The 57,671-nt window shown below is 37.5% G+C and carries 52 protein-coding genes and 1 tRNA gene (2 of these 53 only partly in view); 35 read left to right on the plus strand and 18 right to left on the minus strand.

Features of this window, described 5'->3' with window-relative positions:
* On the plus strand, positions 1 to 33 hold the final stretch of the coding sequence (locus KRODI_RS02500; RefSeq protein WP_013749996.1) for a hypothetical protein. 621 nt of this gene lie to the left of the window's left edge; 33 of the gene's 654 nt are visible here — the last part of the coding sequence; the start codon falls outside the window, past its left edge; the stop codon is at positions 31 to 33.
* A 77-nt stretch (positions 34 to 110) separates the two neighbouring features.
* Here KRODI_RS02500 and KRODI_RS02505 read toward each other — a convergent pair whose 3' ends face one another.
* The 4 genes from KRODI_RS02505 to KRODI_RS02520 all read right to left on the minus strand — a co-directional run bounded on the left by KRODI_RS02505 (position 111) and on the right by KRODI_RS02520 (position 4,139).
* On the minus strand, positions 111 to 1,193 hold the full coding sequence (locus KRODI_RS02505; protein WP_013749997.1) for a bifunctional 3-deoxy-7-phosphoheptulonate synthase/chorismate mutase type II: 1,083 nt from the start codon (positions 1,191 to 1,193) through the stop codon (positions 111 to 113).
* A 59-nt stretch (positions 1,194 to 1,252) separates the two neighbouring features.
* The gene (locus tag KRODI_RS02510) at positions 1,253 to 2,104 is read right to left on the minus strand and encodes a prephenate dehydrogenase (protein WP_013749998.1); all 852 of its coding nucleotides are present in this window, start codon (positions 2,102 to 2,104) and stop codon (positions 1,253 to 1,255) included.
* Positions 2,105 to 2,182: 78 nt separating this feature from the next.
* On the minus strand, positions 2,183 to 3,325 hold the full coding sequence (locus tag KRODI_RS02515) for a pyridoxal phosphate-dependent aminotransferase (RefSeq protein WP_013749999.1): 1,143 nt from the start codon (positions 3,323 to 3,325) through the stop codon (positions 2,183 to 2,185).
* The gene (locus tag KRODI_RS02520; RefSeq protein ID WP_013750000.1) at positions 3,306 to 4,139 is read right to left on the minus strand and encodes a prephenate dehydratase; all 834 of its coding nucleotides are present in this window, start codon (positions 4,137 to 4,139) and stop codon (positions 3,306 to 3,308) included. The genes KRODI_RS02515 and KRODI_RS02520 overlap by 20 nt, the downstream gene beginning before the upstream one ends.
* Positions 4,140 to 4,533: 394 nt before the next feature.
* On the opposite strand from KRODI_RS02520, the gene gldA reads away from it, so the two are divergent.
* The 14 genes from gldA (at position 4,534) to KRODI_RS02590 (ending at position 19,014) form a co-directional block, all read left to right on the plus strand.
* Positions 4,534 to 5,427, plus strand: coding sequence for a gliding motility-associated ABC transporter ATP-binding subunit GldA (gldA, locus tag KRODI_RS02525; RefSeq protein ID WP_013750002.1), 894 nt, complete (start codon positions 4,534 to 4,536; stop codon positions 5,425 to 5,427).
* A gap of 144 nt (positions 5,428 to 5,571) precedes the next feature.
* Positions 5,572 to 6,414 (plus strand): bacteriorhodopsin, encoded by an 843-nt coding sequence (locus KRODI_RS02530; protein WP_013750003.1) that lies wholly within the window; start codon positions 5,572 to 5,574, stop codon positions 6,412 to 6,414.
* A gap of 259 nt (positions 6,415 to 6,673) precedes the next feature.
* Positions 6,674 to 6,943 carry a 30S ribosomal protein S15 gene (gene rpsO, locus KRODI_RS02535; RefSeq protein ID WP_013750004.1) on the plus strand — a complete coding sequence of 90 codons (270 nt, stop codon included), beginning with the start codon at positions 6,674 to 6,676 and terminating at the stop codon, positions 6,941 to 6,943.
* Between the two features lie 447 nt (positions 6,944 to 7,390).
* Positions 7,391 to 9,616, plus strand: coding sequence for a polyribonucleotide nucleotidyltransferase (locus KRODI_RS02540; RefSeq protein WP_013750005.1), 2,226 nt, complete (start codon positions 7,391 to 7,393; stop codon positions 9,614 to 9,616).
* A gap of 368 nt (positions 9,617 to 9,984) precedes the next feature.
* Positions 9,985 to 10,899, plus strand: a complete 915-nt coding sequence (locus KRODI_RS02545; protein ID WP_013750006.1) for a GIY-YIG nuclease family protein — start codon at positions 9,985 to 9,987, stop codon at positions 10,897 to 10,899.
* Between the two features lie 245 nt (positions 10,900 to 11,144).
* The gene (locus KRODI_RS02550) at positions 11,145 to 11,729 is read left to right on the plus strand and encodes a response regulator (RefSeq protein WP_013750007.1); all 585 of its coding nucleotides are present in this window, start codon (positions 11,145 to 11,147) and stop codon (positions 11,727 to 11,729) included.
* A complete protein-coding gene (locus tag KRODI_RS02555; RefSeq protein ID WP_013750008.1) occupies positions 11,720 to 12,757 on the plus strand; it encodes an ATP-binding protein in 1,038 nt (345 codons plus the stop codon). Before KRODI_RS02550 ends, KRODI_RS02555 begins: the two co-directional genes overlap by 10 nt.
* 196 nt (positions 12,758 to 12,953) lie before the next feature.
* Positions 12,954 to 13,583, plus strand: a complete 630-nt coding sequence (locus tag KRODI_RS02560) for a hypothetical protein (RefSeq protein WP_013750009.1) — start codon at positions 12,954 to 12,956, stop codon at positions 13,581 to 13,583.
* Positions 13,584 to 13,662: 79 nt separating this feature from the next.
* Positions 13,663 to 14,313 carry a hypothetical protein gene (locus KRODI_RS02565; protein WP_013750010.1) on the plus strand — a complete coding sequence of 217 codons (651 nt, stop codon included), beginning with the start codon at positions 13,663 to 13,665 and terminating at the stop codon, positions 14,311 to 14,313.
* A gap of 98 nt (positions 14,314 to 14,411) precedes the next feature.
* Complete coding sequence (locus KRODI_RS02570; RefSeq protein WP_013750011.1) at positions 14,412 to 14,963, plus strand: DUF2262 domain-containing protein; 552 nt, start codon at positions 14,412 to 14,414, stop codon at positions 14,961 to 14,963.
* Between the two features lie 87 nt (positions 14,964 to 15,050).
* On the plus strand, positions 15,051 to 15,905 hold the full coding sequence (locus KRODI_RS02575; RefSeq protein WP_013750012.1) for a phospholipase D family protein: 855 nt from the start codon (positions 15,051 to 15,053) through the stop codon (positions 15,903 to 15,905).
* Between the two features lie 27 nt (positions 15,906 to 15,932).
* Positions 15,933 to 16,469: a hypothetical protein gene (locus KRODI_RS02580; protein ID WP_013750013.1), complete on the plus strand. Its 537-nt coding sequence runs from the start codon at positions 15,933 to 15,935 to the stop codon at positions 16,467 to 16,469.
* Between the two features lie 4 nt (positions 16,470 to 16,473).
* Positions 16,474 to 17,349, plus strand: coding sequence for a CPBP family intramembrane glutamic endopeptidase (locus KRODI_RS02585; RefSeq protein WP_013750014.1), 876 nt, complete (start codon positions 16,474 to 16,476; stop codon positions 17,347 to 17,349).
* A gap of 210 nt (positions 17,350 to 17,559) precedes the next feature.
* Positions 17,560 to 19,014, plus strand: coding sequence for an FAD-dependent oxidoreductase (locus KRODI_RS02590; RefSeq protein WP_041295598.1), 1,455 nt, complete (start codon positions 17,560 to 17,562; stop codon positions 19,012 to 19,014).
* Here the strand turns inward: KRODI_RS02590 and KRODI_RS02595 are convergent.
* Positions 19,011 to 19,685, minus strand: coding sequence for a class I SAM-dependent methyltransferase (locus KRODI_RS02595; RefSeq protein ID WP_013750016.1), 675 nt, complete (start codon positions 19,683 to 19,685; stop codon positions 19,011 to 19,013). The two genes, KRODI_RS02590 and KRODI_RS02595, sit on opposite strands and share 4 nt — an antisense overlap.
* A gap of 591 nt (positions 19,686 to 20,276) precedes the next feature.
* Between KRODI_RS02595 and KRODI_RS02600 the strand changes: the two genes are divergently transcribed.
* The 6 genes from KRODI_RS02600 to KRODI_RS02625 all read left to right on the plus strand — a co-directional run bounded on the left by KRODI_RS02600 (position 20,277) and on the right by KRODI_RS02625 (position 23,872).
* Positions 20,277 to 20,609, plus strand: coding sequence for an ArsR/SmtB family transcription factor (locus KRODI_RS02600; protein ID WP_013750017.1), 333 nt, complete (start codon positions 20,277 to 20,279; stop codon positions 20,607 to 20,609).
* Positions 20,610 to 20,658: 49 nt separating this feature from the next.
* Positions 20,659 to 21,126 (plus strand): DUF6428 family protein, encoded by a 468-nt coding sequence (locus KRODI_RS02605; RefSeq protein ID WP_013750018.1) that lies wholly within the window; start codon positions 20,659 to 20,661, stop codon positions 21,124 to 21,126.
* Positions 21,127 to 21,151: 25 nt separating this feature from the next.
* The gene (locus tag KRODI_RS02610) at positions 21,152 to 21,784 is read left to right on the plus strand and encodes a low molecular weight phosphatase family protein (RefSeq protein ID WP_013750019.1); all 633 of its coding nucleotides are present in this window, start codon (positions 21,152 to 21,154) and stop codon (positions 21,782 to 21,784) included.
* A gap of 1 nt (position 21,785) precedes the next feature.
* The gene (gene arsB / locus KRODI_RS02615; protein ID WP_013750020.1) at positions 21,786 to 22,832 is read left to right on the plus strand and encodes an ACR3 family arsenite efflux transporter; all 1,047 of its coding nucleotides are present in this window, start codon (positions 21,786 to 21,788) and stop codon (positions 22,830 to 22,832) included.
* 192 nt (positions 22,833 to 23,024) lie between these two features.
* The gene (locus KRODI_RS02620; RefSeq protein WP_013750021.1) at positions 23,025 to 23,576 is read left to right on the plus strand and encodes an NUDIX hydrolase; all 552 of its coding nucleotides are present in this window, start codon (positions 23,025 to 23,027) and stop codon (positions 23,574 to 23,576) included.
* The gene (locus KRODI_RS02625) at positions 23,567 to 23,872 is read left to right on the plus strand and encodes an immunity 53 family protein (RefSeq protein WP_013750022.1); all 306 of its coding nucleotides are present in this window, start codon (positions 23,567 to 23,569) and stop codon (positions 23,870 to 23,872) included. The genes KRODI_RS02620 and KRODI_RS02625 overlap by 10 nt, the downstream gene beginning before the upstream one ends.
* A gap of 199 nt (positions 23,873 to 24,071) precedes the next feature.
* Here KRODI_RS02625 and KRODI_RS02630 read toward each other — a convergent pair whose 3' ends face one another.
* Together KRODI_RS02630 and KRODI_RS02635 are read right to left on the minus strand one after the other, a co-directional pair.
* Entirely contained in the window at positions 24,072 to 24,710 is a 639-nt protein-coding gene (locus tag KRODI_RS02630; protein ID WP_013750023.1) for a hypothetical protein, read from the minus strand.
* Between the two features lie 9 nt (positions 24,711 to 24,719).
* A complete protein-coding gene (locus KRODI_RS02635; protein ID WP_013750024.1) occupies positions 24,720 to 25,298 on the minus strand; it encodes a hypothetical protein in 579 nt (192 codons plus the stop codon).
* A 102-nt stretch (positions 25,299 to 25,400) separates the two neighbouring features.
* Between KRODI_RS02635 and KRODI_RS02640 the strand changes: the two genes are divergently transcribed.
* Entirely contained in the window at positions 25,401 to 26,366 is a 966-nt protein-coding gene (locus tag KRODI_RS02640; RefSeq protein WP_013750025.1) for a hypothetical protein, read from the plus strand.
* Between the two features lie 100 nt (positions 26,367 to 26,466).
* Here KRODI_RS02640 and KRODI_RS02645 read toward each other — a convergent pair whose 3' ends face one another.
* The 5 genes from KRODI_RS02645 to KRODI_RS02665 form a co-directional block, all read right to left on the minus strand.
* Complete coding sequence (locus KRODI_RS02645) at positions 26,467 to 28,770, minus strand: M1 family metallopeptidase (RefSeq protein WP_013750026.1); 2,304 nt, start codon at positions 28,768 to 28,770, stop codon at positions 26,467 to 26,469.
* A 59-nt stretch (positions 28,771 to 28,829) separates the two neighbouring features.
* Entirely contained in the window at positions 28,830 to 29,330 is a 501-nt protein-coding gene (locus KRODI_RS02650; protein ID WP_013750027.1) for a DUF6702 family protein, read from the minus strand.
* A gap of 70 nt (positions 29,331 to 29,400) precedes the next feature.
* Positions 29,401 to 30,174 (minus strand): hypothetical protein, encoded by a 774-nt coding sequence (locus KRODI_RS02655; RefSeq protein WP_013750028.1) that lies wholly within the window; start codon positions 30,172 to 30,174, stop codon positions 29,401 to 29,403.
* On the minus strand, positions 30,167 to 30,964 hold the full coding sequence (locus KRODI_RS02660) for a carboxypeptidase-like regulatory domain-containing protein (protein WP_013750029.1): 798 nt from the start codon (positions 30,962 to 30,964) through the stop codon (positions 30,167 to 30,169). The genes KRODI_RS02655 and KRODI_RS02660 overlap by 8 nt, the downstream gene beginning before the upstream one ends.
* Positions 30,964 to 31,767 (minus strand): hypothetical protein, encoded by an 804-nt coding sequence (locus tag KRODI_RS02665; protein WP_013750030.1) that lies wholly within the window; start codon positions 31,765 to 31,767, stop codon positions 30,964 to 30,966. The genes KRODI_RS02660 and KRODI_RS02665 overlap by 1 nt, the downstream gene beginning before the upstream one ends.
* Positions 31,768 to 31,892: 125 nt before the next feature.
* Between KRODI_RS02665 and pepE the strand changes: the two genes are divergently transcribed.
* On the plus strand, positions 31,893 to 32,597 hold the full coding sequence (pepE, locus tag KRODI_RS02670; protein WP_013750031.1) for a dipeptidase PepE: 705 nt from the start codon (positions 31,893 to 31,895) through the stop codon (positions 32,595 to 32,597).
* A 133-nt stretch (positions 32,598 to 32,730) separates the two neighbouring features.
* Here the strand turns inward: pepE and KRODI_RS02675 are convergent.
* A tRNA-Gly gene (locus tag KRODI_RS02675) sits at positions 32,731 to 32,803 on the minus strand.
* 334 nt (positions 32,804 to 33,137) lie between these two features.
* Here KRODI_RS02675 and KRODI_RS02680 point away from each other — a divergent pair.
* The 8 genes from KRODI_RS02680 to KRODI_RS02715 all read left to right on the plus strand — a co-directional run bounded on the left by KRODI_RS02680 (position 33,138) and on the right by KRODI_RS02715 (position 47,943).
* Positions 33,138 to 41,975: an S-layer family protein gene (locus KRODI_RS02680; protein ID WP_013750032.1), complete on the plus strand. Its 8,838-nt coding sequence runs from the start codon at positions 33,138 to 33,140 to the stop codon at positions 41,973 to 41,975.
* Between the two features lie 9 nt (positions 41,976 to 41,984).
* Complete coding sequence (locus KRODI_RS15795) at positions 41,985 to 43,349, plus strand: collagen-like protein (protein ID WP_013750033.1); 1,365 nt, start codon at positions 41,985 to 41,987, stop codon at positions 43,347 to 43,349.
* Positions 43,350 to 43,356: 7 nt separating this feature from the next.
* Positions 43,357 to 44,085, plus strand: a complete 729-nt coding sequence (locus KRODI_RS02690) for a hypothetical protein (protein ID WP_013750034.1) — start codon at positions 43,357 to 43,359, stop codon at positions 44,083 to 44,085.
* A 3-nt stretch (positions 44,086 to 44,088) separates the two neighbouring features.
* Complete coding sequence (locus tag KRODI_RS02695) at positions 44,089 to 44,742, plus strand: hypothetical protein (RefSeq protein ID WP_013750035.1); 654 nt, start codon at positions 44,089 to 44,091, stop codon at positions 44,740 to 44,742.
* Positions 44,743 to 44,746: 4 nt separating this feature from the next.
* On the plus strand, positions 44,747 to 45,895 hold the full coding sequence (locus tag KRODI_RS02700) for a gliding motility-associated C-terminal domain-containing protein (protein ID WP_013750036.1): 1,149 nt from the start codon (positions 44,747 to 44,749) through the stop codon (positions 45,893 to 45,895).
* A 67-nt stretch (positions 45,896 to 45,962) separates the two neighbouring features.
* On the plus strand, positions 45,963 to 46,244 hold the full coding sequence (locus KRODI_RS02705) for a GNAT family N-acetyltransferase (RefSeq protein WP_013750037.1): 282 nt from the start codon (positions 45,963 to 45,965) through the stop codon (positions 46,242 to 46,244).
* Positions 46,244 to 47,209, plus strand: coding sequence for a GNAT family N-acetyltransferase (locus tag KRODI_RS15045; RefSeq protein WP_013750038.1), 966 nt, complete (start codon positions 46,244 to 46,246; stop codon positions 47,207 to 47,209). Before KRODI_RS02705 ends, KRODI_RS15045 begins: the two co-directional genes overlap by 1 nt.
* Complete coding sequence (locus KRODI_RS02715; RefSeq protein WP_013750039.1) at positions 47,206 to 47,943, plus strand: M15 family metallopeptidase; 738 nt, start codon at positions 47,206 to 47,208, stop codon at positions 47,941 to 47,943. Before KRODI_RS15045 ends, KRODI_RS02715 begins: the two co-directional genes overlap by 4 nt.
* Here the strand turns inward: KRODI_RS02715 and KRODI_RS02720 are convergent.
* The 4 genes from KRODI_RS02720 to KRODI_RS15340 all read right to left on the minus strand — a co-directional run bounded on the left by KRODI_RS02720 (position 47,940) and on the right by KRODI_RS15340 (position 51,704).
* On the minus strand, positions 47,940 to 48,902 hold the full coding sequence (locus tag KRODI_RS02720) for a tetratricopeptide repeat protein (RefSeq protein ID WP_013750040.1): 963 nt from the start codon (positions 48,900 to 48,902) through the stop codon (positions 47,940 to 47,942). The genes KRODI_RS02715 and KRODI_RS02720 overlap by 4 nt on opposite strands.
* A 46-nt stretch (positions 48,903 to 48,948) precedes the next feature.
* Positions 48,949 to 49,473 carry a DUF4136 domain-containing protein gene (locus KRODI_RS02725; RefSeq protein ID WP_013750041.1) on the minus strand — a complete coding sequence of 175 codons (525 nt, stop codon included), beginning with the start codon at positions 49,471 to 49,473 and terminating at the stop codon, positions 48,949 to 48,951.
* A 64-nt stretch (positions 49,474 to 49,537) separates the two neighbouring features.
* Positions 49,538 to 50,536 carry a GTPase ObgE gene (gene obgE / locus KRODI_RS02730; RefSeq protein WP_013750042.1) on the minus strand — a complete coding sequence of 333 codons (999 nt, stop codon included), beginning with the start codon at positions 50,534 to 50,536 and terminating at the stop codon, positions 49,538 to 49,540.
* Between the two features lie 52 nt (positions 50,537 to 50,588).
* Entirely contained in the window at positions 50,589 to 51,704 is a 1,116-nt protein-coding gene (locus KRODI_RS15340; protein ID WP_013750043.1) for an adenylate kinase, read from the minus strand.
* A gap of 249 nt (positions 51,705 to 51,953) precedes the next feature.
* Between KRODI_RS15340 and purK the strand changes: the two genes are divergently transcribed.
* From purK to KRODI_RS02750, 3 genes are all read left to right on the plus strand, one after another.
* Positions 51,954 to 53,117, plus strand: a complete 1,164-nt coding sequence (purK, locus tag KRODI_RS02740; RefSeq protein WP_013750044.1) for a 5-(carboxyamino)imidazole ribonucleotide synthase — start codon at positions 51,954 to 51,956, stop codon at positions 53,115 to 53,117.
* A gap of 8 nt (positions 53,118 to 53,125) precedes the next feature.
* The gene (purE, locus tag KRODI_RS02745; RefSeq protein WP_041295602.1) at positions 53,126 to 53,608 is read left to right on the plus strand and encodes a 5-(carboxyamino)imidazole ribonucleotide mutase; all 483 of its coding nucleotides are present in this window, start codon (positions 53,126 to 53,128) and stop codon (positions 53,606 to 53,608) included.
* Positions 53,609 to 53,860: 252 nt separating this feature from the next.
* Positions 53,861 to 55,888, plus strand: a complete 2,028-nt coding sequence (locus tag KRODI_RS02750; protein WP_013750046.1) for a M3 family metallopeptidase — start codon at positions 53,861 to 53,863, stop codon at positions 55,886 to 55,888.
* Positions 55,889 to 55,922: 34 nt separating this feature from the next.
* Here KRODI_RS02750 and KRODI_RS02755 read toward each other — a convergent pair whose 3' ends face one another.
* A complete protein-coding gene (locus tag KRODI_RS02755; RefSeq protein ID WP_013750047.1) occupies positions 55,923 to 57,149 on the minus strand; it encodes a glycosyltransferase in 1,227 nt (408 codons plus the stop codon).
* Between the two features lie 91 nt (positions 57,150 to 57,240).
* On the opposite strand from KRODI_RS02755, the gene KRODI_RS02760 reads away from it, so the two are divergent.
* A protein-coding gene (locus tag KRODI_RS02760) for a GbsR/MarR family transcriptional regulator (RefSeq protein ID WP_013750048.1) crosses the window boundary here: on the plus strand, positions 57,241 to 57,671 show its 5' portion. The gene runs 73 nt beyond the window's last position; only the first 431 of its 504 coding nucleotides appear in the window; its start codon is at positions 57,241 to 57,243; its stop codon lies beyond the right edge, outside the window.

The following is a 57,671-nucleotide window of genomic DNA, read 5'->3' on the forward strand; positions in this document are numbered from 1 at the left end:
TCAAGAAGACTTGCTTACACTAAGAAAGATTAATCATTTCACTTTCCAAAAAGCAAAAAAAGGCTCAACATCATGTTGAGCCTTTTTTTTATAAGTAACTATCTAAAATCTTACGACTTCGCCACTTTCTTCTGGTGATTTATAGACTCTTGGTGTACTGCTTTAAACACACGTAGTATAAACTCTTCACTTAGATTGTTTTGCTCTCCTTCTAGAATCATCTTACCTAGAATTTCATTCCACCTTTTAGTTTGTAAGATAGACACATTATTTTCTGCTTTAAGCTCTCCTATACTATCAGAGATTTTCATGCGCTTTCCTAAGCTTTCAATAAGCTGGTGATCTATCACGTCAATCTTAGTACGTAATGTGTTCAATTTATTATTGTACTCTACCTCTGTACCTTCTTCTTTACGGATTTTTAAATCCTTCATCATTTGTACGAGCGTAGCTGGTGTGATTTGCTGCGCAGCATCACTCCATGCATTATCTGGATCATAATGCGTCTCTACCATGATACCATCATAGTTGAGATCAAGACCTGTCTGGCATAAATCATGAATAATATCACGACGTCCAGCAATGTGTGACGGATCAAGAATTAGAGGAAGATCTGGAAATTTATTTTGAAGATCAATCGCTATCTGCCATTCTGGATTATTTCTGTAACGTGTCTTTTCATACGTAGAGAAACCTCTGTGTATTACTCCTAGATTTTTAATATCCTGAGTATAAAAACGCTCTACCGCTCCTAACCATAGGGCTAGATCTGGATTTACTGGGTTTTTAATAAGTACCGTTTTATCCGTTCCTTTAAGAGCTTCTGCAATTTCTTGAACGATAAATGGAGATACTGTTGTACGAGCACCTATCCATAAGATATCGATATCTGCTTCAAGAGCTAGATCTACGTGATTTGCATTTGCAACCTCTGTCGTAGTAAGCATTCCTGTTTCTTCTTTGGCTTTTTGTAACCATTTAAGTCCAAGTGCTCCTACTCCTTCAAAGTTTCCTGGACGCGTTCTAGGCTTCCAGATCCCTGCACGTAGTACTGTAGCATCTGTGTCTTTAAGTTGGTGAGCAATTTTAAGCACCTGCGCTTCCGTCTCTGCACTACAAGGTCCTGCAATTACAAGAGGGTGATCAAGGCCAAAAGCGTCTAACCAATTTCTAAGTTCTTTCTTATTTTCCATAACATTTAATTTGTGCCGCTTCGGGCTTTTGATATTTACGCTTTCGCGAAAGCGCAAAACTATTTAATTCCGTTTAATATTTCCTTAATGTGGTTCGTGTTTTCCATCTCATCATGTACTCCTTGAAAATCGTCATTTTCTAAAAGCATTTTAAAATCGCTGAGATTTGCAATATATTCAGTTAACGTCTCTAAGACATTCTCTTTATTCTGTTTAAAAATTGAGGTCCATGTTACTGGGTTACTTTTTGCCAAACGTACGGTAGATGCAAATCCGCTGCCCGCCATGTCAAAAATATCACGCTCATTTTTCTCTTTTTGTATGACCGTCTTACCTAGCATAAATGCACTTATGTGTGAGAGGTGACTCACATATGCAATATGCTTATCATGAGACACCGGATCCATGTAGCGTATGCGCATGCCCATATTCTTAAATAGGTCGAGCACCTTTTCTTGCAGCTTAAAAGCTGTTTTCTCTACCTCGCATATAATATTAGTCTTCCCATTATACAAGCCTGTAATCGCTGCACTAGGTCCAGAAAACTCGGTTCCTGCTATTGGGTGACATGCAAGAAAGTTGCGACGCCTAGGGTGTGATGCTACTACTTCACAAATTGCTTGCTTAGTAGAACCCATATCTACCACAATCGTATCTTCTCCTATATGATTAAGAACGTCTGGTAGTACATGAATAGCAACATCTACTGGGATTGCTAGCACTACGAGGTCTGCTGTTTTAATATCTTCTAGTACGGCGCCTTTATCTATAAAACCTAATGACAATGCTTCGGCTACGTGGGCTTCACTTGCATCTATACCATAAATAGTTGCCGCAGGTTCTTGCTCGCGCAAATCTCGCGCAAATGATCCTCCTATAAGCCCCAACCCTATGATGTAAATATCTTTCATTATCTAAATATTACTCTCTAATTACTCAAATTCAATGTCTTACCAACAAAAACACCTCATATCCAGCTATTAATTATCTTAAAATCTACGTATTGCTTCTTTAATTTCTTCTTCTTTTACACAAAGACTAAACCTGATGTATCCTTTCCCCATCGTTCCAAAAATGGTTCCTGGTGTGATAAAAATGAATTTCTCCAGTAAGATGTTATCTATAAAGGCTTCGGCATCGATTCCTTCTGGCAGTTTTGCCCAGACAAATAATCCTACAGCATCTCTGTCGTATGTACAACCTAACCTTTCGGCAAGCTCATAAACTAGTTTACGGCGGCGTCCATAAATGGTATTGATATGCTCAAACCAGTCATCTCCTAAGCCTAAGGCTGCTACAGCTCCTTTCTGTATGCCGTAAAACATACCGCTATCCATATTAGATTTTACACGCAATACGTGTCCTATATTTTCGGCGCTTCCTAGTACCATTCCCACACGCCATCCGGACATATTGAAAGTCTTACTAAGACTGTTAAGTTCTAGGGCTACTTCAGACGCTCCTGGAACTGCTAGCAGTGATTGCGGATTGTCATTAAGTACAAAACTATATGGGTTGTCGTTAATTACTAGTATGTGTTGCGCTTTCGCGAAAGCGATCAATTCTTCAAAAAAACCATCTGGCACCTTAGTCCCAGTAGGCATGTGAGGATAATTTACCCACATTATCTTTACACCTGAAAGATCTTGAGCAGCCAGTGCTTTTAAGTCTGGCAACCATCCGTTCTCCTCATTAAGATCGTATGTAATTGCTTCTGCCTCCACAAGTCTCGTTACCGCAGCATAACTAGGGTATCCAGGATTAGGAAAAAGGACTTTATCACCAGGATTTAAAAATGCCATCGAGATGTGCATAATCCCTTCCTTAGAACCCATAAGTGGCAATATCTCAGTGTCTGGATTTGCGATTACTCCATATTGCTTTTTGTAGAAATCTGCCATGGCTCCTCGCAACTCAGGAATACCAGTATAACTCTGGTACTGGTGAGCCACACTATCATGTAATCCTTTGAGCATAGCTGCAACGGCTGCCGGAGGCGCCGGCATATCTGGACTTCCTATTCCCATATTGATCACAGGATGACCGTCTGCAATGAGTGCGCGAACTTCCTTTAGCTTTCGCGAAAAGTAGTATTCCTTGGTTTCCTGTAACCTATTTGCTGGTTGCATCATGCTTTCTGTTTTTGTAGGCTCCTAGTACTTTAAAGTCATTTGCCATGATCTCTAGTAATTGTACTGCCTTATTAAAGCTTTCTATTTTTTCAAAAGTTACATCTACAAAAAATGCATATTTCCACGGCTTCTCGATAATAGGCATGGACTGAATTTTTGTGAGATTCATCTTGCAATCACTCAGCACATTTAATATTGCCGCAAGACTACCACGCTTATGATCTGCCGAAAATCTTAGAGATGCCTTATCGATTACACCTTCTACTTGTTTTTTATCCTTATTTAAAATAAAGAATCGGGTTGCATTCTCATTAATAGTCTGGATAGACGCTTGTAAAATATTTAGTTTATAAATACTAGCTGCAACTGTACTTGCTATAGCTCCTATTCCTTGTAATTGCTTTTCTTGTATCTCTCTGGCTACGCCTGCGGTATCTGTATCTTCTACAAGCTTGATGTCTGGGTAGTTTCTAAAAAACTCACGACATTGTAAGATTGCCATAGGGTGTGACCACACTTCTTTTATATCTTCTATTCCTTGACCTGGTAGCGCCATTAACTGGTGCTGGATGTCAAGGTAAAACTCTCCTTCTATGTGCAAATCATGTTTATCTAGTAATGCGTAGTTAGGGAGTATTGACCCTGCGATACTATTTTCTATAGCCATTACAGCATCTTGTACTTCACCTTCTACTAGTGCGTCTACTAGTCTAGGAAAAGACATGCACTCCACCACAGCAACGTCTGTCCCAAAAAATTCTTGAGCTACCTTGTGATGAAATGATCCTTGTACGCCTTGTATTGCTACTTTCATAATTGTGCAAAAAAAAAGCCCTGATAAAATTTATCAGGACTTATTGAAATATTGAGTGTTATTAAATTAGCACAATATCAATCCTGATCTCTTCCCATAAAAGAAGAAATAGAAAAAATTGTTCCAATAATAAACGTTTGATAACATGTTGAATTATTTGACTGCTAAAGTAGAAAAAATATCTAATGAGCCAATTTATTTATATCCTTTTATGAAATATTTTTTATTAAGCGTACATTTTGAGGAATTATCAATGAAAGACTTATAAACTAATGAAAATGAGAATATGGTGTAGACCTATATCTAAAAATCTCTCTAGCTTAAATGATCATCACACTTTTAAATATTTCCTCCCGTTATCAATTCTTACATTTACAGTATAAAATACTCCTTTATGTCCATTATAGTAACAGACATCACAAAAATATATGGTAAGCAAAAAGCGCTTGATGATATTTCTTTTTCCTTACAAAAAGGTGAGATCGTTGGCTTTTTGGGTCCTAACGGTGCTGGCAAGAGTACATTGATGAAAATACTCACCACCTACCTTGCTCCTACGGCTGGGACGGCAACAGTGCATAACCACGACACAAAAAGTAATGTGCAAGAAGTGCGTCGTGCTGTGGGATACTTACCAGAACATAACCCACTATATGTGGAAATGTATGTGCGAGAATACCTTGCCTTTAATGCAGGAATTTATAAAGTTTCTAAAGAACGTATAGAAGAAGTAATTACCCTCACAGGACTCATCTCTGAGGCGCATAAGAAAATAAGCCAACTATCAAAAGGCTATAGGCAACGTGTAGGTCTTGCTACAGCTTTATTACACGACCCAGAAGTTTTGATACTAGATGAGCCCACTACGGGACTAGATCCTAATCAATTATTAGACATTAGGAATCTCATTAAAGATATAGGCAAGAAAAAGACGATATTGATGAGTACGCACATCATGCAAGAGGTAGAAGCCATTTGTGATCGTGTGATTATTATAAATAAGGGAACTATTGTAGCCGACAAAAAAATGACAGAGCTACGTGATGGACAGAAACAAATAGTCATTGCCGAATTTGATTATCGCGTAGAAGAAATAGCATTGAGCAGACTAGATAAAGTAGCCACTGTAAAAAACACTACAGGATTTGTTTATGAAATCACCTTTAATGCTCAAGAAGATATGAGAGCAAAGGTTTTTGACTTTGCTCATGATAATGACCTTAAAATTTTACAACTCAATCAAAAGAATGTAAGTCTAGAAGATTTATTTACAGAGCTCACTTCTTGATTAAAGAGTCCAATAAGCTGTTTATAACCCCATTAATCTTATTGTTTTCTTAATTTTGTTTAATTAATTATTAAATAAATTAAACAAACATATCTTAAGATGTAACTTTACGGTTATAGGAAAAAAACCAAAAAATAATCAGCTATGACACAAGAACTAGGGAATGCCAATTTCGAAAATTTCATTGGAGCTACAGAAGGATTTTCTGAAATTGCTTATCAATTTACATCACATATTCTTACGTTAGGGTACGCAGTGATGCTTGCAGGATTACTATACTTTATTCTTACTATCAAAAACGTAGATAAAAAATTCCAAATGTCGAACATATTATCGGCTGTGGTAATGGTATCGGCATTTTTGCTATTATATGCTCAGGCACAAAACTGGACATCAAGTTTTACCTTTAATGAAGAAGTAGGAAGATATTTTTTAGATCCGAGTGGTGATCTATTTAATAACGGATATCGCTATCTCAACTGGCTCATCGATGTACCTATGCTTCTCTTTCAAATTCTATTTGTAGTAAGTTTAACTACTTCAAAATTTAGCTCTGTACGTAACCAATTCTGGTTTTCTGGTGCGATGATGATTATTACTGGGTACATTGGACAGTTTTATGAGGTAAGTAACTTGACTGCCTTTTTAGTATGGGGAGCTATTTCATCTGCTTTTTTCTTTCATATTTTATGGGTTATGAAGAAGGTAATTAATGAAGGAAAAGAGGGAATTTCCCCAGCAGGACAAAAAATACTTTCTAACATCTGGATCTTATTTTTAATCTCATGGTTCTTATATCCAGGAGCTTATTTAATGCCATACTTAACAGGAGTAGATGGATTTTTATACAGTGAAGACGGTGTGATGGCACGACAACTCGTATATACAATTGCAGATGTATGTTCTAAAGTAATATACGGTGTACTATTAGGTAACCTTGCAATTACACTAAGTAAAAACAAAGAGTTGGTTGAAGCAAATAGCTAATTATAAAGAGTAACTCAAAACATCAACAACATTAAAATCACGCTAATCGGTATTACCCATACCCTTTAACGTGATTTTTTTGATATACAAACACTTGATAATTCTATAATTGCAATTAAAAAACTAACACTAAAAGGTCTTATTTACAGAAATGGCTGTAAATTAAGCGTCAACTGTTTGATAATACAAAGAATAATGTATCTTTGCACGCTGATAGAGACGCTATCAATACATGAATTTCATTTAAAATAATACTGGAATGTATTTAACAAAAGAACAAAAGCAAGAGCTTTTTGCAAAACACGGTAAAGGAAAGCACGATACAGGATCTGCTGAAGGTCAAATCGCAATCTTTACACAACGTATCTCACACTTATCAAACCACCTGAAAACAAATCGTAAAGATTATGTTACAGAGCGTTCACTAGTAATGCTAGTAGGTAAGCGTCGTTCATTACTTGATTACTTAATCAAGAAAGACATTTTACGTTACAGAGCTATTATTAAGGAACTAGGTATCCGTAAATAACAATTTTTTAAAAAGGGAGCCTCACGGCTCCCTTTTTCTATATATTGAATACCGATGTTTTGAGAGATACGCTTTCGCGAAATTTCAAAACGGATCACATTCTGAAAATACAGTACTACTAAACTGTAATGGTTAGTTACTAAAATTTTCAGATTTTTGCCTCAAGGTAAAACATATTACATAAGTCCTTTTGTATGATTACACATCATAACAAAACGGCAGAGAAAGCTTTCACAGCTAGTTTTTCATTGGTGTCAGATTTTTGGGAAGTAACTACCCTTTAATCATCCCGTATCTTTTTGCAGATACATCAACTACACAACGCAACGACACATGGAATACCCACGAAGGGTATTCTACCATTAACAATTTTCGCGAAAGCGGGATTACAATAATCCTTTGCACGTGGGAATATCTCGACATAGATCGAGGTGAAAAACAAATTTTATGATTCCAAAGGTTTACAAAGAGGTCATTGACCTTGGTGATGGAAGAGAAATCTCTATCGAAACAGGAAAACTTGCAAAGCAAGCACACGGATCTGTAGTAGTACAGTCTGGAAAGTGTATGTTGCTTTGTACTGTAGTATCAAACTACGAAGCAAAAGATCTTGACTTCTTACCACTTACGGTAGATTACCGTGAGAAGTTTGCAGCAGCAGGTCGTTACCCAGGTGGTTTCTTTAAAAGAGAAGCTCGTCCATCTGACGGTGAAGTATTAACAATGCGTCTTGTGGATCGTGTACTACGTCCATTATTCCCAAAAGATTACCACTCTGAAACTCAGGTGATGATCCAGTTAATGTCTCATGATGATGACGTTATGCCAGATGCAATGGCAGGTCTTGCAGCAAGTGCTGCTATCCAATTATCTGACTTCCCATTTGAGTGTGCTATCTCTGAGGCTAGAGTAGGACGTGTAAACGGTGAGTTTATCATTAACCCTACAAGAGCTCAGCTAGAAGAGTCTGACATCGATATGATGATTGGAGCATCGGCAGATTCTGTAATGATGGTAGAAGGTGAGATGGATGAAATTTCTGAAGAAGAAATGGCAGACGCAATTAAATTTGCTCACGATCACATTAAAGTACAGTGTGCTGCACAGCTTCGTCTTGCAGAAGCTTTTGGTAAAAAAGAAGTACGTGAGTACCCAGCCGAAAGAAAAGATGCAGACCTTAAGCAAAAGGTACACGACATGGCGTATGATAAGGTATATGCAATCGCACAAGCCGGATCTGCAAAACATGAGCGTAGCGCTGCTTTTAAAGAAATTAAAGAAGAAATCAAAGCAAGTTTTTCTGAGGAAGAACTTGAAGACTTTGGTGATCTTGTATCTAAGTATTACCGTGCTGCCGAAAAGGCTGCAATACGTGATCTTACACTTAATGAAGGACTTCGTCTTGATGGTCGTAAGACTACAGAGATACGCCCTATCTGGAGTGAGGTAGATTACTTACCATCTGTACACGGATCTGCAATCTTCACACGTGGAGAAACTCAGGCACTTGCTACCGTAACACTAGGTACGTCTAGAGATGCAAATAAAATAGATATGCCATCACATGAAGGAGAAGAAAACTTCTACCTTCACTATAACTTCCCTCCTTTCTGTACAGGTGAGGCAAGACCTATACGTGGTACTTCACGTCGTGAGGTAGGTCACGGTAACCTTGCACAACGCGGTCTTAAAGGAATGATCCCAGCAGATTGTCCTTATACAGTACGTGTAGTGTCTGAGGTGTTAGAATCAAACGGTTCTTCATCTATGGCAACTGTTTGTGCAGGTACTATGGCAATGATGGATGCAGGTATCCAGATGACGAAGCCAGTTTCTGGTATCGCAATGGGTCTTATATCTGATGGTGCTTCTGGAAAGTATGCAGTACTTTCTGATATCCTTGGAGATGAAGATCACTTAGGAGACATGGACTTTAAAGTAACAGGAACGGCAGACGGTATTACGGCTTGCCAGATGGACATTAAAGTAAAAGGATTGTCATACGAAATTCTTGTAAATGCATTACAACAAGCACGTGCAGGTCGTTTACATATCCTTGATAAGATTACAGAAACAATTGCAGCTCCACGTGAGGACGTAAAAGAATACGCTCCTAAAATGGTAGGTGTACGTATTCCTAACGAATTCATTGGTGCGTTAATAGGCCCAGGAGGAAAAGTAATACAAGAACTTCAAAAAGAAACTGGAACTACCATCGTGATAAACGAAGATCCTGTAACAGAAGAAGGTATCGTAGAAATCTTAGGAACAGGACAAGAAGGTATCAACGCCGTACTTGCAAAGATAGACTCTATTACATTTAAGCCAGTCGTAGGTAATACGTACAAGGTGAAGGTAATCAAGATGCTAGACTTTGGTGCCGTAGTAGAATATCTTGACGCTCCAGGTAACGAAGTACTTCTTCACGTATCTGAGCTTGCTTGGGAACGTACAGAAAATGCGTCTGACGTAGTTTCTATGGGTGACGAGCTTGACGTAAAATACTTCGGTATAGACAAGCGCACACGTAAGGAGAAAGTATCTCGCAAGGCGTTATTAGACAAGCCAGAGGGTTACACTCCACCAGCTCCTAGAGAGCGCAGCAATGATCGTGGTGGTCGTGACAACCGTGGTGGTCGCGATAACAGACGTGATGATCGTAAGAGAGATTAATTCTCATATAGCTGTAAGTCTTTAAACACTTACACTAATCAATAATAGAAAATCGGTTATCCTTCACAGGGTAGCCGATTTTTTTGTGCTACGCTTTCGCGAAAATGTGAGCAAACACAACACTTCCCAAGGCATCATTAAAAATAACTTGTAAAAATATAGTCATAATGAGGAAATACGTAAAGGAGATTGGTTCTAGTAGTGTATTTTAGTAGGCTGATGATTTGAGGTGCTGTGGTTTAGTTGTTTTTATGGCTAAATGTTAGATGTAGTGCTTTGAGCAGAATTTATTATCGCTATCCCTATTTTGTAGGAATGGAGCAGCCTGAATAGCTTATATACAAGTTGCCAATAATTAATCGAAACAAATGACATTAGGAAAAAGCATTAGAATTTATTTAAAGGAGGGCAGCGTTACCGGAATCAAATTTGCTGAAGTTGTTAATCAGACAATTCAAGCACTTTCTTGTCCGAGAACGAAAATATCAGACTTGAATAAACACTTTTCTAAAGAGATAAATACGCAAGGTGTTTATTTCTTAATTGGATATGAACAAGATACTTCTAAACAAATAGTTTATGTCGGAGAAGCTGAGAATGTTTGGGATAGATTAAAAAATCACGATTCTAAAAAAGATTTTTGGAATGAAGTAATTCTATTTACCAGTAAAGATGATAACCTCACAAAGTCCCATATAAAATATCTTGAGAGTAGAATTGTTCAAATAGCGAACGAAACAAAAAGATATGGACTAAAAAACGGCAATAACCCAACATTAAGCTCCCTTCCTCTTCCTGACAGAGATGCTATGGAAGAGTTTTTATCCAATATTAGAGTTCTTACAGGAACCCTAGGTCATAAGTTTTTGGAAAACCCTATTGCATTCAGAAATATACCTGATACTAGTAATACACAAAAAACAACTAAGGACAACAATCTAGTGGCAAATCCATCTGAAGATTTAGAATTAAATTTAGTAGTAAGCGGAATTGAAGCTAATGCAATACAAACAAACGAAGGACTTGTAGTTTTTGAAAATTCAAATGTTTCTAAAAATCCAACAAAAAATTATGGATATGGAAACCTAAGGGACTCTCTAATTGCAGAAAACGTAATTCAATCAAAAACAAACGGAGATTTATATTTTGCAAGAAATTATCTGTTTTCAAGTGCTTCAGCTGCAGCTGCAGTAATACTTGGATATTCTGTGAATGGAAGAAATGTTTGGAAAAATGACGAAGGACTATCTATAAAGGAAATAGAAAAAAGTGAGCTAAACTAATCACTGCAATAATACATATAAAAAATAGCGCAAGTCGTTGATAATATTAACAATTGGACATTTTTGGGAAATCACCAGATTTATAGTTTTGACGACTTTTCAATAAAAAAGATGAATAACAAATTTAAAAATATGGCTTGCGCTTAATCTTAAAATAATCGCTAATATTCACGCTACGAGCCATATAAACAACCGTTGTGGTTAATATGATAACCGACCAAGAAATTAACTAACATTAAACAAATATGATTGAATTTTTGAAAAGTAATTACGAATGGCTATTCGGAGGAATTGGAGTGACTGCACTATTTTTTATACTGGATAAGTTTGTTTTTAAAAATAAAGAGTCTAAACCTAAAGAAGAAAATAAAAACGTAAACAAAAATTCAATAACGATACATAATAATCTTGTAAGCAATGGGACAGAAGAAAAACAAGAAAATGGAAATAATGAATCGAAGAATAAGATTAGAATTTTGTTTGTAGATGACGAACACACAAAATTCAAGATGGTTTCTATTTTAAAAAAAGCAGGTTGGAGAAACACTAAATCAATTAAAGATATTACAGATTTAGATGATTATAAAGCCAAAGAAGCAGATATAATATTCGTTGACATAAATGGTGTAGGAAGGACATTATTCGAAGACCAAGGTCTGGGATTAGCTTCTGCATTGAAGAAAAAATATCCACAAAAGAAAATTGTTATTTACTCTTCAGAAACAAAAGGAGACAGATTTCATAAAGCATTGCGCGAGGTAGATGATTGTTTGTCAAAAGACGCAGAACCTTATCAATTTGTTAATTTAATCGAAACCTTATGTCAATAAAACATTTTTCTGTTAACGATATCAAAGAAAAAAATATAGCTTCAAACTTAACAGATGAATGCCAGAACTGTTATTCTAAAACTGACCACGAAGGAAGGTTAATGGAATGTCCCTTATACAAAACCAAAAGACGTAATGGGAAAATCTCTAACAAAAACGGAACTACTTTTCTTTGTTGTGCAAGTACAAAAACCACAAAATTGTTTAAAGGGAAATTAGAAGCTTTGTCATATGCTTATTATGATTTAATTCTACCCATTGAGACCATACAAACAAACTTAAAACTCAAGGAACAAAAGCGAGTAAATCGTTTAGTACACAACTTAACTACAATTAACGCAAAAAATATTCAAGAAATCTACGATTTAGTACCACAAGAAATACTTACTTCTGACTTTAATACACAAATACCTAAGATATCTGAAATAGTTAAAAGTAATCCAAAAGACACCGCTTTAATGTTTTTGAGGTTAGCTAAACATAATATTCATATGAAATCTGAATTTTCTATTTACAGAAAACTTGATAGAGCAAATCCTACTTTAGAGAAAAGAAAACATCCAATTCACAAAGTACTAATGAATGTTTTGCATTCATTTTTTATAGATTTTTCAGACAAAGAAGTTTACGTTAATGTTGGCGAATGCAGAAGTTCAATTAATTGTGATTATGAATCATTACAGGTCGCTCTTTATCATTTAATTGAAAATGCTTCAAAATACGTTAGACCAAAATCTACGATTGAAATAGTCTTTAATGAAATTCAAGAAAACATTTTTGTCCATTTTAAAATGTCAAGTTTATTCATTGAAGAAAGTGAATATGACAAACTTTTTATTGAAGGATTCTCTGGTATTGAAGCAAAAAAGACATCAAAAGATGGAGAAGGAATTGGAATGTGGAGAATTAAGCAAATGCTAGAATTAAATGACTTTTCCATTGAAGTAAAAGCTGGAAAGCAAATAGAAAACTTGAATGGTTTCAAATTCGCAAGTAATGAATTCATAATTAGACTAAAAAAATACTAACCATAACAAAGAACTAAGTTTAAAACAAGCCTCTTTAAGCTACTCCTGATCTATAGTTTTCATCATAAGGTCTTCCTGATGCTATGATGGAAAAGGATTGTTCTAAGATCTTGTTTTTAGCGCTACTTTTTATATAAGAGACGTTGGCTTCAATGCAAGAGTAAATTTTCGGAATCAAAAAAAATAAACAAAAAATATGGCTGAGTGTATAACTTGTGGAGAATACACAAAATTTAATGGTGGACTATGTTTTTCGTGCTACAAAAAAGACGGGAAATCAAAAGAATTATTAGTTGAAGAAAAAGAACCAAAAAAAGAGAAAATTAAAACATCAGAAAATAAATCAAAGGAAAATCCTTGGATTTCAGGAGTTATAAAAGGTCGAATTGCGGAAACTATTGTTGAAGAATTATTTCGCTCACTTGGATTTCAAGTATTTAGTTATGGAATGGAAAATTCGATTCCAGGAATTAAAGACCTATTAAAAGGTGTTAGAGGAGATGTGTCGAAAAACATAAGACAAATGCCTGATTTTGTAGTGTTCAAAGATAATCAAGCTCATTTTATTGAAGTTAAATATCGAGCTAGTGGAGAACTAAGATTAAAGGATATTGCTAAATATGGAGATTATCCATTTGAGAATGCACTTTTTGTCCTTGTTACTAAAAAACATATTAAGTGTATTTCATACAAAGAATTGAGTGATGGAAAAGAAATCACTTCGACTTCTCATAATTATTTAGGGAAACGAAAGGAGTTCGATACTGATAAGGAATTGATTATAGAATACTGTAAGTATGCTGTAAAATTTTTTGAAAATGTATAGATAGAATTACATAGTAGAGAAAAAATTAAAAACTGAGTTAAAACAAACCCTCCTAAACAAAACCCAAACCCACCACCACATGTTTGAAAAATCAAAATCCTTCTTATACAGAATCGTGTTTATGATTTTGTTTGTTGTACTCGCCAAGACCTGCGTCACAGACTATATACATGGTGGTGATGAGTATAAAATAAGCGAACTAGAACAAATGATTAGTGAGAACACTGTGGTCACTGCAAGCTTATCAAATGAGTACACAGAGTCCACAGTGGCAAGTGTGGTTAAACTGTATAAGTTTGACTATAGATTTGATCTTAATGGTCAATCTTACACTGGTAAAATCACGCTCAACGCTATACCTAACACTAATCAACTCAACATCTACTACCTAAGCGATGACCCTAGCATTATCGCTGCAGATCCTTATGAAGCCATCGCAAGAGAAAAGGAAAAAGGAAGCTCCATTTCTGAGCTACTCATAGGGATTGTTTGGGGAGTGCTCGCCATCATATTATTAATCTCCTTAATAGCTACCATAAAAAGTACAAAGACACCAAAAGACCCTAATAGCGAAACTAAAACAGCTGCTCAAAGCATTAAAACTCGCACAAAGAAAACAGCAGCAGCGCCAGTTCCAGAAATCTCACCAGAAGAAGAACGCCTACGCGCCCTTGAGAAAGAACGTATCCGTAAAGAAAAGGAGGATCCATCTAGGTTTATGCCTAAGTAGTTGGTAGTTGGTAGTTGGTAGTTGGTAGTTGGTAGTTGGTAGTTGGTAGTTGAAGGAGTTAATTTTTTGTTTCAAATAAGTCAGCTCACAAAAAACATATGAGACTATTTTCAAGATTCAAAAACAAAGGGAATTTTAAGTTATCTATAGAAGATTTCACCACAGAGAAAGACGAGTACGAAGTTGAGTCTGTAAGTTTTAGCGGTGACTTTTTTGATAAGTTTCCTCAGGTAGATAAAGAAGAATCACGTCTTAGAAAAGCAGTTTTAATTACTAAAACAGCCATTGTTGCAATATTTGGAAAGGATGTAGAAATACGTTTTGACCCAACAGAAATTACAATTAGTGAAGAAAAATTTGTCAATCAAATAAACTCAAAGCTACAATGGATTGCACAAAACGAACACAAAATAAATAGTCGCATTGCGAAAAAACTACTTGATTTAAAAAACGATAGTTGGTTAGAAGAAAACCAAGCTAAACTAACCAAAGAACAATTTATCACAGCAATAACGCTCAAATCAATTTCCTTTTTTGAAGATATAAGTTGTGAGCTTATATTTGATGATGGAGATTTATTTTGGCAACATGAAATTATAGCAAATTTAAGTAGTAAAAATAAATTAACAGATGCATCCATACGTGGTTAGCGTATGAGATGGTCAGGATTAACTTAAAACTTTAGTTAATTATTTTCAACTTCACTAAAAAAAAACAAACGCAAAAGAATATTATCAATGGGTAAATTTATCACTGGCAAAGAATTAGAAGAAGCCATTTACAATACTATATGGGAAACCGAAAGTGAATTACTTATTGTTTCCCCATTTATAAAACTTGATGATTATTTTAAAGAACTTTTTGATAAACACGAAAACAATCCAAAAATACATTTGACTTTAGTTTTTGGAAAGAATGAAAAAGCAGTACGAAAAAGTATGAGTAAAGCTGATTTCGACTATTTCAAAAAGTTTTTAAATGTTAGTATAATCTACGTTCCGAACTTACACGCTAAATATTACGGAAACGAGCATCAAGGAGTAATTACCTCTATTAATCTTTATGATTATTCATTTAAGAATAATATTGAATTTGGAGTTTACTCACAACAAAGCCTCTTGGACAGATTTAAAACCTCTGCTGATAATGATGCTTGGGAAGAGTGTATGAATATCGCTGAAAGCGGAGAGGTGGTATTTATTAAAAGACCTGTTTTTGAGACTAAAAAAATAATTATAAGTTTAGGAAAAAACTATATAAAATCAGATGTCTTATTTGACTCAACTGAAAAGTTTTATGGTTTTTTCAAAAATCAAAAGTTCGAATATAAAAAATTAACAGATTTTCCTGAAGAACTAGAATTAGGTTCAAAAACATATGTAAGACCAGAAAGAGAAATACAACAAAGTGATGAATATGGTTTTTGCATTAGATCTGGTAAAAGAATAAAATTCAACCCAAAACAGCCGATGAATAAAGACTCATGGAAAATTTGGAACGAGTATGGCAATAAAGATTTTCCAGAAAAATATTGTCATAAAACAGGGAGAAAATCTAATGGAAATACATCAATGCGCAAACCAATATTGTAAAATAATAAGCATTTAAAAAACTATCAATTGAAAAAACATCTCCTTATCATATTCACTTTACTTGTAAGCCTTCAAAGCTTCTCTCAAAGAAAATATCAAAAGAGTGAATATTCGAAATACCTAGAACAACATCCTTTCGGCTCAATATCTGATAATTATGTATTAATTCTTTCTGGTTATTTTGATGATTGTGGAGAATTTGGTGGACACGAAGAAACTATCGAACTTACACGAATTGACAAAAAACTAACGGCCATCATCACCGTTTTTGATAATAATTGTAGTGGAAATACCGCAGCAAAATTAGATGCACAGTCCTACTTAGTTAAAGAAGCTACTGTACCTCTTTTTCAAGATTATTTAAATCAATTATTGACAAAGAGCTTTGCTTATTATATTCCTTATCATGCAGGAAACACCTATAAAGCAACTCTAGATTTCAAGAAAACCAACGATAACAAAGAGGACGATGATACATTTAAAAGAGTACACCTTGTATATCCCAGTGTAGGCTCAAAATGGCCTGCATTCGAGAAACTAAAGCACAACATCATCAATCAATAACTAAATGCCTCAAAACACCACACCTCAACCACCCATAAACAAGCACGAAGGCTGGATACGGGTACTTGCCATTATCCTTCCTTACCTATTTATTGTTGGTATATTTCAGCTTATAGGCTACTATGTTATTGGCATAGATTATAATGAGCTTCCTACACAGAAGTCTCCTTTCCAGTTATTTGTAGGCACCATATTCTCCTTAATAGGAACACTTACTGTGATATGGATTTTTATAAAATTTGTGGATAGAAAACCATTTATTGAGTTAGGTTTTGCGCTAAAAAATAGGAAGAAAGACATTATCGCTGGTCTACTCATAGGTGCGGTAATCATGGCGCTGGGTTGTCTTATCATGTTATCACTAAGCGAAATTCAATTTAAGGGCTTCCATTGGGATGCTACACAGCTACTGTATGCCATCCTCACGTTTGTAAATATTGCGATATTGGAAGAGGCACTGCTGCGCGGTTACGTACTACGCAACCTGATGATTTCTTTTAATAAGTACATCGCTCTTATTGTATCGGCGCTGCTGTTTTCACTGCTTCACGCAGCAAATCCCAATGTAGATATGTTTGCGCTAGCCAACTTATTCCTTGCCGGCATTTTGCTAGGAATCTCTTATGTGTACACAAAGAATTTATGGTTCCCTATTGCGCTGCATTTGAGCTGGAACCTTTTTCAGACCTTGTTTGGTTTCAACGTGAGCGGCATTGATTCGTATCATCTTATTGAAATTAGCATCACAGAAAATAACCTACTTAATGGCGGCCTTTTCGGTTTTGAGGGCTCCATATTTTCTATCATTTTTCAGGTGATTACTATTATACTCATCGTGTGGTACTACCAAAAAAATAAGGACTCTTCAGTGCTAGAATAATAAACTGTTTTCTACTATTACATATCGATTTCATAAGAGCTTATGGGGAATGAGTACGCTTTCGCGAAAGCGTGATTACCCACATCAAACCTCTTTCACCGTCATACAAATTAGAAATTAAGCGGCTCGGTGCGCTCTAAAAATGCCACCTTACCAACTAAAATAAGTACCTTATCCAACAAAAGAATAAGCAAACAGTACCTCAAACGAGTGAACACCTCATCACATACAAACCAAAGTTGGGCCGCCTGTACCGCATGTAATGGGCAGGGAAGTAAAAGTCAGCGACTTCGTAAGAAAGTGCGCTTAGCTTACCAGCGAGCGGTTGCGGCTTATGAGGAATCAGATAAAAAGGGTACCGCTCCTACTCGACCAAAAAGGCACCAAAGCAAATGCACTGAATGCAACGGCTCTGGTATCATCCCAGCACCATCTCCACCTACGCCAGATACAGATCACTATCCTCATGTGGCAATTATAGGTGCTGGTATAGGTGGTGTGGCGCTAGCGGTGGCTTGCTTGCATCGTGGGATTCCGTTTACACTATATGAACGTGATAAAAGTTTTGACGCACGTTCACAAGGCTACGGTCTCACCTTGCAACAAGCGAGCAAGGCAATCGAAGGTTTTGGATTCACTCAGTTAGATGAGGGAATTGTGTCTACTAGGCATCTCGTTCATACTCCAGAAGGAACCGTCGTAGGGGAATGGGGCATGAGAAAATGGATGGAAGAAGATGATGATGCAAGCCCGAAGCGCACAAATATTCACATAGCCAGGCAGTCATTGCGACTTGCGTTGTTAGAACAACTGGGCGACTCACCACATATACAATGGGGACATCAATATATGGGGCATACCAGCGCTCAAGATGGAACTGTAGCTGTAGCATTTCAAGTAGATGGACATATTAAAACTACAAAAGCCCATCTCATTGTAGGCGCAGACGGCATACGCAGCGCAGTTCGTAACACAATCATAGAGGAGAAAACGTCGCCATTACAATACCTGGATTGCATGGTGATTTTAGGTATTTGTTCACTAGATGAACTAAATGATGTGAAAAGTACGCTACTAGATCAAGCAACGGTTTTTCAAACAGCAAATGGTCACGAGCGCATATACATGATGCCTTACGATAAGGATGCTATCATGTGGCAGCTTAGCTTTCCCATATCAGAGCAAGAAGCAATGGCGTTAAATACTGCCGGTCCCGCAGCACTTAAAAAAGAGGCTATCAAGAGAACGCAATGGCATGACCCTATCCCACAAATCATGGCAATGACTCCAGAAGCCTTAATTTCTGGTTACCCTGCTTACGACAGAGTACTATTAGAACCCGAAACTTTGCAAAATGCTGGAGCAATCACCTTGCTAGGCGATGCTGCGCACCCTATGAGCCCTTTTAAAGGACAAGGAGCAAATCAGGCACTTCTTGATGCGCTGGCGCTAGCCAGAGCAATCTCGGCAGGCTGTAAACAGGGATCAAACTGGCAAGAAAGAGGATTAAGAGAAAGCGTACTCAACACTTTTGAAAAAAGCATGCTAGAACGCACCGCCTCAAAAGTAACCGACTCCTCAAAGGCAGCTGCTTTTTTACACTCTCCTGTGGTACTTGAAAAAAACAATGCCCCTCGCGGAAAATCCTTTAGAAACAAGGATTAAAACATTGTATAAAGAGTAGTAACAATTCGCCCTTTGCCATCACTTGGATAGGTGACACTCAGCTCTCGTTCTTCCAACACCTTCATATTAAAAGGCTGCATTAGCAGTTGGACACCGCTATTCTTTTTTAGTCTAGTTCCCTGGCCAGAAATGATATCTTGATTGGGTTCAAAATCACCATCAGGCAGATGTTCTGTGAGAATTACATATTTAAAGGATGCCAACTTACCCACAACACACGCTATTTCACGATTTGATAGATGTTGTAATACCTGTCTTAATAATGCGCAATCGCCCTTAGGAAGTACTTCAGTAGCAATGTCTATACATTCAAAATTGAGTCGTTCATTTTTAAACGTAGCTTTATTGTGCTCAATGAGCGACGCAACAATATCTACACCAGTATATTTCTCCGTGTATGGAACAAGCTTGCTACCTATATTAAAATCCCCACAGCCTAGATCACATACTACAAGTGGCTCTTTAAAAGAGCTAAGAAATTCCGTGACTGCCTCCACATATGGAACAACAATCTCAGGGTGGTGGGACCCTTCTCCAGAGTAAAAAGCAGAAACACCAGCTCCCCAAAGGTTCAAATCATACACCTGCTCCATCGCCTTTTTAGTAGGCCATGGTTTTTTTGATTTTACCGAGAGATTATCTTTTGACATTTAAAACGCTTATAAAGCTCAAAGTACTAACATCTATCCTTCACCTGCAACCCATCAGATACGTTGGATTAAAATATCGCTATGGTAAATGGTACTCAAGCATTGGTGTATCACGCTTTCGCGAAAGCGTAACCTCTAAAATTACTACTCATAAGAAAACAAATAAAAGTCCCTCTTTGAAGAGGGATTTAGGAAGATGTCCGTAAAGAGAAACTTAATAACAACTTACCACAAATAAAAACAAAGAACCCTTGCTCTGTCAAGAGCAAAATGCAACCCATACAAGAAAAAAAGTCCCTCTTTGAAGAGGGATTTAGGGAGATGTTCGCAAAGAGAACCTCAATAACAACTTAACACGAATAAAAACAAAGACCCCTTGCTCTGTCAAAAGCAAAGAGCAACCCACAAAACAAATAAGAAGTCCCTCTTCGAAGAGGGATTTAGAGAAATGTCCGCAAAGAGAATCTAAACAACATTTATCTATACTTGGATAAATGGAGATGTCCGCAAGAAACAACTAAAAAATTAACACACAATCAGATAACACCTCATCTATTAATCGTAATATTGCAATCAACAATTAAGTCAATCATGGGATTAGCAAAAACTGAGATGTTTACAGATGAGCAAAATGAGATTTCTCTTTTTGCCAAAGCTTTTGGTCATCCAGCTAGGGTATCCATACTACAGCATTTATTTAAAATAGATTCTTGTGTATGCGGAGACCTTGTTGCCGAAATAGGACTTGCGCAACCTACCATCTCACAACACTTAAAGGAACTCAAACATTTAGGTCTCATTAAGGGAAATGTAGAAGGTACAAGTGTGTGCTACTGTATCGACAAAGAAAACTGGACCGCCATGAAAAATGTAATGGCAGCTTTTCTTGACCAAGACCTTACGAGTAGCGGAGAGTGCTGCTAAAAAAAAATTACTCTTATTAATCGTATTATCGCAATAAACAAATAGCATTATGAAACTATCACAAATTAAAACAGCTTTACAAGAGTTAAAAACAATTTCTTTCCAGTTGCCAGATGGCTCTTTAGTTCCTAATCACTTTCACGTGACAGAAGTGGGAAAAGTCACTAAGAATTTTATTGACTGCGGAGGTACGGTACGTTATGAGAAGGTGGCAAATTTCCAACTTTGGAATGCAGATGATTATGATCACAGACTTCACCCAGAAAAGTTATTAGATATCATCCAACTTTCTGAAAAGATCCTACATATGGGAGATCTTGAGATTGAGGTAGAGTACCAAGCAGAAACGATAGGGAAATTTGGGCTTGACTTTGATGGCACTTCTTTTTTACTAACTAGCAAGCAAACAGATTGCCTTGCAAAAGATAACTGCGGTATTCCTGAGGAAAAGACCAAGCTACAATTTGCTGATATACCAGCAGGAAGTTCTTGCGAACCAGGTAGCGGATGTTGCTAATTAAATTCATATAAATATTTCCATCATGGCTATAAATAGAGCGGCACTATTTCCAGAAATAGTAACAACAATAGAAGGATTATCAACAACCTCGATATCTGAGGAACGTAAAGCAGCTTTGCAACCACTAGCAGATTATATTCAGGCTAAGACTTCTAACAAAGAAGCCATTAGATTAAATTTTATATGTACCCACAACTCACGTAGAAGTCATCTATCACAAGTGTGGGCGCAGGCAATGGCAAGCTACTTTCATATAACAAATGTTTCCTGCTATTCTGGAGGCACAGAAGCCACAGCACTTTTCCCTATGGCAGCACAAACACTTGTGGGTGCCGGTTTTCAAATAGCTGTTATATCACCATCTGATAACCCAGTGTACAGCATCAAATATGGAAGCAATGAGCAACCAGTAATCGGATTTTCAAAAACAATGGATCATGATTTTAACCCTAGTAGTAAGTTTGGAGCAATCATGACTTGCTCCCAAGCAGATGAAGGTTGTCCTTTTGTACCAGGTGCAGAAAAACGTTTTCCTATTACTTATGATGACCCAAAAGCGTTTGATAATACTCCGCAACAAGCAGAAAAATACCAAGAACGAAGCCTACAAATCGCAACCGAATTACTATTTGTATTCGCTCAAATAAAAGCATAACATGGCACCAAAGAAATTAAATTTTTTAGACAGAAATCTTACGTTATGGATTTTTGTGGCGATGGCTGTGGGCGTTGGCTTGGGGTATTTTATTCCATCTTTTCCAGATGTCATAAACTCATTTAATAGCGGGACTACAAATATCCCCATTGCGATAGGATTAATATTAATGATGTATCCGCCGCTTGCCAAAGTGAATTATGCCTTGTTACCAAAGGTGTTTAAAAACACTAAGATATTGTCTATTTCGCTATTACTTAACTGGATTGTAGGTCCAATATTGATGTTTGTGCTAGCGATTACATTCCTGAGAGACTATCCTGAATATATGGTAGGGCTTATTTTAATAGGTCTTGCAAGATGCATCGCGATGGTATTAGTATGGAATGACCTCGCCGAAGGAAGTAGCGAGTATGGTGCGGGACTTGTCGCTCTTAACAGCGTGTTCCAAGTATTTGCATATAGTTTTTATGCTTGGCTTTTTATAACGGTGCTTCCACCCTATTTTGGTTTTGAAGGTGCAATCATAGATATCTCTATTGCAACCATAGCAGAGAGTGTAGCCATTTATTTAGGGCTACCCTTTTTATTAGGTATCGCAAGCCGACTTATCTTAGTTAAACTAAAAGGAGAACATTGGTACACAAATACCTTTATTCCTACCATATCACCATTGACCTTAATTGCATTGCTTTTTACCATCATTGTGATGTTCTCACTTAAAGGCGAACTCATTGTTCAAATACCGATGGATGTTGTTATTATCGCTATTCCAATGCTCATATACTTCACATTGATGTTTATTATAGGATTCTTTGTGACCAAAGCAACTGGAGCAGATTATGACAAAACAACAGCTGTTGCTTTTACAGCAGCAGGAAATAACTTTGAACTTGCGATTGCCGTAGCAATTGCCGTATTTGGACTTAATTCTGGACAAGCATTTACGGGCGTTATTGGTCCGCTAGTAGAGGTGCCTGCATTGATACTACTGGTGCGTGTATCTTTCTGGTTACGTAAAAAGTATTATAAGAAAGCGGCGATGTAGTGCAAACCTATTAATGTTAAGAAGGAGAGGTTTACTTATCATTAAGTAAGCCTCTCTTTTTATTTGAAGTTAATAATAGCGGCTGCAATCTTATACCTCACAAACTCTCTAGCGTTAAGTTATTTTACTTCTTAAAAGCTCCATTGCATCGGATTCAGTTCTTATTTTTGCAAGTTCATTGAGATCCCTTTTGTGCGACACTTAAAAACCCATTTTCATCCTGATATCACCACGCTAGATAATAAAACGATTATACAGCGATTGAGCACTAGAAGTATTACAACACAAGGTAACCGAATCTTGCTCATGTACACAGAGCGATATGAGGATTACAGCCTACCCGGTGGTGGTCTTGATGAAGGAGAAGATATGATTGTTGGAATGATGAGAGAACTCAACGAAGAGACTGGAGCTACGGGAATACAAAACATAAAACCTTTTGGGATTTATGAAGAATATAGACCTTGGTATAAGCCCGATTATGATGTGCAGCACATGATCTCTTATTGTTACACCTGCGACGTTAATGGGGTATTAGGAGATTCCAGCCTTGAAGACTACGAGAAACGAAATGGCATGATAGCAGTATGGATAGACATAAAAAAAGCGATTGCTTTTAACAAACATACTATAGCTACTAGCGACAAACAAGGCATGTCTATCGTAAGAGAAACCTATTTACTCACTCTTATCGCTGCACAACTTAACAACAATAACTACTTACAAAAGACAACATGGAAATAATAGATTGGATACAAGATTGGTTTAAAGGAAATTGCGATGGTGAATGGGAACAAAGAGAGGCTATCCAGATCACAACATCAGATAATCCTGGATGGGAGCTAGAGATAGATGTATCAAATACTTCACTAGCCATGATTACCATTCCGTGGATTCTTAATGAAAATAGTAAAGATGATTGGTACGGTGTGAAAATTGAAAACCAAAGATTCAGTGCTTCAGGAGATGCTGGAAAATTGAAATTTCTTCTAGGTCTCTTTAGAGAAACTGTAGAAAAGATTGAAGGAATGGATGCCTAAGATCTTTTTAATACCAGCCAATTTTAATTAACTATAATATTTTCACATGTATTATGACTACTTGTGCTTTTTATAGTTACGCTTTCGCGAAAGCGTGATTTCAAGTAGCAAAATCAGAAATGATAAGGCTTAGTAAATCGGGAACATTAAATTCCAACTCTAGTATCTATTTACGACATCAAAAAAGTTCTCATAAAACTTATAATCCATATGTAATTCCAATACTTATAGCTTGGTTACCAAAAGAACTGTTGAAGTTTTGAGAAAATAAATTATAAGGAGTAAAGTAATAATTCATCGTTAGGCCCACGTAGCTTTGCTCAAAGGCAAAAACTGTAACTCCCAATCCTGCATTTAAAAATACTGTCTCACTTCCATAATAGTTATCGTTACTATCTTCTGACACATCTTGTTTCTTAGTATCCGTTTGCAAAAAACTAAAACCAGCTCCTACTCGTGCTTCTATAAATGTACGCCTACCTACTTTTTCCACGCGGTTTATAGAGCCTCCTAGATGACCACTTAAAGTATTTACTCGCCCCAACACGAGACTATCACTCGCAATAATAAAAACACGTTCATTAGATTGAGGAAAAAACAAAGTGAGTGATGGGTCTAAACGCCACTTATCATCAAGCTTTATCCCTCCTACAATACCTAAATAAGGACTCGTATTAAATGCTGTCTTAAGATTTGATAAAGGAACATATTTACCTACCGAGAGGCTTATGTGAGCACCTAAACTTCCCGCTTCTGGTAAAGAAGCTTGCGCAATACTTTTACCCATGACAAAGAAAAAAACTACCAATATTGTATATATAATCTTCAGATTACTCATACCTATATATTATTTGATTCTAGAAAAGCTATGTACCGTGTTATATGTCATGCCTGCCCCAAAAATCAACAACAATGCACCTTCTGAAGAATACGCATAATTCACAAGAAGATGACCGTCTTTAGTCAGTCCTATTCGTGTTTTACTAGCCGTACATCCACCCAATATATATGGAATTCCAGTGCACTCTAGGTTTTCCCCTTTAAAGTGAAATAAGCCATTTCCTTTTAATCTACCCACGATTTCTGTAGTGTCCACTGGATTGCCTTCTTTTAAAAGAATTGCCTTTAAGGTCTTATTATTTACTAGTTTTAAGGTAATCGCATAATTAGATAAACTGTCATATTCCTTATCATCTACATCCAGCTGTCTAAAAGCTTTATAATAGCCGCTTTCATAAGGTTCTTGAGCGTAACCCTTACGATTATATCGCTGTAAGATGTCCATATCATAAGTGCCATTTAATGAAGAAATAGATGCTGCATCTATCTTATGCCTTGCCTTATTAATCATTCTTGGAGTGTATGATGCACAACTTATCATCATGGATAATAAAACAATAATGCTTCCCTTTACAAATATTCTCATAGTAGTATGTTTTGATTACTACTGTAAAATTATTGTACTTTTCACATCATTAATGGTGGCTATTACATAATAATCATTATATTTTTGTGAAAATCACAAAATATGCAGGCTAGACTCATTCATCTTATCACTTCGTCACTTCCTACTGGGAGTTCTATAAATGATGCAATTGCAACTGCGCTCGATATAAGTTATGACGCTGCACATAGAAGAACCAGTGGTAAAAGCAAGCTCTCTCTGGAGGAGAGTGTACAACTTGCTTCTTACTTTAATTGCTCGCTAGATGTTCTTAAAGAGGATGGACTTAACAATATTGTTGCTATGAGAAAAACGCAACAAATAAAAACACCGGCAGATTTAGAAGACTATTTTAATACTTCTTCCATTTCTGTGGCTTCTTTAACTAGCTTGAAGGATGTTACTCTTTATTATTCGGCGAAGGATATTCCTATTTTTCATACCCTTGCGGGAAATTTACTCACGCGTTTTAAAATATATGTCTGGCTTCGTTTGCTATCGTCTTCAGAAAAACGCATTTCCTTTGAGGCTTATAAAATTCCATTATCTGTAATTGAAGCTGCAAAAAAACTCGGGAATTTATATACCGGTATCCCCAAGACAGAAATATGGGATACAACTACTTTTAATAGCACACTTAAACAGATATTATTCTATTACCAAGCAGGCATGCTAACACCAGAAACAGCCTCTTCACTATGTAAACATCTATCTGACTTACTCCAAAACATTGCTACAGATGTAAATGACAAAAATGGTGACCTTAGTATCTATCACAACGAACTGTTATTGATGAATAATACAGTATTAATAGACACTCCCCACAAGAAGGCTTTTTACGTTCCCTTTACTTTCTTGAGCTATTTTGAAACTTCTGACGTTCAAACTTGTGATCAAGCGCATGCTTACATTACCGAGCAATTACAACAGAGTAAATTTTTAAATACTGCAGGAGAGCGAGAGCAGCATATATTCTTTAAAAAAATACAAGACAAAATTGATGCGTTAGCGCAATTAATTTCGGCAAGTGATACGCTTGGTTTTGAGTAATTCAAGTTTCATTATTTCCAATCAATAAAATAAAAGCAAAAAAAAACTGCTTCTCGATAGAGAAGCAGTTTTTCACTTTTTCGCGAAAGCGAAACTAGTATTATCCTTTATTCTGATTTTTGAACTTATCAAACTCACCTTGCTTTTCAGCTTTTGGCCAGCTATTGTTATCAGTATCAATATCTGCTGTTTCAAGATCTGGATCTACGGTAATCTTTACGATTTCCTTATCTGATGCGATTGCCTTACTTACTTCTGCATCATTCTTTCTCCATACTTGCGCTGGATAAGTCACTTTTTTCTTAGTTCCATCTGCATACTCATATTCTACGATGATAGGCATTGGGATTCCTCCTGGCTTTTCAAAAACAACTTTGTATAAGAACTTAGGTGTATTGATTTTTGCACGCTCTTCTGGAGTAAAGTTATCCATAAGATACTCTTTAAGAGTTGATGAAGATTCAAGGATATCTCTACCTCTCATATCTTCTGTAAACTCTGGGCTATCCTCATCTACTACATAGATTGCGTCAATAGCGCTAGGATCTGTAACACCGTAACGAGCAAGTAATTCTTTACCAGCTGCAGTTACATTATCTGTAATAAAATATTGCTTTACTTCTTTAAGACCTATATCTACAGCTTCTGTGCTATAAAACCATCCTCTCCAGAACCAATCAAGATCTACTGCAGATGCATCTTCCATAGTACGGAAGAAATCTTCTGGGCTTGGGTGTTTAAACATCCATCTCTGAGCATATGTTTTAAACGCATGATCAAAAAGCTCATGACCCATTACTGTCTCACGAAGTATGTTTAATGCTGTTGCTGGCTTACCATATGCATTTGCACCAAGGTTAAACGCATTTTCTGGATTAGACATGATAGGTGCAATGTATTCTTGATTTCCTTTCATGTATCCTACAATCTTAGATGGCGCTCCACGTCTAGATGGGTATGCGTCATTTCCTTTAATTGCTTCTGGGAAATTCTGTCCAAATTCTTGCTCTGTAAGAAATTGCATAAAGGTATCAAGACCTTCATCCATCCATCCCCACTGGCGCTCATCACTGTTTACAATCATAGGGAAGTAGTTGTGACCTACCTCGTGTATGATTACAGAAATCATCCCAAATTTTGTTCTGTCACTATATGTTCCATCCTCGTTAGGACGTCCATAGTTCCAGCAAATCATAGGGTACTCCATTCCTTGTCCTTTTGCGTGTACTGAGATCGCTTTAGGGTAAGGGTAGTTAAAGGTATATTTTGAGTATGTATCAAGTGTTTGTACAATCGCTTTAGTAGAGTACTCTTCCCATAATGGGTTTCCTTCTGGAGGGTAGATAGAAATTGCCATCACATCACGCTCTGGAAATTTTACTGCCTGTGCATCCATAATATAACGACGAGATGATGTAAATGCAAAATCACGTACGTTTTCTGCTTTAAGCTTCCAAGTTTGTGTTGCTTTTACATTTCCTGCAGCAAGCTTCTCTGCCTCTGCTTGTGTACGGATAATTACGGGCTTGTCGTAAGACTTCTTTGCCTGCTCCCAGCGCTTCATTTCTTCTTTGCTGTAAACGTCTTTTAAGTTTGTGATCTCACCTGTACCGTCAAGTAAGTGATCTTTAGGAACTGTAATATCTACTTCATAATTACCAAAAGGTAATGCAAATTCTCCATTACCCCAGAACTGGTAGTTCTGCCACCCTTCTACATCATTATAAACCGCCATTCTTGGAAAGAACTGAGCGATAATGTAACCTTTGTTACCATCTGCATAAGTTTCATAACCAGATCGAGCACGATCTACTGTGTGCTCAGGAACTAAGTAATTCCATTTGATTGAAAATGTGTAAGTATCTCCAGCCTTAAGTGGTTGTGGCATATCGATACGCATCATTGTCCAGTTAATAGTGTGCTTTAAGTCACGACCATTTGCTTTTACTTCTTGAATTTTAAAACCTCCATCAAAAGGCTCACTTTTCATAAAAGAACCAACAAAAGAACCTGGCTGAGATACAGCTCCTACTCCTTCACCGTTTTTCTCCTTTGCTGGAGAGTCTTTTTCTCTTACGTTCTGATCAAGCTGTACCCATAAGTACTCAAGATCGTCTGGTGAGTTGTTTGTGTAAGTAATAGTTTCAGAACCTTGGATAATCTGTGTGTCATCATTAAGGTTGATAGACATTTTATAGTCTGCAGTATTCTGGTAGTACGCATGACCAGGTGCACCAGAAGCAGTTCTATACTCATTAGGAGTAGACATCTCATTGTAAAGTTGTCTAAACCTGTTTGTGTTTTCGTGTCCCATAGGACGCTCTTGTGTTTGTTCTTCTTGAGCAAAAGCGCTTGTCCCTAGAAGTAAAAATGCCGCGAGCAGCATATACGTGTAACGAATCATAAGTTTGTTGAATTTGTTTTATCGCTTAAAAATAGCCAAACAATAAAGGGCTTAAGGCTTTATTTGGTAAATTTTAACAAGCCTTTAGCATTTGCCGCAGTAAGTAGAAAGCTTTTCTTTTTTCCAGCTATGGTAGTATGAACCATATTTTTCTGATCTGGAAATACATCCATAAGTAATGTACTTTCTATTTCAAATGTATTTATTGACGTGACATCGAGCACTTCTAGATAGCAAACCACGTAATCATCTTCATATTTTTTACCTACAAAACTTACCTCGCGTTGCTCGCCATTTACAGTAATAAGCATCTTTTTTTGAAAATATTTTACGAGATACTTATCAAGCTCTTCTTGATCTGATGCCGCATCTACAACAACATCAGTATCATAACGCTCTTGGATTACCGCTTCTAGATCGTCATAAAACAGTCGAGTAATTATCTGTATTGATTGTGCTTCCTTATTATAATTAAGGTCTGTAACACTTAGATAGTACTTATGTATTGATGCTGCCATAATTAAAGGTGCAACAACTAGAAGTAGAATGATTTTTTTCATAGTGGAGTTAATGGATGTGCTACGCTTTCGCGAAAGCGTACGTATTCGTTGGCAACAAATATGCCACAGCTTAATCTTTTTTCATCAAGGCTTTATATGCAGCAGATTTCTTTATCATAAAATCAAGTAAACCTAAGGCGTTATTTGCGTCTACAAGTTCCTTTGCTTTTGGATCTTCAAAGGTGTAGTACACAAAGTCCTCTATATATTCTTTCTCAATATCAAGCTCGTTCATATAAATACTATCTGAAAATGTGTACCTACTTTCTTGAACTAATTTTTCAAATCGAGAAACTTCTATATGCTTTTTAAGCATTTTTAATCTACCAGTAATAGAATTTATGAGTCCATCTAGAGGTATACCTCCACCACTGGTTACCGCAGTATAATAGCGTCTTTCTTCTACCGTACGCGGTGGTGCCGTATTTTCTGGAATACCTAAATCTGTAGGTGTAATTTTACGCTCATAAGTTGTACTTCCTATGTCTTTTGTAATATCTCCTGTGAGGTCGGTATTACTTATGTTTACCTGATCTAACTCTGTGACTTTCGGGATAAGATATAAGGTGATTTTACCTCGACTATACATCGTCTCATTTACAACAAATTGCCTTGGCTCATATTGCACAGCGCTAATATTGATTGTGTCATTAACATGAGCTTCTATACTAAACTGTCCATTGCTAGAGGTTATAGTACCGCGTCGCATATTGAGGTTTACAATAGTAAGATTTGCCTTATCTATGGTGTCATTAAGAACCTGTCCTTCTAGCATTATGGTATCTTGACTCACAGCAGTAAGCGCACTCATAAATAATAGTGCTAGTAGTAGATATTTATTCATTGTTCTTATCATTTTTAGGTAAAATGCCTTCGGCGGCTTTTAGTTTCAAATATACGGGAGATTTTGTGAGCATAAAGTCTAGCAAACCCAAAGTATAACCTTCATTTACTATTGCCTCTGCTCGCTCATCTTCAAAAACATAATAAACAAAATCTAAAATAAGCTCATCAGGAATATTGAGCGACTTTATATAAATACTGTCATTAAAGCTGTTTCTATTGCTCTCTACCAACGCTCTAAATTTTGAAATCTCGAGCTGCTTTTTGAGCATTTTGGTGCGACCACTTATTGCATTGATAAGCGACCCTAGTGGGCCTGCACCTCCCGTTGCTCCATAAAACCTGCGTTCTTCGGCAGTCATGGTAGGTCTAGCATTTACTGGGATACCTAAGTCCCGAGGATCAATAAAAATATGCAAAGGAACTTCACTCAAATCTTTAGACAAATTACCAGTAAGATTTATATTGCTCACTAAAACCTCGTCAAGTTCATTGACCTTAGGTTCCAGGTAAAAAGAAATTTTCTCTCTACCATAGATTACTGGAGTAACAATAATCTGTCTGCTCTCATATTGCACCGCACTAATATTGAGCGTATCATGAACTCTTACAGGAATTTGAAAAACTCCATTTACATTAGTTATCGTTCCTCTTCTAAGCGAGAGATTGACAATATTAAGTTGGCTTACGCCTATAGTATCGTTAAGAACGGTACCGGTAAGGGTTGTTACTTCTTGACCTAATCCCGAAAAGGCACTAGCAAACACTAGATATAGCAACAGTCTTTTCATTAATTTCTTTTGAGTTGTGCATCTTGTGTTAACAGTAGGTTCTTATATTCCTTTTGCTTAGACAATAAATACTCAAGTGTACTGAGTTTATTTTTTAAATCAACATCTCTTAGCTGCTCGTCATCTTTAAGTACCCAAAAAGTAAAATCATCAATATATTCTTCTGGTATACGTAGCGAACTAGTAAAAACAGCGTCTGCATAATAGTTTCTCAGTTGATCAACCTTTTTTTGATATTCCATAATCTCAACCGCTTTTTTAAGACGTTTAGTCTTTCCAGAAATCTTATTGAGAATTCCATCTAAAGAAACATCTAACCTAAGATTTTGCCTACCCACTTGATCCGCAGGTCTTGATGTTGCTGTATGTAATCGGCGATATTCCACTGCAATTGGAGTTATCTTAGGTCCCAGAGCCTTAGGTCTAACAGCAAGTTTCACTTCCTCTGCATCTTTATTGATATCACCAGATAGTCCATTATTTGATAATTGCACCGTTTCTAGTTCGCTCACGTCAGGAGTCATAAACACTTCAATTAATCCACTATCATATATTTTTTGAGTAACCGTAAGTTGTTCTGTTTTAAACTGCAACGCTTTAATCATAAGTGTATCTCCCTCACTCACCACAATTTCAAATGTGCCATTAGCACTAGTGATGGTTGCTTTTTTTGTTGTAACATTAGCTACTGTCACTTGTCCTACGTCATTGTTTACATTGAGCAGTCTCCCATTAATTTTACGAGATTCTTGACCATTTAAAACAGTACTGCACATCAACATTAAAGTAAAAAGGAATCTCATTTACAACACTTTAGTTCTTTCAAAGAAAACTGTAACTACCCCAAAAAACAATCAATACAGCTCTAAAATTTTGTTAATTGGCAATCACATGATTACTAGTTTGTATTTTTACCCAAAGCTTTACAATGTCTAAAAACCTTATCATAGCGAGCACCTCCACTATTCATAGCAGTGCTTATCTAGAATACTTACTCCCTACCCTTGAAAAACTATATATTGGTGTCGATGAGATACTATTTATCCCATACGCACGACCAGGAGGTATCACTCATGATGCTTATACAGCAATCGCTCAGCAAGCATTTTCAAAAATTAATAAGAAGATAATAGGTATTCATACTTATAAAGACGCTGCAGAAGCTGTAAAGGTTGCCCAAGGGATTTTTACAGGTGGCGGGAATACATTCGTATTAGTAAACCAGCTATATAAAAACGGGGTCATGCAACCACTCAGAGAGGTATTACTTAATGGCACTCCATATTTGGGAACAAGTGCTGGCAGTAACATCTGCGGTCTTACCATGCAAACTACAAATGATATGCCCATAAGTTACCCACCTAGCTTTAAAACATTAGGAATGGTTCCTTTTAATATCAATCCGCATTATTTAGATCCAGACACAAACTCTACCCACATGGGAGAGACTAGAGAAACTAGAATAAAAGAATACCACGCTTATAATACAGTACCCGTAATAGGAATAAGAGAAGGAAGCTGGATTCGAGTAGATGGAAAAAAAATTACTTTAGAAGGAACTCTTTCGGCAAGAGTATTTGAACAAGATAAAACTCCTTACGAAATAAGTACAAATACACTTCTCACATTATAACGATTACGCTTTCGCGAAAACCTCTTTTACCAACTACAAATCCCTATACATTTAAATCTCGTATATACGATTGTAAGGGACTTAATTCAAATAAAAAAGGCTCTACATAACTGTAGAGCCTTTTTTTTTGTAGAGCGGGAGACCAGGTTCGAACTGGCGACATTCAGCTTGGAAGGCTGACGCTCTACCAACTGAGCTACTCCCGCATTTATTGAAGTTAAACTTCAAAAGGTATTAACATCAATTATGTTTGATATTAAAGCGATGCAAAAATAGTTTTTTTTTGAATATCTACAAGAAAAATATAAATAATATTTACTAATCAACATTTTTTTAAAAATTGCATTTCAACGACACAACAGCACTCTTCATCTAAAATAATCTGATTCCCAGTATGCATAATCTACCTTAGCAATCAAACATAAAAAAAAGTTTATTTTAGAACTAGTTAGACAGCGCTTACATAAATATTTTTAACAAAAATAACAGATCAACGCACCCCAACTGAAAATATAATTACCCTATTTAATTACACCTCAAATGAAAAAATTACTAATCCTTTCAAGCTTTTTACTATTATCTATATCTGCACTTGGTCAGGTAAAGATAGGTGACAATCCAAATACAATTGATGGCTCTTCTTTGTTAGAACTTGAGAGCACCAGCAGAGTACTTGTTGCCACTAGAGTAAGCACAAGTCAAATGAACGCAATTATTCCACTTCCTGGAGGTTTAGTATTCAATACTGATGAAAATTGTTTTTTTCAATACACAGGATCAAACTGGCAAAGCTTGTGCCAGATAGCTTCAATGATAGTTAATAACAATGATGGCACATATACTTATACAGATGCTAATGGAAACTCTCAAATAATTGACACCCAAGCTTCTTCAAATCCTTATGACAATTCAAATTCTGGACTTGTAGGAACAAACGTACAAGATGCTATAGATGAGGTTAATAGAGCATTAGAAAACGTTGCAATTGTAAACAATGGGGACGGAACATACGTTTTTACAGACGCAACAGGAATATCAACTACAATTACAGATACTTCTATCTCTACTCTTGTAGATAATGGAGATGGAACATACACCTACACTGATGAAACAGGAGCGACACAAGTAATCGACACTACTGCATCTGGTAATACTTTTGAGAGTAACGGAACGAGCCTTTCTTCTGACACAGTACAAGAAGCAATCGAAGAAATAAATGAAGCAACCGAGACCATAGCACTTGTAGATAATGGAGACGGAACATATAACTTTACAGACTCAAGCGGAACAACTACGACTATTACAGATACCTCTATCTCTACACTTGTTAACAACGCAGACGGAACATATACTTATACAGACGAAACTGGAGCAACACAAATAATAGACACAAACGCTTTTACTAATCCGTACAATAACATAACCTCAGGGTTAGAAGCAACGAATGTTCAGGATGCTATCGATGAAATCACAGGAGCTTTAAATGCTGTAAACGTAACTTTAGTTGACAACGGAGATGGAACTTATACTTTTACGGACGTATTTGGTAACGAAACTACGATTGCTGATACATCTGTATCAACGCTCATAGACAACGCCGACGGAACATACACGTATACTGATGAAACTGGAGCAACACAAGTAATAGATACAAACGCTTCAGCAAATCCATATGACAATGCAACTTCAGGATTAGTTGCTACAAACGTGCAAGATGCCATTGATGAAATAAACGCAGCAACGGGAACAGTAGCACTAGTAGATAACGGTGATGGAACTTATGATTTCACAGACGCAAGCGGAACAACGACTACCATTGCAGATACCTCTATCTCTACACTAGTTGACAACGCAGACGGAACATATACGTATACAGACGAGACCGGAGCAACGCAAGTAATCAACACAAACGCTTCTGCAAATCCATATGACAATGCAACTTCAGGATTAGTTGCTACAAACGTGCAAGATGCCATTGACGAAATCAACGCAGCAGCTGGAACAGTAGCACTAGTAGATAACGGTGATGGAACTTATGATTTCACAGACGCAAGCGGAACAACGACTACCATTGCAGATACCTCTATCTCTACACTAGTTGACAACGCAGACGGAACTTATACGTATACTGATGAAACTGGAGCAACACAAGTAATCGACACAAACGCTTCAGCAAATCCATATGACAATGCAACTTCAGGATTAGTTGCTACAAACGTGCAAGATGCAATTGACGAAATAAACGCAGCAGCTGGAACAGTAGCACTAGTAGATAACGGTGATGGAACCTACGACTTTACAGATGCAAGCGGAACAACAACTACTATTGCAGATACCTCTATCTCTACACTAGTTGACAACACAGATGGAACATATACGTATACAGATGAGACGGGAGCAACGCAAGTAATGGACACTAACGCTTCAGCAAATCCGTATGACAATGCAACTTCAGGATTAGTTGCTACAAACGTGCAAGATGCAATTGATGAAATTAATGCAGCAGCAGGAACAGTAGCATTAGTAGATAATGGCGATGGAACATACGACTTCACAGACGCAAGCGGGACAACAACGACTATTGCAGATACTTCTGTATCAACGCTTGTTGATAATGGTAATGGAACCTATGGTTATACCGATGAAACTGGAATAACTACAGTAATTGACACCAACGGCTTTAATATCACAAATACTGTAGCAGGTAATACTATTGCAACCGTAACAGACGCTGCTGGCACTGCAACAGATATTAATGAAACGGTCACTACTATATCAGATGCAGCAGACGGTAACGTAACCTTCACCAACGAGGCTGGAGCAACAATCACAGTAGCTAAAGCAGACATCACAGATAACGCAGACGGAACATATACGTTCACAAACAATGATGGGTCTGATGTAATTATTGACACTAACGGTGTAGCTATCACAGATGTTATTGCAGGTAACCTTATCGCAACAGTAACTAACGCTGATGGAACAGCAGTTGAAATTGATGAAACAATCACAGATGTTACAGACTTGAATGCAGCGGCAGTTACAAATACCATTGCTACCTATAATTCAGAAGACGCTACAGCATTTACAATCGCAGAAACGGTTACCACTATCTCAGATGCAGCAGACGGAAACGTAACCTTCACCAACGAGGCTGGAGCAACAATCACAGTAGCTAAAGCAGACATCACAGATAACGCAGACGGAACCTACACATTCACAAACAATGATGGGTCTGATGTAATTATTGACACTAACGGTGTAGCTATTACAGATGTTATTGCAGGTAACCTTATCGCAACAGTAACAAATGCAGATGGAACAGCAGTTGAAATTGATGAAACAATCACAGACGTAACAGACTTAAACGCAGCGGCAGTTACAAACACCATTGCTACCTATAACTCAGAAGACGCTACAGCTTTTACAATTGCAGAAACAGTTACAACAATCTCAGATGAAACTGACGGAAATGTAACCTTTACCAATGAAGCAGGTGCAACAATTACCGTAGCTAAAGCAGACATCACAGATAACGCAGACGGAACATACACATTCACAAACAATGATGGGTCTGATGTAATTATTGACACTAACGGTGTAGCTATTACAGATGTTATTGCAGGTAACCTGATCGCAACAGTAACAAACGCAGATGGAACAGCAGTTGAAATTGATGAAACTATTACAACCGCTACGCAAAACGTAGTAGATGCTGATGGTAATGCAATCGCAGTATACAACAACGAAAATGGAGATGCAGTAAACATCAATGAAACCATTACAACCGCTACGCAAAATGTAGTAGATGCTGATGGAAATGCAATCGCAGTCTACAACAACGAAAATGGAGATGCAGTAAACATTAATGAAACCATCACTACAGCTACGCAAAACGTAGTAGATGCTGATGGTAATGCAATCGCTGTCTACAACAACGAAAATGGAGATGCAGTAAACATCAATGAAACCATCACTACCGCTACTCAAAATGTATTAGATGCTGATGGGAATGCAATCGCTGTATACAACAACGAAAATGGAGATGCAGTAAACATTAATGAGACAATCACAACCGCTACGCAAAATGTATTAGATGCAGATGGAAATGCAATCGCTGTCTACAACAACGAAAATGGAGACGCTGTAAACATTAATGAAACCATCACAACCGCTACGCAAAACGTAGTAGATGCTGATGGAAATGCAATCGCTGTCTACAACAACGAAAATGGAGATGCTGTAAACATTAATGAAACCATCACTACAGCTACGCAAAATGTAGTAGATGCGGATGGTAATGCAATCGCTGTCTACAACAACGAAAATGGAGACGCAGTAAACATTAATGAAACCATCACTACAGCTACTCAAAATGTAGTAGATGCTGATGGGAATGCAATCGCAGTATACAACAACGAAAATGGAGATGCAGTAAACATTAATGAAACCATCACTACAGCTACTCAAAATGTATTAGATGCTGATGGAAATGCAATCGCAGTATACAACAACGAAAATGGAGATGCAGTAAATATTAATGAAACCATTACAACTGCTACGCAAAATGTATTAGATGCGGATGGAAATGCAATCGCTGTCTACAACAACGAAAATGGAGACGCTGTAAACATTAATGAAACCATCACTACAGCTACGCAAAACGTAGTAGATGCTGATGGTAATGCAATCGCTGTCTACAACAACGAAAATGGAGATGCAGTAAACATTAATGAAACCATCACTACAGCTACTCAAAATGTAGTAGATGCTGATGGAAATGCAATCGCAGTATACAACAACGAAAATGGAGATGCAGTAAATATTAATGAAACCATTACAACTGCTACGCAAAATGTATTAGATGCGGATGGAAATGCAATCGCTGTCTACAACAACGAAAATGGAGACGCTGTAAACATTAATGAAACCATCACTACAGCTACTCAAAACGTAGTAGATGCTGATGGTAATGCAATCGCTGTCTACAACAACGAAAATGGAGATGCAGTAAACATTAATGAAACTATCACTACCGCTACGCAAAATGTATTAGATGCTGATGGGAATGCAATCGCAGTATACAATAATGAAAACGGAGATGCAGTAAACATTAATGAAACCATTACAACCGCTACTCAAAATGTAGTAGATGCAGATGGGAATGCAATCGCAGTATACAACAACGAAAATGGAGATGCAGTAAACATCAATGAAACCATTACAACCGCTACTCAAAATGTATTAGATGCTGATGGTAATGCAATCGCTGTCTACAACAATGAAAATGGAGATGCAGTAAACATTAATGAAACTATCACTACAGCTACTCAAAATGTATTAGATGCAGATGGTAATGCAATCGCTGTCTACAACAATGAAAACGGAGATGCAGTAAACATTAATGAAACCATTACAACCGCTACTCAAAATGTATTAGATGCAGATGGTAATGCAATCGCAGTATACAACAATGAAAACGGAGATGCAGTAAATATTAATGAAACCATCACTACCGCTACTCAAAACGTAGTAGATGCGGATGGGAATGCAATCGCTGTCTACAACAACGAAAATGGAGATGCAGTAAACATTAATGAGACAATCACTACAGCTACGCAAAATGTAGTAGATGCGGATGGAAATGCAATCGCAGTATACAACAACGAAAATGGAGATGCTGTAAACATTAATGAAACCATCACTACAGCTACTCAAAATGTATTAGATGCAGATGGTAATGCAATCGCTGTCTACAACAATGAAAACGGAGATGCAGTAAACATTAATGAGACCATTACAACCGCTACGCAAAATGTATTAGATGCGGATGGTAATGCAATCGCTGTCTACAACAACGAAAACGGAGATGCAGTAAACATTAATGAAACAATTACAACTGCTACTCAAAATGTAGTAGATGCGGATGGTAATGCAATCGCTGTCTACAACAACGAAAATGGAGACGCTGTAAACATTAATGAAACCATCACTACCGCTACTCAAAACGTAGTAGATGCTGATGGTAATGCAATCGCTGTCTACAACAACGAAAATGGAGATGCAGTAAACATCAATGAAACCATTACAACCGCTACGCAAAATGTAGTAGATGCTGATGGAAATGCAATCGCAGTCTACAACAACGAAAATGGAGATGCAGTAAACATTAATGAAACCATCACTACAGCTACGCAAAACGTAGTAGATGCTGATGGTAATGCAATCGCTGTCTACAACAACGAAAATGGAGATGCAGTAAACATCAATGAAACCATCACTACCGCTACTCAAAATGTATTAGATGCTGATGGGAATGCAATCGCTGTATACAACAACGAAAATGGAGATGCAGTAAACATTAATGAGACAATCACAACCGCTACGCAAAATGTATTAGATGCGGATGGGAATGCAATCGCTGTCTACAACAACGAAAATGGAGACGCTGTAAACATTAATGAAACCATCACAACCGCTACGCAAAACGTAGTAGATGCTGATGGAAATGCAATCGCTGTCTACAACAACGAAAACGGAGATGCAGTAAACATTAATGAGACAATCACAACAGCTACGCAAAATGTAGTAGATGCGGATGGTAATGCAATCGCTGTCTACAACAACGAAAATGGAGACGCTGTAAACATTAATGAAACCATCACTACAGCTACTCAAAATGTAGTAGATGCTGATGGGAATGCAATCGCAGTATACAACAACGAAAATGGAGATGCAGTAAACATTAATGAAACCATCACTACAGCTACGCAAAATGTATTAGATGCTGATGGAAATGCAATCGCAGTATACAACAACGAAAATGGAGATGCAGTAAATATTAATGAAACCATCACTACAGCTACGCAAAATGTATTAGATGCGGATGGAAATGCAATCGCTGTCTACAACAATGAAAACGGAGATGCAGTAAATATTAATGAAACCATCACTACAGCTACTCAAAACGTAGTAGATGCTGATGGTAATGCAATCGCTGTCTACAACAACGAAAATGGAGATGCAGTAAACATTAATGAAACTATCACTACCGCTACGCAAAATGTATTAGATGCTGATGGGAATGCAATCGCAGTATACAATAATGAAAACGGAGATGCAGTAAACATTAATGAAACCATTACAACCGCTACTCAAAATGTATCAGATGCAGATGGTAATGCAATCGCAGTATACAACAACGAAAATGGAGATGCAGTAAACATCAATGAAACCATTACAACCGCTACTCAAAATGTATTAGATGCAGATGGTAATGCAATCGCTGTCTACAACAATGAAAACGGAGATGCAGTAAATATTAATGAAACCATCACTACAGCTACTCAAAACGTAGTAGATGCTGATGGTAATGCAATCGCTGTCTACAACAACGAAAATGGAGATGCTGTAAACATTAATGAAACCATTACAACCGCTACTCAAAATGTATTAGATGCAGATGGTAATGCAATCGCTGTCTACAACAATGAAAACGGAGATGCAGTAAACATTAATGAAACCATTACAACCGCTACTCAAAACGTAGTAGATGCTGATGGTAATGCAATTGCTGTTTACAACAATGAAAACGGAGATGCAGTAAACATTAATGAAACCATTACAACCGCTACTCAAAATGTATCAGATGCAGATGGTAATGCAATCGCAGTATACAATAATGAAAACGGAGATGCAGTAAACATCAATGAAACCATCACTACCGCTACTCAAAATGTATTAGATGCTGATGGGAATGTAATCGCAGTATACAACAACGAAAATGGAGATGCAGTAAACATTAATGAGACAATCACTACAGCTACGCAAAATGTAGTAGATGCGGATGGTAATGCAATCGCAGTATACAACAACGAAAATGGAGATGCAGTAAACATTAATGAAACCATCACTACAGCTACTCAAAATGTATTAGATGCGGATGGTAATGCAATCGCTGTCTACAACAATGAAAACGGAGATGCAGTAAACATTAATGAGACCATTACAACCGCTACGCAAAATGTATTAGATGCGGATGGTAATGCAATCGCTGTCTACAACAACGAAAACGGAGATGCAGTAAACATTAATGAAACCATCACTACAGCTACTCAAAATGTATTAGATGCGGATGGTAATGCAATCGCTGTCTACAACAATGAAAACGGAGATGCAGTAAACATTAATGAGACCATTACAACCGCTACGCAAAATGTATTAGATGCGGATGGTAATGCAATCGCTGTCTACAACAACGAAAACGGAGATGCAGTAAACATTAATGAAACAATTACAACTGCTACTCAAAATGTAGTAGATGCGGATGGTAATGCAATCGCTGTCTACAACAACGAAAATGGAGACGCTGTAAACATTAATGAAACCATCACTACAGCTACGCAAAACGTAGTAGATGCTGATGGTAATGCAATCGCTGTCTACAACAATGAAAACGGAGATGCAGTAAATATTAATGAAACCATCACTACAGCTACGCAAAACGTAGTAGATGCTGATGGTAATGCAATCGCAGTATACAACAACGAAAATGGAGATGCAGTAAACATCAATGAAACCATTACAACCGCTACTCAAAATGTATTAGATGCGGATGGTAATGCAATCGCTGTCTACAACAACGAAAATGGAGATGCAGTAAACATTAATGAAACTATCACTACAGCTACTCAAAATATATTAGATGCTGATGGTAATGCAATTGCTGTTTACAACAATGAAAATGGAGATGCAGTAAATATCAACGAGACCATTACTACTGCTACACAGAATGTATTAGATGCGGATGGAAATGCTATCGCTGTCTACAACAACGAAAATGGAGACGCTGTAAACATTAATGAATCAGTAACCACATTTACACAAAATGATACTCCTACAGCAACAGCCCCGACTGCAACTGGAGAAATTACTTATACTGATGAAGCCGGTAATCCTTTTACCGCTCAGATTGTAAGTGCAGATGCAAATAATGCTCTTTCAGTAGGAACAGACGGCGGTGCATATTTAGCTGTTGCGCCAACTATATACGCTACTGGTAAAGTTGCCCCAGCTGGTGGAGGCGCAATCTTTAACGCTACAGCAGTAAAGGTTACTACAAACAACACTAGTGGAGGAAATACAAATGGAGATTATAGAATAACATTCACAACACCACTACCAAGTGCTAATTATGTGATTCAACTTACGGTCCTAGATCGCAACGGTGCTGGTAATGACGATCCTGATTCAAGCTATTACAATCAAACAGCTGATGGATTTACTGTTAACATTGGAGACAATGATAATGGCGGAACTGATAGAGCAGATTTTGACTCAGAATTTATGTTTACTGTAATTACCATCCCTGGATTTTAAAACAACACAATGAAAAAGTTTTTATTTATTATTCTATTATGTAGCTACGCTTTCGCGAAAGCGCAAACCACAGACCCTGCCCTATTAGTAAACATCCAAAAGGCATCTCAAGCAGAAATTGATGCTTTTAACATAGCTAATCTAGAAATAGGTATGCTAGTATACAATACAGATGTAAATAGAATATTTGAATATACAACATCAGGATTTTTAGTAATACTAACAGATGCCGATGTATCAGAAACAGTAACCACTTTTGTAGATAATGGAAATGGTACGGCTACGTATACAAACGAAAACAACACTGCTGTCACCGTAGGCATTGTAGGTCCACAAGGACCAGCAGGGGCAGACGGAGCAACAGGTGCAACTGGACCGCAAGGACCAGCAGGTGCAGACGGAGCAACAGGCGCAACTGGACCACAAGGACCAGCAGGGGCAGATGGAGCAACAGGCGCAACTGGACCGCAAGGACCGGCAGGTGCAGATGGAGCAACAGGCGCAACTGGACCGCAAGGACCAGCAGGTGCAGACGGAGCAACTGGAGCAACTGGAGCGATTGGACCGCAAGGACCAGCAGGCGCAGACGGAGCAACAGGCGCAACTGGGCCACAGGGACCAATAGGTCCAAAAGGAACTGACGGTGCGACTGGCGCTACAGGACCGCAAGGACCGGCTGGTGCAGACGGAGCGACAGGTGCCACTGGCCCACAAGGAGATACTGGACCGCAGGGACCTACTGGTGCAACCGGAGCAGATGGCGCAACTGGACCAGCTGGACCTACTGGAGCACAAGGCCCTGTAGGACCTCAAGGACCAGCTGGACCCACAGGCGCTCAAGGAGTAGAAGGACCACAGGGACCCGTAGGACCATCAGGAACATACACCGGATTTTTTATTATAGACAACAGCACATTAAACACCACTGGAACATATAGCCAGAGTATATCAGGTATCCCTTTTGAGCCATCACAAGTTACTTTTAAGGCGCATCCGAATATAGGATCGTTTAACATTAATGATGATAATGCGCTAGGAGCAAATAATACTGGATTGCTTGAAAACACCTTTGGCGCAATGAATGGGTTTGCTCGAGCAGGCAGTCCTATTGCACAGGCGGTTATATTTTCTGGCGGAAGTGGTAGCTCTATTAATAACATATCTAGATATGCAAATAACACGCAATGCATAGGCTTAAGATATACTAACAATAACGGAAGTAATCTAGGTGTTATCTCTGCATCTCTGGCAAGCTTTACTGCTACAGGTTTTAATCTTAATGTAACATACACACTAGGTACGACAGGTTCGGCAGAAGTACAAAATGACATACTAGATGAATCTGTAATTGTTCTATTTACAGCATACGAGTAAAATTACTATGAAACGTAACACCTTATATATAACTATACTTCTTGTTTTTGTTTACGCTTTCGCGAAAGCGCAAACCACAGACCCTGCATATTTAGTTAATGTACAGAAGGCATCACAGTTAGAAATTGACGCATACGATCCGGCAGATCTCGAAATAGGTATGCTAGTATATAATACAGATGAAAATAGGATTTTTGAATATACAAATAATGGGTTTTTAGAACTTCTTACAGAGAAGAATATATACACTGGATGGTTTATCATTTCTGGCGAAGGAGTGGTCACAGTAAGCGACATTCCGTTTACACCATCACAGGTAACCTTCTCGGCTGCAGCAAATGTAGAGAGTCGCGATATTGATTCAGATAACGGTACTGGAAATAATGATAGAGGAATTAATAATTCATACGGAACTATGAATGGCTTTGCAAATGATACTGGCGCCACTCTGGTACAGCAAGTAACATTTGTAGGTGGTCATGGGAACTCCATAAACGATATTTCGCGTTATGCGAGTAGCAGCAATTGCATTGGTGTACGCTATGGAGATCAAAATGGAAGCAGTCTAGGTAAAATAGAAGCAGCATTTGGAGCGTTTACAGCTGATGGATTTACTGTAAATGTAAATTATACAGACGGTGTAATTACAGTAAATAGTACTAATGCGCTAGTTGATATTCAACCTGATGATGTTAATAATGAAGCACTTCTAGTGATTTTTACGGCCTATAAATAAAGTATGAAACAAACATCCCTATATATTACCGCTTGTTTTCTTTTAGCTGTCGCTTTCGCGAAAGCGCAAACGTTAAATCCTCAGTTGCTATTGAAATTGAATGATGGCACAACAGCAGAAATAAACAATACGACTGGCGCTGAAGCCGGTGTTATGGCTTATGACAGTGACCAAAAGGTTGCAAAAATTTATGATGGCACTACATGGCAAGCAATGAGTACACCATCTAGGGGAAGTATAATCCTCAATAGAAATGGAGGGTCTGGAATACTTACCACTGCTAATAACACTTATTTTGACATGCCTATTAATGCATCTCACATACAAGCAAACGAAGGAGGTTTATTTACTGTAATAGGTACTGGAGAGATTGAAGTTGCTCAAGATGGTCTTTACGCAATATCTGCCTCTTTATCTACGAGTAATATGCCCGCAGGAAACACAAAGTATATTTTGGCAGCAAGACGTAATGGGTCACTTATTGGATATTTATCACGTGGTTCTGTATCATTACCTAACCGAGATTATTGGGGGACTTCTGGAACTCTATCATACACACTTAACGCTGGTGATGTTATCAATTTTCAATATGTGATTAATGCCGGAGGATCAAACCTCAACGCAGTATTTAGCAATGCGTCTATAACAAAATTATAATACCATGAAAAATATATTAATTATTGTCTTGATATGCTGTGGATACGCTTTCGCGAAAGCGCAAGAGACCGCACATAATTTTGGTAATATTCAAATTCATCACAATGGGGCTATAGGCTTTCATGGTGATCTTGTGAATGACGGAGATTTTGATAATAATTTAGGTCTAGCGGGTTTTTACAATCAAGAAGAAGAACTATTTATTATAGGAAACAACAAACCCGTCTTCTTTAATATGGAAGTCGATGTTCCAGAAGACCTAAACTTTGAAGTATCTGTAGGCGTTACTAATTTTTTAGATTTTATAAACGGGAGAATCACAACCCCAAGAGAAGACTTAGGAATTAATCTTGATTTTACTGATGATGCAATTTACTTAGGAGAAAGTGATGATAATCATGTGGACGGTTATGTCACAAATCAAGGAAATCTAGAATTTGACTTCCCTATAGGTGATGATTTTAAAATACGCCAACTTACAGTAGTCCCTCTAGACCCTGCTGGTGATGTGTATCAAGCAGCATATTTTTTTGAAGATCCTAATACTCCAAGTACGCTTTCTGGATCTTTTGATAGAGATTCTTTCCAAAATACATTATCTATTATTGATTCCAATGAATATTGGGATTTAAATGGAACACTACCTGTACAAGCAAGACTCACCTGGGATGAGGACACACAGGTACCGGTACTTGCAGATGGCATAGAGTCTCTGAGAGTTGTGGGTTACTCTGAAGTTCTAAATAGATGGGTAGACTTAGGAAATACACAGATTACAGGAAATGAAATTAATGGACAGATAACGTCTGACATCTTTGAGCCAGATGGTTTTGCTGCGCTTACACTTGGTTCTGTCTTAAGAGGGGGAAGCTCTATAAATGTTTATACCTTCTTCTCCCCAAATGGTGATGGCATTAATGAAACTTTTGTTATTGAAGGATTAGCTACTAGTCCAGACAATGAGCTGTTCATTTTTAACAGATGGGGTGTAGAAGTTTTCTCAATGAAAAACTACGACAACTCTTTTGATGGAACGTCACAAGGGAGGGTGACTGTATCTCAGGACGATAAACTGCCAGTAGGCACTTACTACTATGTGCTCAAACTTAAAGATCAGAAAGATCTAGCAGGAGCATTTTACATAAATCGCTAAATATTTCCCAAAAACGAACTTTGTTAGGCTGCTTTACTCTTTATTCATATTTTTAAATAAAAAAGTGATGACCATACAGCATAAAGAAAGAGATGACCGAGGTGTCTTTTATATAAAAGGTGAAAATGGTATTATATCCGAACTTACCTACTCTAAAGATGATAATTCTGTAATCACAATAGACCACACAGAGACTAAGATCCCACAGGAAGGACAAGGCTATGCTTCAAAGCTTATGGCTCACGCCGTAGAATTTGCAAGAGAACATAATCTTAAGATTAATCCGCTATGTCCTTTTGCAGAGGTTCAATTTGATCGTAATCCAGAATTTAAAGACGTGCTTGCTTAATGACTCCCATTCTGGAAACAGAACGTTTGTATTTAAGAACATTTACTTATGAGGATGCTCTGGATCTTTATGAAATGAATAACAATCCAGATGTTATTAAATACACCGGAGATAGCGCGTTCAAAAATCTAAAAGAAGCTCAGGATTTCATAAGTGAATATATTAGGTTGCGCACTATTAAAACAACCAAAGATTCATCAAAAAAATCTTTGGCGAGATATGCTGTCATTAGAAAAGAAGATAACGCATTTTTAGGATGGTGTGGGCTTAAACTACATAAAGATAAAGGAGCAGTAGATATAGGGTTTCGGTTTTATAAGCAATACTGGAAACAAGGATATGCTACAGAAAGTACCAGAGGTTGTATATCTTACGCTTTTTTTAATCTACAATTACCATTTATAATTGCTCACGCACATATTGATAATCTACAATCTCGCAAGGTTTTAGAGAAGTGTAGTATGAATGAAATAGAAAAGATTAATTACGACAATAATCCTTCAATCTTGTATCGTCTAGATAATGAAGATTACTCACTTCGGGAAATTGACGCTCAAGATACATGGCCAGTAAGACATCCTGTTTTACGAGCTGGAAGACCACTTGAAGATGTATATATGGAGGCAGATGAAAAAACTTCTACCTTTCACCTAGGTATGTATCACCATAACAAAATTGTAGGAGTAGCCAGCTTTATGGAAGATACTCATGAGGAATTTACAGGCATCCAAACACGTTTACGAGGAATGGCTGTATTACCAGAATATCGCAATAAAGGAATAGCGGCACAAATACTTAAAAAAGGTGAAGAAATCTTAAAGGAAAGAGAACGCACTATCTTATGGTTTAATGCTCGCACAGTTGCACTAGACTTTTATAAAAATCTAGGCTATGAAATGATAGGTGAAGAATTTGATATTCCGCAAGTAGGGCCTCATGTTAGAATGAAAAAAGACTTATTATGAACAGACGCACATTTTCAAAATTAACGTTGCTAGGAGCAGTTGCTGCCTCCCTCCCACTTCAAGCAACCACATCATTTTTTCAAGGTATTTCTGAAGATGAATTGCTTGGTAAAGGTGCTCCGCTTCTTACTAAGACCTCAGCATACAGACTTCGACCAGAAGCTGCAGTTGCTTATGAAGAGATGAAAAGTGCAGCATTTAAGGAAGGAATCAAATTCCAAGTAGTATCTAGCTATAGAGACTATAACCACCAAAATAGAATCTGGGAACGCAAATACAAAAGCTTTCGCGAAAGCGGACTCAACCCAACTGCAGCTATTGAAAAAATAATACAATACTCCACCATTCCAGGAACTTCAAGACATCACTGGGGTACAGATATAGATATTGTGGACGCCACTCCAAAAGTTTCAGGAGGGCTTCTCATTCCTTCTAAATTTCATGGAAATGGCCCTTTCTGTAAGTTTAAAGAGTGGATGGATAACAATGCAAATACTTATGGATTTTACTTAGTCTACACCGATAACCAAAATCGTAATGGTTTTAATTACGAGCCGTGGCATTACAGCTTTAAAAGCTTATCACTAGATTACCTCAACAAGTACCAAGAATTGCCTATTAAAAGCAAATTACAATCGGCTAAATTATTAGGAAGCGAGCATTTTACAGAAGCGTTTATAGACCGCTATCTCCAACATAATGTAATGGACATCAATCCAGCCTTACGCTCTTAAAGCAACTGGATTTCCTTGCGTTCTAGCAATGCTTCCTTAAAGTCAGAACGACTGGCTAGAGCTTTACCTATCCATTGCTCTGCCTTACTTTTATCTCCTTTATGCTTATAAATCTGCGCTAGACGCAAGTAAGCCCAGTCTTTTGGCACTCCGTCTTTGGCTGTATAATTATCAATGTATTTATGTAAACAAGATATTCCTTGATCTAGGCCTATTCCGTATTGACCAGCGATTTTCCCAAACTGATAATGCAATCTATTATCTTCTTCATGCTTAGTTTGAGCAGCCTTTACCGTAGCTAGTGCCTCTTCCGGCTTATTGTTTTTTTCGTAATGTTCTTGTAATTTCTGGTAACAAGTTACAGAACCACCTACTTGAACTGCCTTTCTATAATTTACCTCTGCATCATTAGAACGATTATTATATTCTGCAATATATCCATGAGCTAGATACCCATCTACTGGTGATATGCTTGCAAGCTGATCTGCATATTTCATAGCTTTATCTTCACTCCCTCCTATGATACTTGGTAACTGAATATAAAATTCAATGAGTGCCCATCTAGCTTCAATATGTTTTGGGTCAAGTGTTGCCGCAGTTTCAAAAGCCTCCTTGATATCGCCTATCATGGTCGCCGCTCTCAGCTTATTTACTGCTAGCGCTTTCATTCCCATTACGCCACCATATTTATAATGATAGTTTGCATTCTTAGGATACTGCTCAACTAGTTGCTCATAATATGATATGGCATCATTCCAGTTTTCTGCATAGCCTTCTATATCGCCTAGATATTCGATAGTTTTTGCATGAGTAGGATGCGCAGATAAGTATGTTTTGAAAAATGGTTTTGCTTGTTGATATTGTTCTTTCTTAAAAAGAGTTTCCGCTTTCGCGAAAGCGTTATCATTTTGTGCTACCACAAAAACAGGAAAGCACAATAAGAGAATCCATTTTATCATTTTCAAATTTTTATCAAATATATACCAATATGATGCCAAAACTGATTTACTTCTGAGGTGGATATTTACTTAAAATCTTTTCGGCCAGCTTCTTAAAATGAGCTTCCTTTTTCTCAAGAGACGCTTTTACCTTTACATCGCTCTCACTCGTTGCCTCCCATAAGGTGGCTTGCGCATTTTGAGCTTCATAAATGGTGAAGATAAGCTGTAAGTGCCTTTCGGCTCCTCCTATAGGAATCCCACCACTTACACCCACTCCCACATTACCTCCTCCTCCTCCAAGGCCTACGCCAATGGTGTTTCTAGAGTTGGTCTCAAATTCGTTTGCTTTTATTTTGATAAAAATCTCATTTTCTATCGTTTTTACAAAGCCTCGAGACTGCAATATGCTATCTGTATATTTTAAGAATCTACGCTCGTCAAACTCTGATAAGCCTGATGGCTCAGAGAAGTCGTAATCGTAATTTTTATAACCAGCAATATCTTTCTTAGTATCGTAATCATAATCTACATACATCGTCCCGCAGCTAGTGAGCATTAATGAGGCGATAAGACATAAAAAAATCCGCATATCCTTTGTTTTGTATAAAGATAACAAAGGATTATGCAGATTGTTGTATTTAAGTAGTTCTTAACTACTCATTCATCATTTTCCACAATGCATCTTTAAGCTCTACTAGACCTTGTTGCGCAATAGAAGAAATAAATAAGTATGGTATCGGAAGTTCTCTATCTAGTTCTTCTGAGACTTCTGCTTTTAGTTCTTCATCGAGCATGTCACTTTTTGTGATAGCGATGAGTCTACTTTTATCAAGTAATTCTGGATTGTATTTTTGAAGCTCGTTAAGTAGTATTTCATACTGCTCTGCAATACTATCTGCATCTGCAGGGATCATAAAAAGTAATGTAGAGTTACGTTCTATGTGACGTAAGAAGCGATGTCCTAATCCTCTACCCTCAGCAGCTCCTTCTATAATACCCGGAATATCTGCCATTACAAAAGATCTAAAATCCCTGTAAGCTACAATACCTAAATTAGGCTTAAGTGTAGTAAATTCATAGTTGGCAATTTTAGGCTTTGCCGCTGTGATTGCCGCGAGCAATGTAGATTTACCTACGTTTGGAAATCCTACAAGACCTACATCTGCAAGTACTTTAAGTTCTAAAGTAAGGTGTACCTCATAACCGTCTATCCCTGGCTGTGAGTGCCTAGGAGTTTGGTTTGTACTCGTCTTAAAGTGCCAGTTACCACGACCTCCCATACCACCTCTAGCAGCAATAAACTCTTGACCATCTTCTGTGATTTCAAAAAGCACCTGATCAGTCTCTGTGTCTTTTATAGTAGTCCCTAGTGGCACTTCTATATATTCATCTACACCATCATGACCTGTTGATCTTGATTTTGCACCGTTTCCTCCGTGACCAGCACGCAAGTGTTTTTTAAATTTTAAATGTATAAGGGTCCATAGGTTAGTATTTCCTCTTATAATAATGTGGCCTCCACGACCTCCATCTCCTCCATCTGGACCACCCTTCTCAATAAACTTCTCACGGTGTAAATGCGCAGAACCAGAACCTCCATTTCCAGAGGTCGTGTGAATCTTTACATAGTCTACAAAATTTCCTTCAGTCATCTTTCAGCTAGCCTTTAATTTCTTTAATAATATATAAGTACACTAGTACTTTTTATAAGGTGTCAATCACCTTACTTAATCTGTCTGTAATCTCACTTACTGTACCCACGCCATCAACTCCGTGATACTTATTTTGCTTCTCGTAGTATCCTTTTAAGATAGCAGTCTCTGCATAGTATACTTTAATACGGTTGCGTATCACTGCCTCATCTGCATCATCTGCACGCCCAGAAGTCTTACCTCTTTCTAGTAAACGTTGTACTAGCACCTCATCATCCACCTCTAAAGCAACCATTCCAGAAACCTCAGTATTCTTACTTTCCAGTAATTCTGCTAGTGCTTCTGCCTGTGCCTCTGTACGAGGAAAACCATCAAAAATAAACCCTTTAGCATCGGCATTTTTCTCCACCTCTGCATTAAGCATTTTTATAGTTACGCTATCTGGAACAAGCTGTCCTTTATCAATGTATGATTTTGCTAAGGTCCCTAGCTCTGTAGCATTTTTAATGTTGTATCTAAAAACATCTCCAGTACTTATATGTACTAGATTATACTTTTCTTTTAAAACTTCGGCTTGTGTTCCTTTACCGGCACCTGGAGGGCCAAATAAAACCAGATTAGTCATTGTAGATTCTTTAAGTTTATAAATGGATGTAAGATTACGTCCTAGACCATTATAGTCTAGACCATATCCTACTACAAAATCATTAGGTACTTCTAGCCCTATATAATCTATTTTATAAGGCTTTTTATAAGCCGCTGGCTTATAAAGTAAGGATGCTATCGTAAAAGAAGCAACCTCTTCGTCTTTAAGTATTTTTATGATGGTTTCAACAGTGTTTCCAGAGTCTACTATATCTTCTACCACAATCACATCGCGTCCTTTAAGTGATGGCTCTGCTCCCATTACGGTATGAATTTCATCACTTTGCTGCGTTCCTTCATAACTCGCTACCTTTATAAAGCTCAATTCACAGTCGTGATCAAACTTTTTAATGAGCTCTGAGCTAAAGAGAAATGCACCGTTAAGTACTGTAAGAAATACAGGACATTTGCCTCTATAATCTTCATTAAGACGCACAGCCACACCGTTTACAGCATGTTGCACATTTGTTTTTGTAATAAATTTCTCAAAAGAGAGGTCGTGTAGTGTGATGGTATTTTTCATAATAACAAAGGGCAAAGATACCAAGAGGAAATGACAATTGCCTTAAACCCAAAACCCAAATCTCAAAAGGACTTTTTTCAATCACTTCTCAAACTCCATCCTAAGGAAATTTGTACTTTTGAAAACAGTAATTAGATGCTATAAAAAATCGAGCTTTGGTGGTTAGTCTGCTGTGTTTGATCAAAGAAATAACTTTTAATTAGATCTCATAGGTCTGCACATAAAACCCCTAAAAAGGGATTTAATATTATGACAAACTACTTCTCTTCACAGTTTAAACTTGGAATTTTAGGCGGTGGCCAGCTCGGTAAGATGATGCTTTACGATACTAGAAAGTATGATATTCAAACATATGTGCTTGACCCTAGTGATGATGCTCCTAGCAAGATTGCTTGTGATTATTTTGAGCAAGGAAGTCTTATGGATTATGATACGGTAGTCGCTTTTGGCAAAAAAGTAGATGTACTTACTTTTGAGATAGAAAGTGTAAATATAGAAGCCCTTGAAGCACTAGAAAAAGAGGGGGTGAAAGTGTTTCCGCAACCATCTGTGTTGCGCAACATACAAGACAAAGGGATACAGAAAGACTTTTATGCACAACACAACATTCCAACAGCGGGATATACAAAGTACGCTTTCGCGAAAGCGGTAAAAGAAAACTTAGGCACAGCATCAAGTGATATCGAGTTTCCATTTATCTGGAAATCATGTACGGGAGGATATGATGGAAAAGGAGTCTCTGTCGTAAGAAACGCCGAAGATTTAGACCACCTACCTCAAGTACCATGCATCGCCGAAAAAATGATCCCGTTTAAAAATGAGCTTGCAGTAATTGTAGCTCGTAGTGTATCTGGCGAAGTAAAGACATACCCTGTAGTGGAAATGGAATTTCATCCAGAAGCAAACCAAGTTGAGTATGTAATATGCCCAGCTCGTATAGATGAGAATGTTGCAAATAAAGCTCGTGCTATAGCAGAGCAGGTTTCAAACGCATTTGGCCACGTAGGTCTGCTTGCTGTCGAGATGTTTCAAACAGAAGATAATGAGATTCTTGTAAATGAAGTTGCTCCTAGACCTCACAATAGCGGTCATTACAGCATAGAGGGAAGTTTTACAAATCAGTTTGAACAACATCTTAGAGCTATTTTAGACCTACCACTAGGTAACACAGATAGCAAAGTAGCATCTGTAATGGTGAACCTAGTAGGTGATGAGGGACATACAGGCGCAGTAAAATATAAGAACATAGAACAAATTATGGCGATGGATGGTGTAACACCACACATTTATGGCAAGAAGGAGACAAGACCTTTCCGCAAGATGGGACACGTTACCATTGTAGATCACAATCTTGCAAAGGCAAGACAAGTAGCTCAAGAGGTTAAAGAAAACATACGTGTAATTGCACAATAAAAATAAAGATTATGAAAGTTGGAATCATAATGGGAAGCACTAGCGACCTACCAGTAATGCAAGAAGCCATAGACTTCTTAAAGGAAATGAATATTGAGACAGAAGTAGATATTGTGAGCGCACACCGCACACCGGAAAAACTTTTTGATTATGGTAAAAATGCCCATACTCGCGGTATTAATGTGATTATAGCTGGAGCTGGAGGTGCTGCACACTTACCTGGAATGGTAGCTTCACTATCACCACTACCAGTAATAGGCGTTCCTGTAAAATCTCGTAACTCTATAGATGGATGGGATTCTGTTCTTTCTATATTACAAATGCCAGGAGGTGTACCAGTTGCAACCGTAGCGCTAGATGGAGCAAAAAATGCAGGTATTCTTGCTGCTCAGATTCTAGGAGCTAGAGATGGTGCAGTACAAGATAAAATTATAGCCTACAAAGAAGGGCTTAAGCAAAAGGTTATAGAAGGTGCAAAAAGCATAAAATAGAAGAGACCACCTAAAAGGTGGTCTCTAACAATGCAGTATACTGGGAAATGATAACGTATTTATTAACCATTCTAAATATTAACCAAACCTTTTCTACACATTGATGGGGGAAATATCGTTTTAAACTAAAGTGAAAGTACTCTAGTTTTTTTCTACGTAAACAAACTTAAAAAATTCATTCTATTTACCGACAACATCACTACTTTTTTCGATAAAGTACATGTTTTCAAAAAATTACAAAATTAAAAGTCCATGTCGCTTACAAACAATCCGCTATTACAAGCTTTTAATGAAGCTCCTTTTTCTACAATTAAAGACGAGCATTTTAAGCCAGCTTTTGAAGAAGCAATACGTTTAAGTCGTAAAGAAATAGACGATATCGCCACCAGCGACGAGCCTGCTACTTTTACAAATACCATCGCAGCCTTAGACTACGCAGGACAGCAACTAGATCGTATTTCGAGCGTCTTTTTTAACTTAAATAGCGCCGAAACTTCAGAAGCTATTCAGAAAATAGCACAAGAAGTTTCTCCACTGCTTACAGCTTTTAGCAATGACATAACTCTTAACGAGCAGTTATTTGCTAGAATTCAAGATATATACGCTCAAAAGGACAGTTTAGACCTTACCGTAGAAGAAAAAACACTTCTCGATAAAAAATACAAGAGTTTCTCTCGCAACGGAGCCAACTTACCAAAGGATAAAAAATCCCGCTTACGCGAAATTGATACTGCGCTAGCACAATTAAAACTGAGTTTTGGCGAAAACATTTTAGCCGAAACAAACAGCTACGAGCTACATATCACCGATGAAAAAGATCTAGCAGGAATACCTGATAGTGCAAAAGAAGCATTTGCCGCCGAAGCAGTCTCTAGAGAAAAAGATGGATGGGTAGTAACACTGGATTACCCTAGCTACATTCCGTTTATGAAGTATGCAGATAATCGTGAGTTACGTAAGGAGCTATCACTTGCATTTGGGAGTAGAGCCTTTAAAAACAACGAGCACGATAATCAAAAGAACACGCTGGAGATTGCAAATCTGCGTTTTGAACGCGCACAGTTACTTGGGTATGCTACACACGCACATTTTGTACTAGAAGAGCGCATGGCAAAAACGCCCGAAAAAGTAATAAGCTTTTTAAACGAATTGGTAGAAAAAGCAAAACCTGCCGCACAGAAAGAATTTGAACAACTAGAGAAATTTGCAAAAGAACTCGACAACATTGATCGCTTAGAAAAGTGGGATGGCTCTTATTATTCTGAGAAGCTTAAGAAAAAACTTTTTAGCCTAGATGACGAGCAACTCAAGCCATATTTCAAGTTAGAAAATGTAATTGACGGAGTTTTTGAAATTGCAACAAGATTGTTTGGACTTCAGTTTGAACAAGTATATGACGTGGACGTTTATCACAAAGAGGTGAAAACCTATCGTGTGACAGATGCAGATGGAAACTACGTATCTCTATTCTATGCAGATTTCCACCCACGTAAAGGAAAGCGTGGTGGAGCATGGATGACTTCTTTTAAAGGTCAGAAAATTGAGAATGGTGTAAATGATCGCCCGCACATATCTAATGTATGTAACTTCACTCCTTCTACACCTAGCAAGCCATCTTTACTCACATTTAACGAAGTGACTACGCTCTTTCACGAGTTTGGACACGGGCTACACGGTATGCTTGCAAATACTACCTACCCTAGCCTCTCAGGCACTTCTGTATACTGGGATTTTGTTGAGTTACCAAGTCAAGTACTAGAGAACTGGTGTTATGAGAAAGAAGCTTTAGAGCTTTTTGCTACGCACTATGAGACCGGTGAAGTAATCCCAATGGATTTAGTTCAAAAAATAAAAGATGCCGCTACCTTCCAAGAAGGAATGGGAACCCTGCGCCAACTAAGCTTTGGCTTACTCGATATGTCATGGCATGGTCAAGATCCGAGTGACATTAAGGATGTAAAAGCGTTTGAAACAAAAGCATTTGGAGATACTTCTTTATATCCTGACACTCCAGATACGTGTATGAGTACTGCATTTGCACACATCTTTCAAGGAGGGTATTCTTCGGGATATTACAGCTACAAATGGGCAGAAGTACTAGATGCAGATGCGTTTGAATACTTTAAAGAGGAAGGTATTTTTAATAAAGAAGTAGCAGCTAAGTTTAAGAATCACGTACTCTCAAAAGGAGGAACAGAGGACCCTATGATATTGTATAAACGTTTCCGTGGACAAGAACCTAAACCAGAAGCATTGTTGCGACGTGCAGGACTTATTTAAGGTCAAACATTAATCAGATTACAAAAGGAGCTCATTATATGGGCTCCTTTTTATTTTTCTCCTCAATCCACTTAGACATAAATTTGGTACTACGCATGGAATGATGCAGCAACATCTGACCTGTAAAATTATTAAGTCGGCTGGTTTCTAGATTCGTCTTAATAGAATTGACTCTCGCTATGAAATCTTCTTCAAAATCTTCTTTTTGAAAATTTTTATTGATGATTTCTTTGCCTTGCTCCTGAGCTTTGCTCCAAACCAACTCATCATTGTATAAGGTAATCGCCTCTCTCGCAAAAGTTACATCATCATCAGTTATCGCACCACTCCAAGGCAAACCTTGCTTCATCCCTTCTGCCCCTATTGTTGTGGTCACAGATGGAGTTCCACACTGCATTGCATCTATGAACTTTCCTTTTAAACCTGCCCCAAAACGCAACGGAGCAAGTAATACTCGTGCATTGGCTATCACTTCATGCGCATCTTCTGCTCTTCCTTTTACAATAAAACCATCCTTCTTGTTATGCAGTTGCATCACTTTTTCTGACGGATAAGCACCATAGATATGCAACTCTGCTGTGGGAATTTCTTTTCTAATAAGCGGCCAGATATTCTTTTTGAGCGCTAGCGTAGCGTCCCAGTTAGGAAGATGTATAAAATTACCTATTGCAATAAAATGTTGTCGCTCATTAAAAGGCTTACAATCGGCTGGCGCTTTGGGCAATAAAAATGGTAGGTAATGTAAGAGTGAGCTAGGCACTTTAAAGAAGTCTTGCAACAAGGCAATCTCTACTCGAGAAATCATTAACGTAAGATCACATCTATATATGGAAGCAATTTCCCTTTTGGCTACATCAGAGATAAGATCATTTTCGTTAAAATCTCTACCCTCTTTTACTGCTTGTTGGCGTGCTTTTCTCAGGCAGTGTAAATCTTCGGTGTCTAGAATTTTTATAGCATCTGGACATTGTTCTGCGATGCGCCATCCAAATTGCTCTTCGGCCATGAATCGGTCAAAAAGGACAATATTGGGTTGGTACGCTTTCGCGAAAGCGTTAAAAAATTCATCATTTACACGTATCTCTTGTGTTGTGATGCCCAGCGTTTCTAGATCAAAAGCATTTTCTGAAACTCCAGCCGTACTAGCATAAGTAATCTTCCAACCCTTTGCTATCATCATATCTAATAGCTGCAACATCCTACTTCCCGCTGCCGAAGAGGTAGGCTCAACCCATACAGTAGAGATCACTAATACATTCATAAAATCAAAAATACAGATAAGAATATTGCTTTGATTAAAAATATTATTTCATTTATTATTGAAACTACAATAACATTCGTATATTTGATGTATGGAATTTAGTCAAGCAAAAAATAAGTTTATACAAACCTGGGGAGCTCTAGGATCTCAATGGGGAATTAATAAAACCATGGCGCAAATTCATGCATTATTAATGGTATCTCCAGAAGCGCTTAGTATGGAAGATATTATGAGCGAGCTTCATATCTCACGCGGTAATGCGAGCATGAATTTACGTTCATTAATAGACTGGGGCATTATTTTTAAAGAATACAAAGCCGGTGAACGAAGAGAATACTTTGTTGCAGAAGGTAACATAGATGAGCTTGCAAGGAAGATTGCAAAGGAACGCAGCAAGCGAGAAATCAAACCTACCTTACGAGTTTTAGAAGAAGTAACAAACCTAGAAAATACAGACACAAAAGAGGCTGCTCACTTTAAAGCAAAAACAGCAGAGCTTTATGAATTTGTCTCCAGAGCCGA

Source organism: Dokdonia sp. 4H-3-7-5, assembly GCF_000212355.1.
Taxonomy (GTDB): domain Bacteria; phylum Bacteroidota; class Bacteroidia; order Flavobacteriales; family Flavobacteriaceae; genus Dokdonia.

Coding starts and splice junctions, on each gene's coding strand:
- KRODI_RS02725 (WP_013750041.1), bottom strand. CDS start 49,473: ATGCGGATTTTTTTATGTCTTATCGCCTCATTAATGCTCACTAGCTGC.
- KRODI_RS15340 (WP_013750043.1), bottom strand. CDS start 51,704: ATGAAAAATACCATCACACTACACGACCTCTCTTTTGAGAAATTTATT.
- obgE (WP_013750042.1), bottom strand. CDS start 50,536: ATGACTGAAGGAAATTTTGTAGACTATGTAAAGATTCACACGACCTCT.
- KRODI_RS02505 (WP_013749997.1), bottom strand. CDS start 1,193: ATGGAAAATAAGAAAGAACTTAGAAATTGGTTAGACGCTTTTGGCCTT.
- KRODI_RS15045 (WP_013750038.1), top strand. CDS start 46,244: ATGACTCCCATTCTGGAAACAGAACGTTTGTATTTAAGAACATTTACT.
- KRODI_RS02640 (WP_013750025.1), top strand. CDS start 25,401: ATGCAGGCTAGACTCATTCATCTTATCACTTCGTCACTTCCTACTGGG.
- KRODI_RS02645 (WP_013750026.1), bottom strand. CDS start 28,770: ATGATTCGTTACACGTATATGCTGCTCGCGGCATTTTTACTTCTAGGG.
- KRODI_RS02715 (WP_013750039.1), top strand. CDS start 47,206: ATGAACAGACGCACATTTTCAAAATTAACGTTGCTAGGAGCAGTTGCT.
- KRODI_RS02625 (WP_013750022.1), top strand. CDS start 23,567: ATGGAAATAATAGATTGGATACAAGATTGGTTTAAAGGAAATTGCGAT.
- KRODI_RS02610 (WP_013750019.1), top strand. CDS start 21,152: ATGGCTATAAATAGAGCGGCACTATTTCCAGAAATAGTAACAACAATA.
- KRODI_RS02705 (WP_013750037.1), top strand. CDS start 45,963: ATGACCATACAGCATAAAGAAAGAGATGACCGAGGTGTCTTTTATATA.
- KRODI_RS02690 (WP_013750034.1), top strand. CDS start 43,357: ATGAAACGTAACACCTTATATATAACTATACTTCTTGTTTTTGTTTAC.
- rpsO (WP_013750004.1), top strand. CDS start 6,674: ATGTATTTAACAAAAGAACAAAAGCAAGAGCTTTTTGCAAAACACGGT.
- KRODI_RS02600 (WP_013750017.1), top strand. CDS start 20,277: ATGGGATTAGCAAAAACTGAGATGTTTACAGATGAGCAAAATGAGATT.
- KRODI_RS02545 (WP_013750006.1), top strand. CDS start 9,985: ATGACATTAGGAAAAAGCATTAGAATTTATTTAAAGGAGGGCAGCGTT.
- KRODI_RS02655 (WP_013750028.1), bottom strand. CDS start 30,174: ATGAATAAATATCTACTACTAGCACTATTATTTATGAGTGCGCTTACT.
- KRODI_RS02555 (WP_013750008.1), top strand. CDS start 11,720: ATGTCAATAAAACATTTTTCTGTTAACGATATCAAAGAAAAAAATATA.
- purK (WP_013750044.1), top strand. CDS start 51,954: ATGACAAACTACTTCTCTTCACAGTTTAAACTTGGAATTTTAGGCGGT.
- KRODI_RS02585 (WP_013750014.1), top strand. CDS start 16,474: ATGCCTCAAAACACCACACCTCAACCACCCATAAACAAGCACGAAGGC.
- KRODI_RS02650 (WP_013750027.1), bottom strand. CDS start 29,330: ATGAAAAAAATCATTCTACTTCTAGTTGTTGCACCTTTAATTATGGCA.
- KRODI_RS02695 (WP_013750035.1), top strand. CDS start 44,089: ATGAAACAAACATCCCTATATATTACCGCTTGTTTTCTTTTAGCTGTC.
- KRODI_RS02680 (WP_013750032.1), top strand. CDS start 33,138: ATGAAAAAATTACTAATCCTTTCAAGCTTTTTACTATTATCTATATCT.
- KRODI_RS15795 (WP_013750033.1), top strand. CDS start 41,985: ATGAAAAAGTTTTTATTTATTATTCTATTATGTAGCTACGCTTTCGCG.
- KRODI_RS02570 (WP_013750011.1), top strand. CDS start 14,412: ATGAGACTATTTTCAAGATTCAAAAACAAAGGGAATTTTAAGTTATCT.
- KRODI_RS02660 (WP_013750029.1), bottom strand. CDS start 30,964: ATGAAAAGACTGTTGCTATATCTAGTGTTTGCTAGTGCCTTTTCGGGA.
- pepE (WP_013750031.1), top strand. CDS start 31,893: ATGTCTAAAAACCTTATCATAGCGAGCACCTCCACTATTCATAGCAGT.
- KRODI_RS02630 (WP_013750023.1), bottom strand. CDS start 24,710: ATGAGTAATCTGAAGATTATATATACAATATTGGTAGTTTTTTTCTTT.
- KRODI_RS02540 (WP_013750005.1), top strand. CDS start 7,391: ATGATTCCAAAGGTTTACAAAGAGGTCATTGACCTTGGTGATGGAAGA.
- KRODI_RS02575 (WP_013750012.1), top strand. CDS start 15,051: ATGGGTAAATTTATCACTGGCAAAGAATTAGAAGAAGCCATTTACAAT.
- KRODI_RS02515 (WP_013749999.1), bottom strand. CDS start 3,325: ATGATGCAACCAGCAAATAGGTTACAGGAAACCAAGGAATACTACTTT.
- gldA (WP_013750002.1), top strand. CDS start 4,534: ATGTCCATTATAGTAACAGACATCACAAAAATATATGGTAAGCAAAAA.
- arsB (WP_013750020.1), top strand. CDS start 21,786: ATGGCACCAAAGAAATTAAATTTTTTAGACAGAAATCTTACGTTATGG.
- KRODI_RS02700 (WP_013750036.1), top strand. CDS start 44,747: ATGAAAAATATATTAATTATTGTCTTGATATGCTGTGGATACGCTTTC.
- KRODI_RS02595 (WP_013750016.1), bottom strand. CDS start 19,685: ATGTCAAAAGATAATCTCTCGGTAAAATCAAAAAAACCATGGCCTACT.
- KRODI_RS02755 (WP_013750047.1), bottom strand. CDS start 57,149: ATGAATGTATTAGTGATCTCTACTGTATGGGTTGAGCCTACCTCTTCG.
- KRODI_RS02565 (WP_013750010.1), top strand. CDS start 13,663: ATGTTTGAAAAATCAAAATCCTTCTTATACAGAATCGTGTTTATGATT.
- KRODI_RS02605 (WP_013750018.1), top strand. CDS start 20,659: ATGAAACTATCACAAATTAAAACAGCTTTACAAGAGTTAAAAACAATT.
- KRODI_RS02720 (WP_013750040.1), bottom strand. CDS start 48,902: ATGATAAAATGGATTCTCTTATTGTGCTTTCCTGTTTTTGTGGTAGCA.
- KRODI_RS02635 (WP_013750024.1), bottom strand. CDS start 25,298: ATGAGAATATTTGTAAAGGGAAGCATTATTGTTTTATTATCCATGATG.
- KRODI_RS02520 (WP_013750000.1), bottom strand. CDS start 4,139: ATGAAAGTAGCAATACAAGGCGTACAAGGATCATTTCATCACAAGGTA.
- KRODI_RS02550 (WP_013750007.1), top strand. CDS start 11,145: ATGATTGAATTTTTGAAAAGTAATTACGAATGGCTATTCGGAGGAATT.
- KRODI_RS02560 (WP_013750009.1), top strand. CDS start 12,954: ATGGCTGAGTGTATAACTTGTGGAGAATACACAAAATTTAATGGTGGA.
- KRODI_RS02665 (WP_013750030.1), bottom strand. CDS start 31,767: ATGAGATTCCTTTTTACTTTAATGTTGATGTGCAGTACTGTTTTAAAT.
- KRODI_RS02530 (WP_013750003.1), top strand. CDS start 5,572: ATGACACAAGAACTAGGGAATGCCAATTTCGAAAATTTCATTGGAGCT.
- KRODI_RS02510 (WP_013749998.1), bottom strand. CDS start 2,104: ATGAAAGATATTTACATCATAGGGTTGGGGCTTATAGGAGGATCATTT.
- KRODI_RS02750 (WP_013750046.1), top strand. CDS start 53,861: ATGTCGCTTACAAACAATCCGCTATTACAAGCTTTTAATGAAGCTCCT.